Below are 57,671 nucleotides of genomic sequence, written 5' to 3'. Positions count from 1 at the left end.
TATTTGCTAAATAGTATTCATGGCCTGCGTCACCGCCAAGTAGATTTCTATGAATCATCGTATTCTGGAAAAGTAACGCAAGTGAAACACCATACAGACCAGTTTCTAATGCTCCTCCATCAAGTCGAAATAATATGGTAGGAGAAACAGAGATAATAACCAGAACTATCATCAATGGAATTGAATTGTTTGTCTTTGATAGGTATAAACCCGAAGCGGTAGCAAGTACAGGAAGTAACAGTAGGACGCAAGAAATCTTCCACTGTCTTTCTCGTGGGAGGCTACTCATCTGAGGCATATATCTTCCACTATTCATAATTTATTCTCGATCCACCACTCCTCCCAATCATCATGATTCTTTTTAATCGAATTTATTTGTCTCATTTTCGCATCGACAACTACATAAAAAACTCCAGACATCAAAGAAAAAAAAGCGCCCTGCCATCCGTCCAAGATCGCGCGTTCCCACAAGTATCGGTAAGCAACAGCCAAGACACCTTTCAAATAAAAATATATGACTGATGGTTTAGAGTTCTGTCGCACTTCAGTAAGAGCATCAGCTGAAGTATACCTCATCCATTTCTCAATATATTCGTCGATGCTGTCATAGGCGTAATGGTGAATTGGGTTTGATAGTGTTCCAGTATCATAACCCTCTTGAACTAACCACTCTTCACCAACAAGTGCATCGTCCCATTGAAGTGCATCTTTTCGAGCTAATATTGGGCGTGGCTTGTGTTGAGTGTGCATCCACTTCCCCCACATACGGTTACATTTTGTCGTCTGATATGCATCTTTTGTTGGCGACTTAAGAACATTCTTAATCTCCGACCTCAGGCCATTTCGAACTTCTTCGTCGGCATCCACAAATAAAACCCACTTGTTTGATGCTTTTGAGGCAGCCGTTCGAAACAAGTCTGCGAAGCCCTCAAATTCATAATCATAAATAACTGATTGATTGTATCTGGAAACAATTTCCCGTGTTCCGTCATCAGAAAAACTGTCAAGTACAACAATCTCATCAGCAATATTTTCGATGCTACTGAGCGCGCGATGTACAGTGTCTACATCATTGTAGGTTGGGGTACACACTGTGAGCGATTCCATAGTTACACCAGTATTCGCCGTCTAATCATTCTACCGAAGGTCGTCTTTTGTGTTTACTTAAGCATGAAGAGTGAGCGGGTTGGTTTCTTTCTACCTGCACAGAACTCACTTACTTCAATGGGTACATAGACTGAATTGTGTTGGAGTTTGTGGAGCAACAGTGGATATCCTAACCGGCGATGAAGCTCGGTATTCCGTTGTAGTTAACGGATATTGCTGGCGAATACTGTCTCAATCCTTGAAGAGTTGCGTGTAGAACGTTCTCAAAAAGTGTCCATGATTGAGTCACAGAAGGCCGATTTACAGTCGACAATTAAAAACCGAATCGCGTCACGGTCACAAATTACGATTCGAATCAACAACCAGCAACCCTGACTGTACGTCGCAACTGCTCCCGATACAAACGAGTACATTCTGACTCATTTAACGAGAATGAGGTATTAACCAAGATATTTCTCTGTGGAATCGCCAGAAACATCATAATTTCAACGCTTACTGGACGAAATTCTGAGCCTAGCCGACGTAATTGACTGACTTTGATCTAAAATTCGCGTAGTCAAACAGAATCAAAGTCAATAATTGGGTTCAATTGGCAAGTAATTGATTACAGGTTTTAACTCTTTAATATCGATAAGCCCAGTTGTAAGAGCAGCCGCACAGTATACAAAGAAACCAACTAAGGGAACAATTATCAAGCTAAGGAGTGGTGGAAGAACTGCTGCAAGACCAAATATGGGGATTGCAGAGATCACGCCAGTCATGAGCAACTGTTGAAGGCGAATGTCTGGGAAGGGGTTATACCCCAGCCAATGGGCGACCTTATATTGAGAGAAAACGAGAGTTGAGTACCCAGTGGAGGTTGCTACTGCCGCTCCAAGCATCCCATATTTTGGTATCAGAAGTAAATTCAAAACGATGTTTAACAGAGCACAAACACTCGTTCCGACAATCAACGGACGTAACGACCGTTGGCCCTGATTTATTGCGAGAATCGGACGAATAGTGGCAAAGCATAGTATCCCTGGCAGTAAAAGTAATAATGGAAATACTGCGGGTTGGAAATCTGATCCTAAGTACAAGGTTACAAGAGGATCGGCCAAAGCACCGACTCCAAGCACAATTAGCAATGTAATTGAAATGGAAAATCGGGTTGCTCTGCCGGCCAACCTTTCAATTTGTTTGAATTTGTTTTCATGCCAAAGGTTCGAAATACGTTGAAGCAGTGCCATTTCAATAGCTACTGGAACCATCCAAAGGTTTTCGGCTATCACAAGTGCGCCTTTGTAGTATCCAACTACCCGCTCTCCCTCAAAGTTTTGCAGGATCAGAACATCAATATGGTAAAAAGACATCAATGAAAGCATGAAAAATATAGTTCCCGCAATATATCTGTAGATCGCACCTCTCGTAGTTGATGAAAGATTAGTATCGGCGACACCGAGTAGATTCAGATGTTTCGATAAAATAACGACAGTAATTGGAAATATTATCGCGCTTGTGATTATGTCTGCAGTAAGGATTCCAACGACACCATAATCAAACCAGACTGCTGATAGCGCAAGTACGGCAAATACCAGTTTCTGAAGAACTTTGATTGGCTCCGAATATGTCTCTAGCTTGAGGCCCATTAGTGTCCGGAGAGTGAACTCTCTTACTTGTCTTCCAACCGAATAGATAGCTAGGAGATAGAATAAAATAACATAGTCTATTCCAAAAACTTCTTGAATAGTTCCTGAAGCCGCGGCCATAATGAATGAGAAAAATATCAAAAGCGCAAGCCCCGCGGCAACAAATGCGATCCGTCCAAAAACCGCCTGCTGCCATACTACATCATCTCGTTCTGAGATGAACTTTCGGATTGCGCCATTCGTGCCGGATGACATAAAGAAGTTTGCGAAAGCGAATACGGATAATAGAGTTGCATAGCGACCATAACTTTCGGGCCCAAGCAATCGAACTAGCAATGGCGTGAAAATCGCACCAATAAATAATATCGATCCTTGGGCCCCTGCAATTGACAAGACGCTCTTTAGAAATGAACGACCCATGAACTAGCAATACCGGTGTTATTGGATAATTCTTCGTAAATACTCTCTAACTCAGAGACAGATGGATAGTGGTCTTTTGGTAACTCTTACAAGCAGGTAGCATCAACAAATTTAGATAACATGGACATTTGCATAATATCAGATCTATACCCGCCAGAGGTAATCGGTGGGGCCGAGAAGCATGCTCACGCTGACGCCTCAACCCTTGTTGAGAAAGGGCACTCAGTGAATGTCATTACAACTGGTGCAGACATACCACTATCTCATATTCGCCGCTCTTTCCACGACGGGGTGGATGTTCACCGTTTTGAACCGTTTAATCTTTACCCACCATACCACTTTCAAGATGTCCCAAGTTGGAAGAAGGCACTCAGGCATGGCATCAACCTCTGGAACCCTCATGCAACGTTAAGTATAAAAGAGATTCTTGGACGGGTTGACCCAGACATCATCCATATCCACAACTACAGAGGGTTTTCTACAGGGGTGTTTAAAGCAGCCGCAAGTGTTGGTGTTCCTACCATTCATACTCTCCATGACTACGCCTCGATCCATCTTCGGTCAAATCTCTTCGCTGATGGAGAACCGATCAATCCAGGAAAGTTGGCCGTGCCTTACTACAGATACAACGACACAATTATTTCCCGATATGTCGATATGATAATTGCCCCGTCACAGTTCATCATCGACAAACACCGCGAGTTGGGGATGTTTAAGGACGTACCGTGCCGCCGAGTCCAGTTAGGATCAACATCAACAATAACTGAGGAACCAGACGACGGAACTAGTCAAAATACCCGTTTAAACCTCCTGTACGTCGGTCAGCATACATACGAGAAGGGCGTTGATTTGCTGATTGATGCCGTTGGACCGATGAAGGAGAAAGGTGTGAAACTGGATATTCTCGGCGAAGGGCCTGAGACAGAGTCACTGAAAGAACAGGCTAAGCAATATGAACATGTCACAGTTCATGGATTTGTCTCCGAGGAAAAACTAGAGCGGAAATACCACCAAGCCGATTACACTGTTGTCCCCTCTCGCTGGTACGATAACTCTCCCATGGTCATCTATGAAAGTTTTGCGCACAATACGCCGGTCATCGGGGCAGATATCGGCGGAATCCCCGAACTCGTAGATCACGGAAAGCGTGGATACCTGTTCACTCCCGACGATCGGAAAGATCTTCGAACAACGATTCAAGAAAACATGGCAGAATCTACTCGGCTTACAGATAACGTCAAAAACTGGGATCGGTCACTAGAGGACCACGTGGAAGAGCTTGAAGGGCTGTATCGGGAACTGACTGGCTAGTCAGTACTGGACTGACGCATTAGCAGGCATCAACTCGTCTATCTCTAATTTGATAAGGTCCATTCATGTCTCCACGGATATTATTGGAAACTCGCACCTCAGTAAATCGCCAGATATGAATCGGTTTCAATAGAGTCAACGTTTTGAGTGTGGCTAACCTGATATCAAATTAGAGTGAATCCTTACTAACTCCTTCGCTGACGACTCCCATGAATATTCTTTCTCGCATAGATCTCGTCCATTTTGACCTCTCCTATCTTTTTTAGTTAATTCAATAGATATCGACTCTGCCAGTGACTCCGCACAACCAACATCAGCAAGGGTACCCAAATGATTCGATTCAATCTCGTCTGAGACACCGACAACTTCCGTCGTAACAACAGGAGTCCCACACGCAAGCGCTTCGAGAACTACCAGACCAAACCCTTCCTGATCAGATGAGAGCGAGGGAAGCACGAATAAATCCGCGATATTATACGCGGTTACAAGGTCATCATCGGGGATGTATCCGGTGAAATGCACATGCTCAGAGACACCTAATTCAGATGCGAGAGATTCGTATTCCGGTTTTAGTTCACCTCCCCCGCCGACAACGAGCCTCGGAGTCGTACCATCTCTCTCTACAAGGAGAGACATAGCTTCCAGCAGAACGTCGAGTCCTTTGTACTCGTGAACGTCGTCAAGAACGCTCAAAAAGAATAGATTGGGAGATTCGTTCGAGAATCCAAGTCGCTCCACGTCTTCATCGACAACATCAATCGGCCGGAACGTGTCCACGTCAACACCATTGCTGTTCACCTCAACTTTCTCAGCATACCGATGCAGGTGATCTGAACTTTCTAAGTAGTCTGGTTGCGTGATCAGTATCTTGTCTGCCGTCGCCAACGTGAACCGTAGTGCGGTGTGGTTGTAAACCGAAGCAACGTAATCAAGCAGGTCGTTCCCAACGATATCGTTGTGATACGTGACGACTAGCGGAGTCCCGGTGAGTTTAGCCGCGAGTGCACTGAAATCAGCAGTCCAAGGGGTGGGAATGTGTGTATGGATAATGTCTGCCTCGCGTGCATGCTGCAGAACTGAAATCGGAAACTGTGGCATGATATTTGTCTGCGCAACTTTGCCGATATCGTCTAATCTCTCGACCTCAACACCGTCAATTACCTCTCGGTAAGCGGACTCCTCTTTGGCCTTCGCGCAGAGAACAGTCACGTCGTGCCCCAGTTCAACAAGTTCTTTTGACATATCGTGGGTATATGACTCAACACCGCCGATATATGGGGGAAATCGGACAGGTGTCTGAAGTATCTTCATCGGTGAGACCATCTCCCGGCACATACACAATAGTTTCTTTTTTATCTTATCTACACGACACATCTGCCAACACGAATGCTGGACTCAAATACGCGAGGTAGAACATGAATCTCGCGTTCATCTCGAACGTCGTTTATCCCTACATCACTGGTGGCGCAGAAAAGCGCATCCACGAAATCGCCACCCGACTCGCACAACGAGGCCACGACGTGACCATCTACGGCCGGCACTTCTGGGACGGCCCAAAGGAGACGACTCACGAGGGCGTCACCCTCCGTGCAGTCGCCCCCGAAACAGACCTCTACACCGATGACCGCCGCTCCATCACCGAAGCGCTCGACTTCGCCGCCCGACTCGCCTACCCGCTTTCCAAACGACTCCACGACGAGAATCACGACCTCGTCGTCGCCTCCGTCTTTCCGTACTTCCCTGTTCTCTCCTCGAAGCTCGCCGCCCTCGGGACCGACGTGCCCGTCGTCACGACCTGGCACGAAGTGTGGGGCGACTACTGGGACGACTACCTCGGCGTGCTCGCCCCCTTCGGCAAGTTCACCGAACACCTCACCGTCAGAGTTCCCCAACACCCAATCGCCGTCTCGGGTATCACCGCCGACCGCCTCGCCGATACCGGCCGGGACAGAGACACCATCGAGGTCGTCCCGAACGGCATCGACGTCGACCAGATTCGAAACGCCCCGCTCCCCGACGACGGCGACTCGTTCGACGTGCTGTTTGCTGGGCGACTCATCGCCGACAAGAACGTCTCCACCCTCCTCGACGCGTTCGACCGCGTGGCCGACGACTACGACGACGTGACCCTCGGCGTCGTCGGCGACGGCCCGGAGGCCGACCGTCTCGAACGACAGGCCAATGCGTTGGACCACGCCGACCGGGTGAGCATGCTTGGATTCCTCGACGAGTACGAAGACGTGTTGGGACAGATGCGCGCCGCGGACGTGTTCGCATCGCCCAGTACGAGAGAGGGATTCGGCATCACCTACGCCGAAGCGATGGCCGCCGACTGTACCGTTATCGGCGTTCAACACCCCGAATCCGCGGCGAGTGAGGTCATCGGTGACGCGGGCTATCTGGCTGAGCCAACCGTCGATTCAGTCGCCGAGTCGTTAGACCGAGCACTCGCGGGGAAGACACCGCCGACCGAGCCGACGAAACGCGCTGAGCGGTACGATTGGGACAGCGTCGCCGACCAAGCGGAGAAGGCGTACGAGCGCGCTATCGACGGTCGGTGGTGATGTTCGTTGGGGACCGAGCGACGCGCCAGACCACGGGGGGAGAGTGCGAGACGCGAATAGCGGTGCGAGCATCGATGTAGTTAGTTGATTGTGTCCGTCGTATCACCGTAACCGGCCGTCGAATGAGCCACACAGAACGGTCCGATCCGGTCCTCCCTCCCCCCGTGGCTTCATCTGTTCTATGCCGTGTGATCTGTCTACGACTGACAATGATGGTTAAGAGCCAGCGACCACCCGAACTATCGAGCCCCCAAACCACACAGAAACAGTGCAGATAGTCAGAACAGATGAAGTGGTGGGGTGGGAGAGTCTCCAACATTGTTGGTCATGGCTGTTCAGGTAGCCGAGAGGAGTTAGTAATCGTTCTACCCCCACCACTTCATCTGTTTAGCAGCCATACAGGGGTTCAAGATGCCAATATCTTCGAGTCGAAGCCAGTTCGAGACGGAGATCCCGGTGGTAGTGCAGCGCTGCTGTGGATAGAGACGAACCACAAGAACACATGAAGCGATGGGGGGTGACAACCAAACTGTAAACTGAACCAGTTCGTATACCGGAAACGAAGGAAATAGACTGCAAAGAAATCGTTCTGAGAATCCGGGACGAAAGTCTGACCCCCACGACTTCATCTGTTTAGATGCGTCTCAGGAAGTGGTACACACGAAATCGGCAACAGAGACTCCGAGGCCGATGCGAAGGACACGAGATCAGATACACTCGAAGTCGTGGAGATACACTCGAAACGGTACTCCCCGAGGAACCGTCATGTCGTCATCGCATCTGCGGTGACCTGTACAACGCGATACATTCAAAGCTCCGCACCCTCCCCCCTCGTAGAACGCTTCATATTGAGGAAAGCATACGAAGTGTACTCACTCACTCGGAACGCGATGGCCGAAGTGGGACGGGAGAGAGTACAGTTCGCCTGCGTTCGTTCGTCGTTGAAAGCGCGAGGCATCAGAGAGGAGAGCGTACGAACTGTACTCTCTGACTCGGCCGTCAGTTCGACGGTGGTATTGTTCGTCGAGAGGGTGCAACGCGGTCCGTCGCTGTGTCTACCGCAGATACTGACGCCAGCGAGTGTACAGATACATCCCGCCGAAGATGAGCCCGATGAGCACCACGAGCCCGGTCACATGCGTTTCACGCACACCGACGGGAAACGGAGGTGTTTGGAGGGACACGCCGGACCACAGTGGGGGGACTGAGAACACTACTAGCGGTGTCGAACGTCCATTTAGTTAGAGATTGTGTCTGTCGCATTGTTGTGATCGAGTCGTCGAACAGTACGCCGAGAAGTACGATTGGGACAGCGTCGCTGACTAGCCAGACGTGCTGAGCGGGCAACTCGACCGTCCACGTCACAGAGTATTGTGGACAACAGCGGGGCCAGAAGGTATAACAACCATATGTCCGGTACACCAGCTCCGAAGTTTTCGGTACTCGATAGTCCATCACGAGGGGTCTTCCCTGAGGATCAAAAAATGAATTATAGCCTGCTAAAATCAGTAATGATCAGTTTCAATACCATTTATTCTATTGGTGGGCTGTCCTATTCTGGATTTTGGGAAGGAGGGGTACAAGACAATGATTGGATGTGTTTTGTTCCACGCATTCAGCCGCTGATCAGGACGACAACTGTAGTATCGGAGGCTTGTGTCTCGCTGGTATTCCCTAGAAGAGCGTCACCGACCAAAACCCGTTGTACGTACTCGCTAGCGTCTGTTCAAACCTCTACCATTTACTTCGAGACGCTCGTTCGTGCGTCTATGAGCTTTGTCGATCTCAGCCATTCGTTCGAAGATGGGATGCCGGGCTTCCGTATGGAAGCCGAAGACGGAACAGTCACTGAGTATACCGCAGAGATAGAGCCGTTTTTTACCCACGACGAATCCGAATCATTCTACGATGGAGAGTCTGCATTCGAGATCACAGAGATCAGGTTTCAAACCTCGATTGGCACGTACTTGGACTCGCCGTATCATCGCTACCCAAGCGGTCGTGACATTGGTGATCTGGATATTGACGAACTCGTGTTACCGGGTGTCGTCGTCGACGCCAGGGGACTAGAACCGTATGAGGAACTCGGTGTTGAGGTGGTACCCAGCGATCGAGAGCTCACAAACCGAGCAGTCTTGTTCAATTTCGGGTGGGATGAGCACTGGGATACAGAGCAGTATCGGTCGTATCCGTATATTTCAGATGCACTGATCGACAGACTCATCGACGAAAACGTGGGTCTGGTCGGTGTTGATACGATCAATGCCGATGACCACCGCAATCCGTCACGGCCTGCTCATTCGCGCTTGCTCGACGAGGAGATCTTCATCGTAGAGAATCTGACCGGATTGGACGCACTCCACGGAGAGTCCTTCCGGTTGTTTGCGGTCCCAATTAAGGCATCACAGACGGCTGCAATGCCGATTCGTGCATTCGCAGAACTCGACTGATCGGCTGGGAAAGACACGTCCGTCTGAAGAACCAGATACCAACAGATCCAACCCAGATATACCATATATACATAATACCAAAGAAGTTGGTAGTTACGCGTTAAAATATAGGTTTGCTCTGATAGCGTTTGAGACTCGATTTATCCACGTCGACAGTCGTGTATCTCAATCCGTTCTGGCAGACCCACCACCCCACACACAGGACACGCCACGGCCGTCGTCGGTAACTCCTGACAGAATTCCAACGCGGCGTGCAGATGCGCTTGCACGTCGGGTTCGGAGGTTCGCGTCAGCGCTTGGGCAAGATGCATCTGTAGCTCTTCGTGGACACTCATGTGCGGGGAGTCTCCTTGCGCTCGGTATCTACTCGGAGCCCGAGGTGTGCAAGTTGGCCCATCGAATCCCACCCACGCTTCTGGGAGACGAACGCCTTCCACTCGCGAAGCGGCCGGCCATCGAGTGTCTCGTAGTGGTCGAGTGTACGGCCATCAAAGACGACGACGGCGTCGGCAGGACGGAAGTAGTGGTGTGTGAAGCCCTCGGCGTCGATCCCAAGCGTGAACGAGCGTGCGAGGGCGTTGTTGAGTTGCTCGGCTAGCGAGACGGTACGCTCTTGTGTCGCGGTGTGCGTAGTTGACATTGGCTTACTCTGGACTGAGAAGCCACCCGGTCACGTGTTACAGCACGTGGCCTTTCTGCGAAAGGCGAACCCGGTACTTCTCAGTTACAACTATGATCTTCACCGACTTAATACTATGCATAATGCCCAGTCAAATTGCATATTTGTAATGCCATGCTTTATAGCATATGCTGGTCGAGTAGAGACTATGAGTGGCTCAAATCTTACTGGCACGGACAAAGCAATTCTCGACGTACTCAAGCGAGGACGTGATGGCGAGAGTCCGTGGGGACTTGCGACGAAAGGCTATCTCGTCGATGAGACCGGCTACTCACGCAACAGTGTGTATAATCGCCTCGAAGTGCTTGAGGCTCGTGGACACGTACAGCTCATTCATGAACCGACTCGGCTCTTTGAATTCGTGAGTGATCCGCGAGACGAGTGAGGAGAGACCAGTTACTACAGCTCTGATGCGTCGACATCCCCGGATAGGTAGCCAAGTCCCTTGTCTGATATTTCGTATTTACCACGTTCAACACGCGTCACAAGCCCCTTTTCGACGAATTCAGATAAGCGTCGATTCACGTGGGACCGATCAAATCCAGCATTGAATGCAACAACAGTAGGCGTCAATACGAGACCGGAATCACCCAATATCTCTAGAATCTGGTCGTCAGTTGGCTTCATCCAGTCCCCCCGCTTGCGCATACACACTCAAGTCAGGACATCCTGTTAACAGAATCGATATATTAGATAATAATCACTACTTTGTAGATTTTAATCACTTGTTAGTGACCAAGTTGAAGTAGCTGGACTGAGTTGATTAGCGTAACGACTCATCGGATTTCCAAGTCCTCTCAGAAAGGACCCGTGTTAGAGCACGGATCCGGTGCGGTCTAACCCCAACCGCATGTCTCCGAACACACCACCCACGCAAAAAGGTCTCGTCGCACAGCCAGCCCGTACGGAGGGCCACGAATGACCTCCATCGAGGACCTCGCCGCCCGGATCGACGAACTCGAAGAGCGCGTCGACGCTCTCGAAAACGACAACGAACAACTCGAAGACACAGTCGAAGCCCAGGCACAGACAATCGCGTCCCAACGCGAAGCCCTCACCCAATGCGAAGCCCGTGCTGAAGACCTCGAAGCCAAACTCGACGCCGCATCTGACCACCGCAAGCATCTCCAACAGCGCCTCTACGCCGTGGAATCCGCTGACACCCCAACCGACGAGTCCAACACACGTCGCTCCCCCCTCCAACAACTCATCCGGCTCCCCTCTCAAGCGCTCTCGAAACTCACTGCCAACCAAGAACGCGCTCGCTTCATCGCCAAGGACATCAGAGAGTACGCCACGAACGTCCCCGCAGGCTTCGCACTTGACTCGAGTACGATTCGTACCGTCCTCCATGCAAAGGAAGGCCGAACACCACACACCCAAACCGTCAGTCGTGTGATGGACTTTCTGGATGACCTCGGCAAAGCAGGCGTGAAGATCGTGAAACGCCGCGGGACCAAACGCGTCATCTTCACCGAGCACGCTGTCTCGGAACTCGCGGAGACGTCATCTGCGTCCGCGGGTGGAAGTGGGATCACGGACGTTGTGATGAGGTGGCGCTAGCGACCGTGTGATCAACGATCGATAGTCGGACGCACGCCACAGGTCGTCGACACCCACCGCGGGTACAGACGCTCGTTCTAGCAGCGGCACTGAAGAAAGCTCCTCTGTGGACAACGGTAGTGTGAGTGAATAAAACGAGTTTGTGGTGGTGAGTCCATCGAGACAAATCACAACAGGTGTGATTAGTAGGATCTGTTGAATGCCGTAGAACCTGATAGAACCTGTGTGACACAGACAGAGGGTGAGTTCAGCAGACGGATGTCAGTCTTAATGTGACTGGTGGAACGAGTTCTCAGACAGAGAAAGCGATTTACACGCACGTCTGCAATTACCGATAATGGGTAGCTACGCAACACCACCGAATTGGACTGATGAGTCGTCGGACGACGACCAACCTCGGCCACGACTCGGAGATCTGCTTTCGGGCCGACTTGCGGACGTAGACGTTGACTCGGTCGAAGCAGTACGTGATGAACGAAAGAGAGAATGAAGGTCTTCGTCGATACAAACGTCTTCATCGCTAGTTTGACTGATGAACCTGGTCGCGGTGAGATTGCGACACAGTTACTCAACGAAGACCACGAGTTCTGTACCTCTATTCTAAATCTCATGGAGATTCGGTCAGTGATGACGAAGAAAAAGCGCGTTGAGCAAGACCGAGTCGAGGCGGTGTTATCGGATATCTACAGTAGCGTAGATATTTACGCGCCCGAAATCAGCGACCAAATTGCAGCATACGAATTACAGCGAGACAATCTCCTCTATACAATGGATTGTGTGCTGCTCGCATTAGCGAACGACGTTGATGCGACCATGGTTACCTTCGACGGAGAGCTGCTTGATCACGGTGGTGTTGCACCCGAAGAACTAATCGATTGAGCTGTACGGACGAATTCCTATTTCTACCTCTATCACTGTTGTCAGATATCGCGTGCTGAACTTAGAGGGTGAGTTCAGCAACCGGTATCGTTTATTTGACTCCCTCAGTGGTGGAACAACCCTTGGGTAGGAACCCTGAACGGGACAGTCTGATCAATGTCTGTACAATGATTGGTCAATTCAGAAGAATTATTACCACTACCTCGGCCGAAGGTTATCTCAGGGGGTACTCATCAAAATGCTCGACTACTTACCGCACGTTGTTGACGTTGCGCTCAGTTCTGAGCTAGGCGCTATGACCTTAGAACTAGCCAGCGTTGGTGTCGTCTTCACTATACATACCATCGAGACCAGCAAGGTCAAGTGACCGACTCGCGCGCTGTATTCAGCACGGCCGCTGCAAGCTGTTAGTAGCTGAGGATTTCAACAGAGCCGAGTAGTATTGATTGGCCATTCTCTGGCAACGACGACTGCCTGCCGTAATAGCCAACTACGAGCCGCGAGTGGACCCGCTCACGATGTCGGTCGAATCGTACGGTCCCACTCGTCCAGACCCGCTGACTCGATTCATGGCCGCCTGCCAGGGTGCTGGGATTGCCTCCATCGCATCTCCAACGGTCGGAAGTGCGTCAATCCTCGTCGTGAGTGCCGTCACCCACTGGACGCCGAGTGAACTCCTGCATTGGAGTGGACAAACGCTGTTGTTACTGTTCGTGTGTGCAATCGCCGTCGGCTTTGTCGCAGGGTCGTACTGGCCGGTGGTTGATGGCCTCCCACAGAAACGCGAACACGAACTGTACTGGGTTCGAAAGCGATTCACGATGTGTCTCTTTGGCGGGCTGGCGTGTTACGGCGTGTTCTCGCTCATGTTCGTCGTGACGGTCACAGACCTGCTGCAGAATATGGTCGGCCTTGGCGCGGCGATTCTCGTGTGTACCTATTTGTATGCATACTCCACGGACCGACGTGGGGTCAGAAAGTAGGCCGTGTGCATAGCCAAAGTCACGCGTCAAGACGCCATAGTGAAGTACCACAGGGACAAGCCCGAGGCACTCTGCGTTGATACATAGTGCGATCGCATACCCGCGTGTTTTCTGTAGACGTATTGCTTAGGGATGAACGAGGTCGACTGACCAAATCGGATATACTCATTCCCACTCTTTGTAGGAGTATAGCCATGGTTGACTCGGAAGACGACCCCAAAGAAATTCTCGCCCGCATGGAGCAACTTATTGAGGAAACGTCTTCAAAGCGAGAAGAGACGACGCCGCGTATCGAAAAGGCCGACCCAATTGCCCAGAAGCACAGAGATGCGGTTCGAAAGGGTGCGGAGAAACACTGCGTTGACATCCTCCCCGCCCTAAAGGGCGAGGATTCCTGAGCGTTGGGATATTAGGGTTCGCAACTCACCTGTTCGCTCGGTGCGAAACGCCCCGAGGTTTGGTTGAACAGGTGGACTGCTGGCCGTGCCAAACGACCGTTACTCATATCCTCCGTAGGAGGATTCTGAGTTATCTTTCTGCGAATGTTCACTGCACCATTCACATCTGCGTTCATCGCGACACCGCACGATTCACAGACGTACAAGCCACGCTCCACACGGTTCGCATCACGCTTTCGACCACAGCACGAACACGTCTTACTCGTGTCTCTCTCTGAAACACGGTCAACGAGGATGCCGTGTTCTTCGGCCTTGTATTCGAGCAACGTAGTGAAGCGGTCGAACTCCCATCCGTGGAGTTTCTTGTTTCCACGCTTCCCCCAGTTTCGAGCATCACCGTTCTCGTCTTCACGAATCTTGCTCAAGTCACCGACGGCGATACGACCAACCTCGTGGTCGATACACTGCTCAACGATGTGCTTGGCGAGGGCGTGCAGGAAGTGGTCTTTCCGACGCGAGAGTTTCTGCCGGGCACGGAGCGCACGGCGCGACGGGCCGTTCTCGCCCTCAGTGTCGTACTCGTCACGGGTGAAGTAGTGCTTGTCCTGCTTCAGCACATTCCCCGGATACAACTCAGCGTCACCGTCGTCGTAGGCGATAGCGAGGTAGTTCTTGATGCCGAGGTCGATTCCAGCCGTGTTGTCGCCGGGTGCGTCCTCGACAGGAACCTCGACCTTACAGACGAGGTGAAGTTCCCAACAGTCGCCGTTCCACACGGCTCGAACCTGCTGGATGTTCTCCACGGTCACGTCCGGGCGCGTCTCGTACTCTGCGAGGATGAAGTCCGAGCGGTGGTTCTTGAGATTGAACCCTTTGCTCAGACGGAGTTGGTTGTGCTTGGAATCGTGCTTGATGCCGTTCTGTTTCCACGTCACGGTGGAGCGTGGATGATTGTCGCCTCGCTTTCGGTAGCCGGGGGGATTCGCGTCTGTGTCGCCGTTCTTGCGCTTTTTGAACCAGCCGTTGAACGATTCAGCGAGTTCTTCGAGAACGCGCTGACTTGACTGAGAATGGAGGTCACTGTATCGTTCGTGGTCTTTTAATTCGCGCTTGAGGTCGGCTTCGGACGGAATCTCGCCAGTGTTATCCCATTCTTGTTGGGCGTGGTAGCGGGCGGCGTTCCACAGTTTGGATGCTGAGTGTCCGCAGTCATCGAGGTCGTCACTCACCTGTTGGTGATTGACGATTTTTGCTCGATAGGTGCGGGTTGTTTCCAGCATCGGACTGTGTTCATAAGCACTTATGAGGATTATTATATTAAAAATAACGACCGAGACGTAGAATATCCGGTCTGCAATCGAACGTGGTTAGTGGAGGAATTGTCGGCTGTATCCCCGCCCTGAAGGGCGGGGTTTTAGCCTTGAAACTTCCATAAGTGACGCTGGTGGACCGTATGCTCGGGTAGCGATCGACCAAGGTGTGAATACTGTGTTGACGATTCATGATCTGAGGTCAATCTCTCACCCAACGAATTTACCGAACTGAACCGGTTTCTTGGAAACTGACTCCCAGATGAACCGTCTTTGACCACCTCGAAAATCAAACGCAAAACCCCCCAGCCGAACCACCGAACCCCTTCGTCAGTCGAGATACGGCTCACAAACCCGCTCGACACCTTCTTCGAACGAAACCTCGGGCTCCCACCCTGTCGCCTCGTGTATCTTCGAGTAGTCGGCCTTCGTGTCGTGGACGGACACTTCGACGGAAGGAACCACCGACACGGAATTGACTCGGCGCTCCAACACGACCGAAAGGTTCACCCTACTGGGTAAGGAATTCTTACGTAGGTCCCAACATGAGCACAGATGATCCCGAGGTGACCACGGTAACGTCGAAAGGACAGATCACGATTCCAAGCCGTCTCCGCAAGCAGTTCGGTCTCGAAAAGGGGACGAAACTGATGGTCGTTCCGACCGACTTTGGACTCGTACTGAAGAAAATCGAGTTGCCGTCAGTCACGGAGTTCCAGCGGCGTGTTGAAAAGCGTGCCAGCGAAGACGAACTCTCGATGGACGAGATCAACCAACTCGTACATGATGCCCGAACTGACGAATGAAGGCCGTCCTCGATACGAACGTTCTGATTTCGAGCGTTATCGCGACCGGCGTTCCTCACGACATCGTTGTCAAAGGATTCGAAGGCGAATACGAACTCGTCGTTTCGGTTGACACACTCACCGAGTTCCGAGAGACGCTCCTCAAGTACCCAGACCGATTTCACCTAAATGAAGACGAGGTACAACAAGAAGTCGAAACCATCCGGTACTTTGCCGAGTTTGTTGACCCCCAAGAAGAGATTCGTGCAGTTGCAGACGATCCAGACGACGACAAATTTCTCGAGGCTGCTGTCGCTGGAAACGTCGACTACGTCGTCTCAGGTGATAACCACCTTCTGACACTCGATTCGTTCAGAGGGATTTCGATTGTTGACCCACGCACGTTCTACGAACACCTCGAAGCGTGAACCAAAACGCCCGGTTGAAACACAACCGCGAGTGTCGTCGTCAGTCGAGATACGGCTCACAAACCCGCTCGACACCTTCCTCGAACGAAACCTCGGGCTCCCAGCCAGTCGCCTCGTGGATCTTCGAGTAGTCGGCTTTCGTGTCGTGGACGTACACCTCGAAGGGGTTTTCCACATACACAGGCTCCACATCCGTCCCGAGCACGTCGTTTATCATGTCGACCATCTCGTTGAACGAGTAGCTCTCGGCAGTCCCGAGATTGTAGATGCCCTGCAGACGCTCCTCTGCGGCGAGTTCGATACCGCGGACGATATCATCCACGTGGGTGAAGTCACGCGTCTGCAACCCATCGCCGAACAACTCCGGGGACTCGCCGTTCGCAATCTGGTCGGTAAACTGCGCGACCGTGTTGGCGAACTCGCCTTTGTGTTCTTCCGCGCCGCCGGAGCCCTGGTACACCGAGAAAAAGCGCATCCCAGCCAGTTGCATGTCGTAGTGATGGTGGAAGTACTCCGCGTAGCGCTCACGGCCGAGTTTCGACGCTTCGTAGCCCGTCCGCGACTCCACGGGCATATCCTCGGGCGACGGTTCCGTCCGCGAGCCATAAATCGAGGACGTCGTCGCGTAGACGACGGTGTCACAGCCGTCCTTTCGCGCCTGCTCGACTGTATTGACGAAGCCTTCGATGTTCACGCGCGCGCCCTTCGTCGGGTTCTCCTCGTGCATCTTGTACGACGACAGCGCCGCGAGGTGGAACACCACGTCGACGCCCTCGGTCGGGAGGTCGTCGTCGAGGACCGTCATGTCGTGGAACTCCACAGAACTGTGTGAACCAGACAGCGGGTGGTAATCGTTCACCAGACGAGCGACGACCACGGTTTACCAGCTGGAACCAATTGGAACTAGTTATCTCATAGACACTTTTCCAGTCCCGCCGACTGACTCGGTTCCATGCAACACTACACCCGCCGGAACACCCTCCATGCGTGCGGCATTGTCGCTCTCAGTTCTCTCGCTTGGTGTTCGGCCCTCCCAACGGACGCTTCGGACGCAGAGCGGCCGGCCTACGAGCGGCTCGACGTGACGCCGGTGTACGTCGCCGATGGACTGGACCTCTCAATCCCTGCAGGCATCGAGACGGTGAGCGAATCCCACAGCCGACCTGCTCGTTCTCCCCGATGAGACGGACACTGACGCCGAGCAGGCGGTCGAGTGGCTGGTCGATGACCGAGTGCTTGCACTCTTTGGAGAAAATGCTGAAACAACGTGGCTGTCGTGGGTTCGGAGCGACGCGTTCAACGACGTGTTCGACACGCAGGGGTACAGCGAGAGCGAACCAGACCCAACACTCGTCGTCGGTGCGAAAATCGGCCTCGATACGACGACGTCTCGGTACTCGTGGGGCGATGAATTTGAATGACAGTACGAGCTGCCGTATCTCACAGACACGTGATCGAAGTGATCGAGAAGGCAGAGGCCCTCGGTACCGATGGCGTCATCCAGACCCAGTAAACTCGCTCCAAATTTGACTAAGTGGCCCAGGTCGCGCCACTATCCATATCAGCTTAAGAGCGGTTTGAGTAAGTCGGTACAACCGATGTCTCAGTCATCATCGAAAACGTCGTCGACAACTGATATGCGTTCAGAACGACTGCCTGTTCACTCGACGACGGTCGTCTGTGGTTTGAAGTCGGTCGGCCGCTGTGTCTTGGCCCACCGTCGATAGCCCCAGAAGACGACGAGTGCCACCGGCAAGACGAGGAGCGTCAGGTCCTCGACTGGCGCACCCGTCTCGCTGACGACGAACAGCGGGTTGAGGTCGAACGTCCCGTGGAACAGCCCGACGAGGACAATATTCCGAGTCAGTTCGTAGGTCACACCGAGCAGCAGCGCGTACACGGTCGTAAGCACAGGTGGGCGTTCCACCGCTTGTTCGAGTACGTCACGTACAAAGCTGAGTCTGCAGGACTTGTGGTGAAGCAGATTAATTCAACGTACACGAGCCAACGTTGCTCAAAGTGTGGGTTCACCCACGAGGATAACCGGCCACACACCAACGGTCAAGACGAAGTTGGTTGTCTGAAGTGTGGATACGATGTTCACGTAGATTACAACGCGGCGAAGAATATCGGCTTGAAGTATCTCCGCGACCAGCAAAAGTCTGGACGTGGAGGCGCACCCGTAGATGTGCGCTTGAATCGCGGGACGCTGAACGTGAACGGCGAATATTCGCCTACTGCTCTCAGCAGTTAGAACGGGGGTCCACGCTGAATGCCACGCTCTTCGGGGCGTGGGAGCTTACTTCGATCACGGTGTGGGTCCCCCTCCGTGACACCGTCGTAGTCGAATGCCTTCGACTTCCCACGACGTGACGAGAACACTTGCAAACCGGTATGAGAGAGGACATAAAGAGACAGAACACTCGGAACACATTGGAGAGGTTATTTATACATCGTCAGGAGCTACAGTCACAGGCGTTCTTGCATGGCCAGCGATACACTCTTCGTTGGTCCTGTTGTGTCTGCTGTTCTACGACTTCAGGCGTCACAACGCCGTCGCTCGCCTGCTTGTCACTCGGTGCGAGGGGTGTGAGTCACCCACGTTTGAATACGGTATCCTCGTGACCACAACCAAGGCACCGAGTCCACGACCGACTGTTCACTCGCGACCGGCGCTATTGAGCGCGCTGTTCAGTTCAAAGAGTTCTCGGACGACGGTGCTGTCTGTGACCCGGTACCGGCGCGGGGACGTGTCCGGTACTTCTTCGATGAGTTCAACCTCAATCAAGAGGTCCGTGTAATTGCCGACAGTCTGGCGTGTGACGCCGGCGTGGTCTGCGAACTCTGTCTTGTTGAACTCACGATTCGGCGGAAGGTCAAGCAACGCGTCTACGAGAATCGGGATGGCATCGTGTTGCGTGAGATAGAGCCATCCACTCGGGTGCTCCTTTCGGAGTTCCTTTTTGTCTCCTCGATCAGCCGCGTGCTCTATACTGCTCATACAGAGATTCACCTATTCTGCGTGTATAAACGTTTCCACTAGTGTTAACGGCCATTAACATCATTTATATGCGGCCGACTTGATTCTCCGATCATGGAGAAGCCGTCGGTGAAATGTGCCCTCTTAGCAACAATGATCGCGAAGCACAAGTGGGGGACACCGATTACCGAAGAAGACCTCCTCAGCCTCTCGGCTATCGGCAATGACTACCCAGTCGCACGTGAGGTCTACGCCGATCTTCGGAGCGAGCCCTATATCACTCACCGTGGAAATCGTGGTATCGAACTCGACAAAAGTAATTTCGACAAGCTTGCTGATGTCCTTTACCATGAATGTCGCTGGGAAACGTGGGAGATTGAGACTCGTCTGAAACACTACGAAGGGATCAAAGATCACGACTGGGGGTGAGCCGACTGTAGAATCTCGAAAGTTAGATATTCACGCCTGCCCCCTGGGAACGGGATTGAAGAAGGGTCTGCACGGGACTCTTCACCGTCCGAACGCTTATCGTCTGAGATTGATTCGAGTTCAGTATGGCAAGCGCGACCCGGGACGGTGACCCCAACGGAGTTGAGTTCGTCCGCGAAGATGATGGGAGCATCACCGCCTACGACACCGAGACCAATCTCGCACGTGGTGGCGACACCCGGGCGGAAGCACTCTCGCAACTTGCGGAGGTTCTTGTTCTCCACGAGGGAGGTGGTGAACCCCTCACCGACGATGACCTCGAAGAACTTGGCCTCAACCCCGATGAGTTCGAGAACCGCGACCTGCCCGACATCACGCAATAACGCGGCGTACTCAGGGTACTCGATGAGTCCCTTGTTGCCTTTGAGCGGATGACGCAGACAGGATGATGCAGCTGTCTTCCACCCCTCGAACCGAGTGATAGACTGACGAATACAGGCGTCTCCCGCCAGACAACTGCATCGCATCGAACGAGTATCCATGCACAAACTCTTGCTCGTCACCATTCGAAACCCCCTATTGCAGGCCTTAGCTGAAAGTAGGCGCTAAGCCCCCTTCCTCAGCGAGCGCCGACTGCTTGGAACGCGAGCAACGGAAGCTCTCGCGGAAGCAACACGGGTCAAACAACTACGAGAAGCAACGACGGCAGGTCGCAGAGTGTCATGCTGACCTCCGACGCAAGCGCCGTGACTTCTTGCACAAACTCTCGAACTACTACGCTCGGGAGTACGACTTCGTGGCGGTCGAAGACCTGAACGTGAAGAGGATGATGGAGTCTCCGTCGAACAGTCGAAACACGGCGTCGGCAGCATGGCGGACGTTCCTCTCGTTGCTCGAATACAAGTGTGAACGGGAGGGAACGCACTTCGTCGCAGTCAACCCGAAAGCGACGACCAAAGAGTGTGCGTCGTGCGGTGTCTCGACGGAGAAGCCGTTGTGGGTCCGTGAACATTCCTGTCCCGCCTGCGGGTTTGAGGCGGACAGGGACGCGAACGCAGCGTGGAACATTCTTTCTCGTGGCCTCGAAGACGTAGGAATGGGATACTCCGAATCAACGCCTGTGGAGACTGCGCTCCCTGTGGATACACCTGTATCTGCAAAGCGCGTCGTGGAAGCAGGAAGCCCTACCCTCAAGGAGCGAACGGCGTCAGCCGGGAGCGAGTAGGGTAGTTCACACGACTGAGAATACGAGAACGTTCGCCAATCCCTCTCAGACCTCGGTGAGGCCGAGACTGTATTCGAGTGCGGTATCGACCTCGTCCATCCGCTCTTGCGGAATCGAGCCGATGTTCTCTGTGATGCGGTGCTCTACGGAGACGGTTCGAACCTGGCTACAGAGCGCGACAGAATCCTCCCGAAACGCACACTCTTCGGCTGGGACGAGCACTTCGAACGGGTAGATCTGCTCTCCGAACGAGGTAGTGAACGGAACAACGATCGTTGTCGGTGCGTTTGCATTCCCGACGTTATTCTGCACGACGAGACACGGACGCGTTCCCCGTTGTTCGGATCCCTGCGTCGGGTTGAGTTCAACAACAACGATGTCTCCTCGATGGACAGACGTGGCCATTCGCTACCACTCTGGGGCATCGCCCAGGTGTTCATCAGCCTCCGTCGAGACACCCTCCAGTTCGTTAGCGAGTTCGCGGGTCCGTTGGGCACGCTGACGGTACCCCGCGGCCAACTCTTCACGAGTGATTGACCGCTCGATAACGAGCTTGCCCGCCTCTTCGTGGATCACGACGTCGTCTCCTCCCTTTATTCCGAAGCGTTCACGGAGCTCTTTGGGGATCGTTACCTGGCCCCGCTCCCCGACTTTCCGGCGTTCACCCTTACTCATACATATTCGTATCATATTCATACTGATAAGCGCTTCGGGCGGAAGGCAGTCAGTACGGACCGATGTGGGAATCTGTCGAAAGGGCTCTGTTGAAATCCTCAGAAAATGATATACTCTGACCCAGTCGTGGTCAATACAGGTGCGACACCGACCAGGAGAGTTGCAACTGAAAGACGTATTCAGAGCTGGCAGGGTCGCCCGAGTTCTCGTTCGTACTGCGATTTAATTTGCTCGAACAAGTCCTGGCCGAGCTCTGTCCGGAAGCGGGGCGCGGCGGTCGCAAAGAACTCGTCCAAGTTCTCGAACTCGGCAAAGTGGTCGTTCGTCTCGTCCTCGTCGTACCGACCTTGGCGCTCGTACTTGAGCGCCTGGAGACAGTTATCGATCAGATCCATGTCTTTGACGAACTGTGCCGTCGGGGTGTCACGTGCTTCGTACTCCTCCCAGAGTGTCAGCAGTTCGGTGTCGAAGGGTCCGACGAGATCGGTTACTGCGCTCCGTTCAGCTGCTTCCTTTTCGGACGTGGGGATGGTCTGACGTCCGTCTTCCGCGCGGGTTGCGATATCGCCCGTTCGAGCTTCGCCGAGGTCGTGAATGAGTGCCATCGTCACTGCTTTCTGAGGGTCAACCTCTTGCTGGTCGGCATAGAGCAGACAAAGCGACGCTGTCCCCCATGTGTGGGCTGCGACCGATTCAGGCGAGTCGATATTCCGAAGCACCCATCCCGTCCGAAGTTCGTCCTTCAACTCGAACCATTCAAGCAAGGAGTCGAGTTCATTGGTCATCATATCGTGGAGAAGGGAAGTGGCCAGTTCAACTCATCGAGACTAGTCCGCCGGGTCGCCGACATTCAATCTGAAGTTGCGGGTTTCGGTCTTGAAAACGAATCAATTAGTCAATTGCCGACGAGGTAGTCTGCGCCGTCCTCCTGCTCGAATTCGTATTCCGACGGAAAAACCAGATCTGTTGTCGCCCAGATATCGTGGATTCGCTTCTCGATACTCTCAAGAACCATCCGAAGCACGTCATTCGGAGCATCTGGATAGACTGCATCAATCACACGCTCTTCTCCTGGCTGGGGTGGTATGTGGTAGTGGTCGCGTGTGTTGTGTATTCGCCTTTCGCTCTCGAAAGAAGACACACCGCACACCGAGTGAGCAATGCAGCGACAGTACTGGCAGGGGCCCACCACATTGAGTGGCAGTGAACGCACGTTCGGCCACTCACGCACAAACAGCAGGCTCGTTCGTGGTGTGACCTTGGGTTGAAATCTGCAGTAAACTCCTCGTATACAAGACAGTCGTGAAATGATGAACTACCATTGAAATCTAGATAATTAACAGATAGTAGCACTCAAACCACACATCCAGCAATCAAAAGAACTTAATTATCGCCTGAAAGTTGAATGTATAGGAATTGTAGCCCGCTGGCACAATTCACAAGCAACCTACATGTCGAACGAAAAAGACAGCCAACCCAATACAGTAGTCAATCCAGATCACGATTCAGTTCGAGTTGTTTCGTCCGGTCGCCTTGCCGTGATGATTATCTTTGGACTCGCCGTCCTCACACAGCCTGTTGCAGCCCAAGATGGAGTCATCTGCAGTACAAGCAAACTGCCACAGATGCTCGAAGGCTTCTTCCAATTAACCACGGCGCTCGGACTGATCGGTCTCATCGTTGTCTGGCAAGGCGATTCGCTCTTCCAGATGTTCACGACGAATCACGAGCAGAAAGCCAAACTGAAAGAACACATGCGGGTGGCGCTGAAGTCTGCGGTCACCCTGCTCGTACTCGGCCCCCTCTACACCGTTGCGGGGTCGTTGATGGGACTGCCACTTGCGCAGTGTGTCGATCTCGCCCCCTGGTAAACTGGTCGAGAGACTCACATTGCCTTCCCGTATGCGCACTCCCACGTGGTCTGTCGTCTTCGTTTGCCTCCTTCTCACGAGTGGTCTCGCCAGTCTCGTCACAGCCACGCCACCACGCTCGGGGACAGAAGACAATGGCTTGACCGAAAACGAGACCGCAACCTTGTGGTCTCGTGACGCAGATGCGTACCTAAACGAGACGGCGTATCGCCAGCGCTACGGCGAAAGCCGAACCCCGATCCAACAACTCGCCAATGGGACAGACATCACGTTCACCCGCCCACCGGCGACCGCGGCAACGTGGACACGCAATGACTTCCGTGACCTGAGCGCAGGCAATTCACAGACATCGCTGTATCCCGACCACGCGTCTCTCACAAGTGGACGCTTCATCGACGATGCACACGCGACAGTCTTCGCCGTCCATCCATCGACGCGAGGCCATCTCGAAGCAGGTGACACGCCACTGTACGTCGCACCCAATGGGAGCGTTCGCGGATTTGTGGATTATCGTGTTCGGATACCAGATGGCCATCACTCCAATCGGTCATCTATCACGTGGGAACTCGTCGACGACGAGATCTCAGCGGTCCGCCTGAAGTCTGATGACGACGTTATCGTCCGCACAGGAGGGAGCCATACACCAGTCCTTGCGTACCAACTCGACGAGACGTGGCGTACGACGCTCACCCTCGAAGCCGACATTCACGTCCGACTCAAGCAGACGACGACAACCACAATCGGGAATCGCACCCAGACGGACGTCACGTATCGAACCGAGACGATCACCGTCGCGGATTCACTCGATGTCGAGGTGTACAACCTCCACGCGTCTGCCTACGACGCGGCGTATCCCAATGGCGACACCGGGGTTGCGATCTTCCAGTCTCGGCCGTGGCAAGGCTACACACTCACCGAGGATGGCGACTCACGCGTTCGGGGTGTCTGGCGGTTCTACACGGCTCGTGACCCTCGCTGGGACCGGCTCACCCAAGCAACGGCGACAGCCGAGACCGAGATTCACTCCGAGGCACTCCCGGTCTATGTCCACGCATATCCATCACGCATCGGCCCGCGAGCTGAACCAATTCGTGATGGACCGATCATACTCGACTCGTGGGGGAGAATACGGAGCTCACCACACTCGACGATCCCAGACACGGTCTCTGTCGAGGTCCTCACCCAGTCGTATACGCCAACCTACGGACTTGCCGTCCGAACAGATGACCTAGACCTCGACGCACTCCGGGTGAGTGGGATCGTCCGTGGCGTCGACGCAACACCCATCACGTCAACGGTGGGCACTCCTCGTGAACTTCGCGAGAGTCAACTTACCGCCGAAGTGGTCTCGCAGACGACCGACCAGGCGACCATCCACATTGAGCTCCGCGATACCGAGACTGGCTCTCCAATCGACCTCACTGCCGACGACCGACACGGTTCGCTGAATGGTGAGTCTGGAGGCGGCTATCTCACTGTTGCCGACCAGCGTGTTCGGACGAACGAGTCTGGGGTCGCGGTCGTAACTATCGACCAACCCGGAATTTACACGGCACGCTATCATCCCGGCACGTGGTTGGTCGCAAATCCAGCCTATGTGTCCGACACGGCGACGGTGCGATGGCATCCACTCGGCACCCTTGATGGGTGGGTTGGATTGCTCATCGAGGTCGGCTGGCAGTTCATCCCCTTCGTTGTCGTGTTCTATGCAGGGAGGCAGATTCTCCAATTCTCCGGGCCACGAGATGATTCTGAACGCTATCCATGAACCACAAGCAATCACATTTCAATCGACGAACCGTCCTCCGAACCGCAGCCGGGCTCTCCGTTGGTGGTCTCGCTGGCTGTCTCAACGGCAGTGGTGAGACCGGTGATGGGACTACCACCCCGAATGACGATTCTGACGAACAGGGTATCCTGCGTCAGGTCGCTGTTGAGGGAACCGAGCTTGTTGTCGAGCTTGGTTCTGCGGCTGACGTAGACCAGCTCAATCTCATCCAGCCAAACGGCGAGCTATTCGGGTCGCGTGAGGTTGCGGCCGGTGTTCGACAGGTTTCATTCGAGATCGGGACTGCGTACGACCCTGGTGAGTACCGGATTCTCGCAGTTCACGGCGAAGAGACGGTAGCCGAGACAAGTGTGGAGATTCGACCGCAACTCGAAATCGTTGCCGTTGGGTTGTTCAGGAACAACCCAGACAAGCCGTGGGATGCAGTGTATGGGGAGAGTGAGACTAACCGGATACAAAATGCCGAAGCATGTGTCTCTGTCCATAATTCTGGAACAGGACCTGATGCAGCCGTCTCACTCCAATTCTCTGGAGACATCCCAAACCCAATCGAAGACCCACGAAATAGTGGTCTCTACGACGCTGATAAGGTGACTATTCCGCCGAGTGAGACAAGAGATCTGTTCAGCAGTTCTCTACCATTTGGTGCACATGTCGGCAATGACGGCATGGGGTGTATTGTAGAGAAGAACACAGGTGAGTTCTCTGTGCTTGTTGGAAGCCGTGTTTTCGCCAAAAAGATTTCAGAGAGATTCACTGTCGAATACTCTGGTTCCGACGTCATGAGAGACTGCAGTATCACGATTAACAGGAGATAGTCATGGTTGATCTGATAGACGTCGTTTTGGAAGGTTTCAAAGACGTCATTAGCTGGGTTACCAGTTCCTTCATGAAGGGGATTCGGACAGGATATAACACACTTTCTGCTGAGTTATTCGGCACGCCAACTCCAGAAACAAGTGGTGCATTTATCTTCGGTACACCGTCTAACAGTCCTTGGATTCAGATTCGGGAGGCGCTCGTCGGTGGAGAAGTCATGCTCATCGCACTATTGCTCCTCGTGGTGAGTGTCCAAGGTAGACATGCGATCCGAATTTTCAACATAGGAAGTGCGTACGAGAACACTAAGACGAAGAGAAACGCATGGACAGGGGCCATTTTCATTATCCTCTGGTATTGGGTTGCAACTGTATCGTTATTCCTCGTAGACGGATTCACAATCGCTCTTGTTCCCTCACTCGAACGCCTAACTGATGTTTTAGTCAACTTCCTGGGAGTGACCATCACAAACCCCATTCTCGGCCTGCTACTCACAGCACTCGGCGGGATCTCGATGTGGGCAATTCAAGCCCTCTTTTTCATCCGCGAAATCTTGCTGTACGTCTACGTCTATGGGATGCCGATTGCCATCGCACTCGGCTATGGAAACATCCCAGTGCTCTCAGACATCGCAACTGGATTCGCAAAGCGATTCGTTCCCTTAGTCGTCCTCCCACTCCCCGCAGCAGTCGTGTTCAAAGGCTACGACTTGCTCTTCGCCAGCGGGACGTTCTCCCCACCAACTGCCTTCCTGCAGTATCTCGTCGCCGTCTCACTACCCGTCATCGCACTCTATCTGACGTGGAAGACCTTCGCCTACGCAACCCCACTCACTGCGAGGGCCATCGGGTCGGCCAGCAAAGGCGCAGTCATCGTTGGAAGCGTCGCAGCAGGCGCGTCTATGGGTGGTGCAGGCGTTGCTACGACCGCTGCCCGCTGGGGGCCCAAAGCCGCTGCTGGCCAAGTAATCGCCCAGAAAGCCGCCGCCCGAGCTGAAAACCCCAGTACGCACGACACTGCCTCGTACCGCCGGACCGAGAACGACCCACACAACGCCAATCGCTAGTTCATCATGTCGACAGATTCAGACGCTGCAGAACGCCGTATCATGGACGAATTCGGAGAAGCAAGTCGTATCCCAGGGCTCAATATCGAAGAAGGGGACGTTGGTGTCCTGATTGCGTTCCCACTTCTTGGATTGTTCATCGCCGGACTCACTGGACTCGACTCACTCGCAGTCCCACTCATCACAGGTGGTGTTGGACTGGGTGTCGCCGTGATCTATGTCGCACCGGACCACCTCACTGCGTGGGCATGGGCCAAAGACGTGTCTCGATTCGCAATACGACCGCGTCGAACGTTCAGCGCTCCCACCGCAACAGTCACCCAAGAGGCCGTCCGAAACGAGGGTGGCCTTGCGAACTACACACCGTTCAAACCAGATGAACGAACACAGGATCTCACCAACATCGAGCGCGCCTGGCCCGGTGTGGGTGCGATCCAGCGTTCGGATGGCGTGATGGAGGCATTTATCGAAGTCAACCCAGGGAATATGGACTTCGCCATGTCAGATGACTGGGCGAGCCTCCACGCAGCCGGCGCTGAGTTCGCGAACAAAGAACTCGATTCAAAGCTGAAGTTTCACGCGACGACACGGTCGTTTCCGGTCGAACAGCTCACAGCAAATATCGAACAGCGCCTGTCGGATGACGACGTTACCCAAAACCCAGTCTTCCGTGAACTCCTCGAAGAGTATCGCGAGACGCGTCCACAAGCGATGCGAAACCGTGGAACCCAACAGATTCGGTTCTTCATTGGCGTCGAAGTCTCGCCACTCGAAGTCTATGACCGCTTCCGCGACGAACAAACACCCGCAGAGAAGCTAACTGAAATCCCTGGTCTTGGCTTCCTGTTCAACCCGTTCGTCACGCGCCGCGAAGACCTCTCGAAAGCCGAAGAGCGTGGGCGGCTATTCGAGCGATTAGAGACCCGAATCACGACCATCGAGTCTGGATTCATCCAACAGGCGTCGGGGTGGTCTGCTCGTCGATTGAGCACAGTCGAACTGTTCGTGTTGACGATGGACTTCTGGAACGGCCACGAACACGACTACGACAATCCACGACGGGTGATCCGTGACCAGCCCATCATCGGACGGTCTCGGCGAGAGGATGATCTCGATGCGTAGTCTTGGCCTCCAAATAGAGACCGAGGTCACTCGCCAACTCGTCGAGTGGCTCCAACAGCCAACGTCACTGGAAGGTGCGTCACTCTACGCTACAGGAGCACTCGTGATTGCGCTCGGAGCGATCGGTGTGTGGAAACGCCGCGCTGTCGACGAAGACCACGAGCCTGAAGTCGATTTTTCGGACGTCCTCGACGAAGACACAATCCGAACAGGACACACTGAGGGACAACTTCTCGATGACATCGCAGAATCACACAAGACGACGATTGCACCCGCAGCCATCGAATGGGAGACGCGTGCAGCCCGTGTGGGCGAGCAGTGGACTTCAACACTCACGATCACCGATTACCCTGATTATCCGAATGACGGCTATCTCAGTGATCTGTTCCAGCTAACCGATGTCGAGTTCGACCTCACGGCCCACATTCGGCCAAGAAATCAGCTGCGTGCTCGAAACGAACTCCAAGAGATTGCTGATGACCTCCAGGTTGACGCTGACCTCGAAAAGAGCGTTCGAAGCGGGTATCTCCAACAACGAGCACAGCAAGCGGCAGCGACGTACAACGCTGTCGAGAGTGGGACTCGTGTCTTCGACCAGTCGCTGTTCGTTACTGTCCGAGGCGACACACGTGATGAGCTGTCTAATGCCGTCCAACGCGTCAAAAGCGCACTTCGCGATGAGCCGGCCAGCCTCACACCGAAAACAGCGATTTGTAAGCAAGACCTCGCACTTCAATCTGCAGCGCCGATTGGAGAGAACATCGTCGGCCGCAGCTCAATCGCACTTGGTGGGGCCGTTGGCGCACTCCTTGCGTCACCACACAACGCGACAATCCTCGAAGAAGGAGGCGTCGAATTCGGCATCCACAAAGACACTCACAGCCCGGTCGTCATCGACCCGTTTGCTCGCGAGAACGGCTATGCGATGTTCACCGTTGGCGATACCGGCTCTGGGAAATCATTTGGCTCGAAGCAGAACTTCATCCGGTCGATCGAACAAAGCACAGACCGGATTGGGATCATCCTCGAACCCCTCAACAATTGGGCTGGCGTCGCCGAAGCCTTGGACGCCAAACGCATCACCGTTGGTGGGACACTCGGGTTGAACCCCTTAGAGATTCGCCAGACACCCGAACACGTCCAGCGAGCACTGGGTGAGGATGCAAGCCCGTTTAACGAAAAACTCGACGACGCAATGAGCTTCTTGACGAACTACTTCGCGCTCCGTGGGATCTCACTTGGCGACCGTCGCATCACGCTTGAACTTGGGCTTCAACAGGCGTACGAACGACAGGGGATCACAGACGAAATCGACACGCATGGCAATCCGAGCCCGACGATTCGCGATATGATGGATGTCTTCGAGGAGATGAGTGAGTCACCCAGTGAGTTCGTCGTTCGGACGAACGCCGAGGCGAACAAGCTACGAGAGGATGCAACGTGGCTCCTTGGACAACTTCGGCTGTTCGAGGAGGGAGGACGGTATGCAAACCTCGGGCAGGCATCCGAATTCAACATCCGCGACGAGAAAGTCATCTACCTTGATCTCGCGCAGCAAGAAGGCAGCATCAGTAGTAGTACCGCGCTGACGATGCAACTTCTCATCTCCTTGGTGTACGAACGAGCCAAGGAAACAGACAAAGAAGTCGTGTTCGTCATCGACGAAGCACGGTATATCATGCAGGATGCGGCGAGTTTAGCGTTCTTGGAGACGGTGTTCCGTCATCATCGCCATCACGACCTCTCGATTCGACTCGTCACACAGACCGTTGACGAGTTCTTCGAACACACGGAGTCCGAGGCAATCTTAGACCAGTGTGCGGTCAAGCAGTTCCACCACCTTGACGGAATGGACGAAATGTGGGCGACAGAGTTCGGGCTGAACTACGCCCAGATGCGATTCGTCCAAGATGCGATTCCGGGGAATGAAGACGCTGGCTACTCCGAAGCGCTCGTTGGCGTCGACGGTGAGTGGCGTGGGATTCGCGTTGAGGCGATGCCCAAAGAAAAGCGGGTCATTGACTTCGACCCAACGGAATCGGCTGCCGGATCGCTACCCGGTGGTGAGCGCACTCGTCGAGCACACAGGCGTTCGTAGGTATAATCATGAAAACCGTGCAGGCGCTGTATCCCCTCCCTGATCGCGTCTTCCCTTCGGTCGGCGCTCGCTGAGGATGGGGGCTTAGTGCCTATTTTCAGCTAAAATTAAAAAACGAGGGTTCGTTTGTTCGTTAGTCTCGACGGTGAATCCCAACGAGCGCAGCCGCGATGAGGGCGATAACTGCGAGAGCCACAGAGAACCCGGGCCCATCGGTTGACGTCGTTTCGGTTTCGGTCTCAGTCTCTACACTCTCATCCGTTGTCGTGACCTCCTCTTGAGGTGTCGACGTCTCGGTAGGTGCCGCAGTAGTAGTCTCAGTCGTGTTCGATTCGGTCGTCATTGCGTTCTTTTTCGAGATCGCGAATACCGAGAGACCAGGAGACTCGGCCGTAAAGCGGTAGGAGTCACCAACCTTCTCAGTAAAGCTCGTGTCTAGTTCACCCCACTCACCGTCATGGTACCGGTAGAGTGCAATATCTTCTGGCGACCGGTCGCCAAGTTGTTGTTCACTCACACGGAATCCGAAGTCGACTGTCGCAAGGTTGTCATCAGGCGCGCTGTGGCGGACGTTAATGTATCCGAGCACGTCGTCGTCTGTTGGCGAAGTGGATATCTCTTCATCACCCGTCTCGGGTTCGTCAGGAGATGAATAGGTCACCTCCATGTCGAAGTCAGAGTCTTTCTCGAAGGTGACATCAACATTCTCGACAGCACCGCCAGAAGTTTTGACCTGCTCGTCAACTGTATCTTTGTTAACATTTAGCTTGACCGATTCACCAGCCGACCCGGACTTGATACCCACTGAGATACTCCGTCCGTCAGGAGCATCTTCGACGGTAACCTCTGCGGCTCCAGTCGTTTCAACTGTTGCCCGCTCAGAGGTTGCGATTTCGGAACCCGTGTTGCTTTGGGACGCACCACCGGCACTGCTGCCGGTACTGCTGTCGTCATCATCGTCGTCGTCGTTGCTGTTGTTATTGTTAGTCGACTGCTCTGTGACGTCAAACGTATACGTTGTCTGACTGTCATCGAACGGGATGTACTCACCATCGGTGGCTTCCGTGTCAAAGCGCACGGTCCACTGACCGTTATCAAAGTTGCTGGTGTCGATGACAAGTTCGTAGGTAAGTTCACTTCCAGCGCTACCGTAGCCGTAGCCGTAGCCGTATCCGAAGTCCTTGCTGTATCCGGAGCCGTAGCCAACTGTGTTTGGACCGTACTCGTAGCCTGCGTTGTTTGACACAAGCGTCACGGAATTCAACCAAGGCGGTTGCGTAGATGCAACGCCGCCGCTCGAATCAATGCGGACGGATTGTTGTGTGCCATCGGGGCCCTCAAGCTCAATCAAGTGGTTTTTGATTGGCGTACTATCACCCGATTCAAGATCGATATCGACAGTAAGAGTCACTTGGTTACCTTTCTGGACCGAGGACTTGTCCCCGTCAAGGGTCCCTGTAATAGCTGATGCTGGTGATGCTACACTCAACACAGAGACCACAACAACCGCTGCGAGCAGGACACTCAGCAGCCGCGTGTGGTTCTGGAGTTGATCCAACTTGTCGGTGAGAGACATGTCTGCGTGCTAGGTCCCACCAGTCGTATATAGTAGCTTTGGATTACCAAATATGAATTCGAATATTCAGAAGATCCACCAGCAGAACCCAACATGTACTGCTATCGTTTATCGGCTTAATTCGAGGTTTTCAGCTCTGTTATAGGGCATCATAGATATTATATTGACAGGAGGGGGAGCTCCCAGAGCCAATTTCTGAGAATCATTATTCTGAATGATAGCCAGTTTTATAACCAGTATTGTCAAAAGAATTCGTAACACAACCGAGTCCGCGACGGACGGGCCCCTCACTCACAGAATCAAAGACATGCTCCAACTCATACAGACTCTCGCAGTAGGTTGCTTCTTCATCATTTTACTTCCCGTAAAGCTGCTTGTACGCGTTCTCCCGACTGGTGTTCTCAGTCGTTGGACGACAGGGCAGGTTAGTCAGCAACGCCAGCCTTGTGCGACCGAAAACTCATCCAGCACGACGCGGAGTATCGTTCTTCCAATTTACAATGAAGACCCGTCTACCTGGGAATCTCTTGCTTACTCACTTCGTAGCTCGGGCTGGGACGAAGTCATACTCACAATTGACCAACCGGATTCGGAAACACAGACTGCTATTGATCGCATCTCCGACCCAAATATTAAATTCTCAATCTCGCAGTCGCGCCGCGGAAAGGGGGGAGCACTCCATGAAGGTCTCACAAGCACAACAGGGGATATTATCGGATTCATTGATGCAGACGGGGCAATCAGTACCGATAGCATTGACAAACTCTACGCAACTGTTGAATCGACCGATGCACATGTTGCGATCGGCTCTCGAGATATTGGGTCAAATAGCAGAGCGTCTCAGTCTGCCTTACGGCAACTGCTTGGACAGATCTATAGCAGGCTTGCACAAGCGGCAACGAAGGTCCAAGTAACCGATTTTCAATGTGGTGCGAAGGCGTTTGATGCGCAAGTCTGGGAACAGACTCATCCCACTCTCCGTGAACGCCGGTTTGGCTTCGATACTGAGTTCTTGGCACATGCGAAGGCAAACGGATACACGATTGAGGAAGTCGGAATTGAGTGGAATGATCCTGGAGATAGCGAAGTAACGCTGTACGCCGATATCCCAGATATGTTTCGGGCATTACTCCGTGTCCGGCGTTCACTACGGACCGTTTCTGAACACGGTACGACGAACAAGCAATCGGTCGCACTTGTCTCTGCACACCCTCCAACGCGAGGTGGGCTTGCAGAGTACGGAGAGAAACTGGCACATGCATACCATCGTCGTGATGATGTCATCCCAACAGTCGTCTCTCGAACAACTGAGAACACTCACACAGAGTATCCATATCGAGTTGTGCCTCGCTGGCGGCGGGACTCATTGGCAGCTGCAGTATCACTTATTCGCGAGATTGCAGATCCTACCTACGATGCAGTACAGTTCAACATCCATATGACGTACTTTGGTTCACAGAACCTCCACCGGTTTGTTGGCCTTCTCATTCCACCGTTTCTCAGCACGGTTCTCGAAACAAAAGTCGTCGTCACAATGCACGATTTCTTCGAAGTAGTAGAAGACGAGGAACTCCCAGACGATGTGGGGCGGCCACATGTGTGGGGAGCAAAAATCGCGACCCGACTGTTACTCCTTAGCGATGTTGTGACTGTCACATCGGAGAAATATTTGGAACTTGTCGAGACCGAATACGGGATCACAGACGCCGAGTACATTCCGCATGGTACCTTCCAGCAACCAATGAAAGCAGATGGAGGACAAAGCCAGGAGACAGAAAACCAGTCAGAGAAGACAGACTCACCGTTTACGGTCTTGTTGTTCGGCCATCTCGGACCCACGAAAGACGTTGAAACCGCTGTCAATGCGTTTGAGCGTTTCCACCGCCGAGTTCCGGATTCTGAATTGGTAATTGCTGGTGGATCCCACCCCGAGTATCCCGAGTATCAAAAGGACCTCAAACAACAATACGGTGGTCTCGACGGAGTTCGGTTTACTGGATATATTCCAGATAACGACCTTCGGCGTGTCTGGGAGAATGCAACCATCGCAACGATGCCGTATCATACGATGACTGGCGTCTCCGGGGTGTTCCAACTCGCGAAGTCCTACGGCGTCCCTGTTGTTGCAGCGGACGTTGAGGGGATGCGGACATCGACTGTCGATACTGGTGGAGACGCAGTATTTGTCACCCCGGGTGACGCATCCGAATTATGCCATGCGTTTGAGAAATTGCACGGAGACATCGAGTATCGACAAGAACTCGCCTCGAAAAACCGGAAAGCGGGCCAAGAATGTACAATTGAGGATACCGCAGCAATGATGTCTGCAGTTCTCGCCGATTAACCTTACACCGATATGGATTTTCCCCGTTCAACCTTGCTGACTCGGTTGGGATCTCAGGTCGACTCACTACTAAGAGACGCGGGTATTGTTACCATTGGTGTTATCCTCAGTGGTGGAATCAACTACGGATTTCAACTGTTCATGGGTCGAGCACTTGGTCCTGAAGAATACGGCGTATTCGGTGCTCTGTTTGCACTTACGTATCTCCTGCAAGTATTCAGCCGCGGGATTCGGTTTGCCTCAAGTCGTTATGGGGCAAAACTCAATCAAGCTCAACAGAGTGTCTTAGCTTTCCATTCATCGTTCGCAATACGTACTGTCGGGGTTGGTGTCGTTCTTGCTAGTATTGTGCTTCTGGCGACTGAAGAGCTATCTGCGCTGCTTGATATCGGGCAGTTCATTACAATAATAATTGTAGCCCTCTCGATTCCGTTTTCTTTGCTTCTTCCGGTCAATATTGGGTTAATGGAGGGAACGAGTCAATTCAAAGACCTTGCTGGGTTTCAGGTAATTCCTGCGGTTCTCAAACTTGGGGTCGGTGCTGGCTTAGTGCTACTGGGCTACGGAATCGCAGGTGCATTTCTCGGGATCTTTGCTGGCGTTGCCGTCACCGCAGTATGGTCTACGAAGCGTATCCGTGACCGAAACGTCGGGGGGGAAAATTCGTCAGCTTTCTCCCCTCGCCGTGCATACCGGTATCTAGTCCCAGCAACGCTTGCTGGGCTCTGTTTCAACATTCCAGGTAATGTTGATGTGATACTCGTCCAAGGGCTTACGAGTGATACCGCTGCTGGCTACTATACAGCAGCGTCTGTTCTCGGTAAGTCCCTCATCTTCCTTGTGATTGGCTTGACTGCTGCGTTATTCCCTGCGATTGCTCGGATCGATTCAGATGAGACTGCAAATCAAAAACAGATGCAGTCGCTGTTCAAACGAGGGATGGGTTATTCTGTACTTCTCCTCGGAAGTGTAACCGCAGTATACGCCCTAATACCAAAGCACATTGTTGTGATTTTGTATGGTGGTGCATACGCCAATGCTGCACCCTTTGTTCGATGGTACGCCGTTGCAATATTCGTATTCTGTCTGGCATTGGTCATTCTGAATTTTGAGCTGGCACGGTCCAACTATCGATTCGTAGTCCTGTTCTCAATCGTCTCGATTGGTGAGGTCATTGCGATGATAGTGCTCGGAGGGGACCCAATTGCGCTCATCCGAACGTTACTGGCCGCAAACACAGGGCTAGTCAGTGTAGGAAGTATCAAGGTGGGCTACGAGTTGTGGGGCTAAGTAGTCCACACGAACTAATGCAGGTTCCCATTTGCCTCGCCTCCAATACAACAATTGAGAATTCCCTCGATTGTTTTATAACTGCGCAGCAGGGACCGAATTAGTATGGGTGCGATTCGTAACGTAGTAGAGGGGGTGAAACTCTGGGCACGGAGTTCTGTGAAAGCAATTCGGAAGGAGGGGTTATCCGGGCTTTCAGAGTCAGCTCGCCTGCTTTACACACATCTTCTGCGATTTTACGGACTTATCCACAACTACGGTGAGCCGATTTACGATGCTGAGTGGGACGTATTAATCGTGCTTGATGCGTGTCGAGCCGACCTCATCGAAGAGGTTGTAGCCGAGTACAATTTTATCAATTTCGATGCCACCAACTCTCTCGGGAGTTGCTCTCCAGAGTGGATGGAGAAGAATTTCACATCGTCCTACCTCGATGAAATGCAACAAACGGCATACATTACTGGGAACCCATATTCCGAGACTCACCTCGACCCAACTGAGTTCGAACTGGTTGATGAAGTCTGGAGATACGCGTGGGATGAAGAACTCGAAACGATTCCACCAGATCCCCTTACTGATCGAGCGATTGCAGTCGCACGGGACGCCCAACCTGATCGGCTAATTGTCCACTACATGCAGCCACATCACCCATTTGTTCCATCACCTCTCGGTGAGGGCATGCATCCTGATACTGGAGAACGACTCGAATTTAGTGACCTCGAAGATGTGTGGACACGGCTCCAACGCGGAGAGCTCAGTCGCGAAGAAGTCTGGGAGGGATACCGAGATAATCTCGAATATGTGCTTGAGAGTGTCGAAACGCTCATCAACAATATCGATGGGAAAGTCGTCATCACCGCTGATCATGGCAACGCACTCGGAGAATACCACATGTACGGTCATCCAATCTATGCACCTGTGTGGCCTCTCAAGCGGGTTCCGTGGTGTGAATATGAGGCAACTGACTCAGGATCGTACACTCCGGATCCGACTGCATGGAAACACCACGCCACAACAGATGACGAAGCTCTCTCAACAGAAGACAAACTTGCCGCACTCGGATACATATAGGAAAAATCAACAAACCGACACAAATCCCCATTTCAATCATACTCAATGCAATCCATCCTAACCCGTCTTTCTCAGTATCAGATCACCGATAAGCAGTCTAAACGAGTTCTCGCGGGAATTGCATTTCTCGTTGCCTATGGTGTTCTCCTCCAAGGAATAATTCTCGGCCGATACTATGCTATTGGTGATCTTCCACCACATGCAAAGGGGATTGCGCTAGAGAAGTTCTTCGGGACGTGGCATGAGACGATGTTGGGGTTCGCACACCAGTACCCGATTCACAAGATGTACTTCGGTGTATTCACCCAAGTCCTTGGACCACTCGGGCAGAACCTGCTGTTTCTGTCACTCCCAGTTGGTGCGTTCATCGCTTTCATCTTCTTTGGGCGCCGGTTTGTCCCAGAAGGGACAGCACTCTTTGTTGCGGCGGGAGTGTACGCCCTCAACCCGCTAACCCTAGCGGAGATGGTAAACGGAGGAACTGGGGAATTTCTCGCGTACGTTGGAGGCCCAATTGTCATTGAATATCTCTACCGGATTACAGAACGTGACTCACTCACACCAGTCCTCAAAGCGGGAGCAGCATTCGGACTATTTGGCGTCATTCCATGGACCCTATTCTGGATCCTCGCCCCTTTCGCGCTGAATCTCTTGTTTTCAGTTCGTGAAGATCTGAAATCCGTTTCCCGACTGGTTGCGTCTGGTGGTGTTGGAATCCTCCTTTCAATCCCGGGGGTATTCTATCTCTTCGTTCGCGGAGCAAGTATCTCGACAGCCGATGGATTTGCGAGCCATCTCGATTGGAACTACGCTGATGCAACTGTCCTATCGATACTCCGCCTCGCCGGCAATCATGGCTCATACGCGTTAACCACGTATGGATACAATACTGACCCATGGGCGGCTGTTGGTCTCATTATCCCCTGTATTGCACTCTTCGCAGTTACGAAGACAGAACTTCGGTTTCTCTATCCAACCATTGGTGTGTTTGTCTCGTTCGCGGTGCTTACGAATGCAACCATCACCTACCCGCTTTTCGAGCTATTTCCGCCACTATGGACGCTCCGGAACATGACCAAGATTCTCTTTCCGGTTTCACTCTGTATCTTGTTGTTGTTTGCTGCTGGTTTCAACTACCTCCTAACACTCGCACGACGCACGTCGCCTTTGGAACTGTTCGATTTCCAGGTAACTGGTCCAATGCGGAGAGTCTACAGTCGGGTCCCACAATGTCTACTCGTTGTCCTCATCGTTGTCAGCTCGTTTGCGTATGTCGCCCCCATGGCAGGCGCAGCAGGGCTGAATGGGACCTATGAGGATAGCTATGCGATTCCTGAAGAATATGATACCGTCGCAAACTCACTTGATGGAAAGGTCCTTTGGGCACCATACAGCTATACGACACAGCTTCGGCTGCGAGCGACATACCCAAATCATATCGGAATAAAAAGTGGTGGTCTTAATACTGGAAAAGCGAACGGGGAGTACGTTCGCCAGTTTTTCAGATCGATTGGAGCTGGCGACCGCCTCTACCCGCACCTTTCGGCGCTTGGAGTCCAATATGTTGTTGTTGACGAACTTCCTCAACAACGATACCCAGCAACAGAGGGACGTATTCGAATGGAAGAACGCCACGGTGCCCCCTGGTTGTTCGGAAATCCAACCGAATTTATCAGTCGATTCGACGACTCAGCGGCCTACACGCGAGTGATGGAGACTGAGAACCTGATAGTGTATCGTGTGAACGGTATTGATGAAAAGGACGACAACGTCACCGAACAAGGAGTACACAGGTTATACACACCCCAAACGCCGAGTACTCACGCCGGTGACACCTCAAACCTAATCTCGAACCCTCATTTCGAGCAGGGACTCACTAGTTGGTGGACGAACCCACGGTCAACAGGTACCCAAGCAACAGCGGTTTCTAACAACGGCACGCCAACGCTCAAACTTGAGACGTCGACCGGAAACGTCGTCCCTGTTGCTCAAGGATTCGAGACAAATCCGAAGCAAGCATATCAGGTGGCTGTAAATTCAACTGGTAATGTATCGGCTGTTCTCTACTGGTATAACGGAGAACAACAGGCAGATAATTCAAACCTCATCGATCGCAGGGAGTACCCCATCTCAGAACTTCCTGCACAAGTGATTGCAAAGGGTGACTATCTATCGGTGCGTATTCGACCAAGGAACGAAACAGTCTACCTTCACTCAGTCTCCGTCAAACCAACGACTGTGCCGGCTGCAGTTGGCTTCGAGCAGAACACCGAGGGCATTCCAGGTGTTCTTATTGACGGACAACAATCAGATACAGACGTCGGAAAAACGGTGGCTGTGAACCTCCCAGCAGATGAACGTGCCTCGCTAAACCCAGACATTATTGTGACCGATGCAGAGTCTGTCCTGCCTGGAACGGTAGTACTGAACGACACATATCGACAGGGAGCGGGGATACTCGTCGCTAACGAGACGGTTGAGACACAGATCCCGGATGATGCGACAGTCACCACGTATGAAGCAGAAAACGGGACTGTCGTCGATTATTGGGTCGTTGGAGAGTGGGATCACACGGAAACTGCAGTCAAATATACTTCCTACCACGATGCCTGGGCGGCAGGAGCCAATGCAACGCATCTCCGTGCGTTTGGATGGGCGAACGCATTTACGAATGCAACGACAGCAGAGATCACTTGGTCCGGAAAAGGCGTTAGATCACCCGTGATCGGAATCTGGGGCGTCAGTTGGCTTGCCATCGTGGCTGGACTGGTCTACCTCCGACAGGAGCAAAACCAATGAACAGACATCGTAGAGGAGTTGGTGCCCAAACGACTCACAGGAGCAATTTCCCGAACGACTCACAGGAGCAATATCGCGAACAGCAAATATGAACCAAACACAGAGCCTCTATATTCGTGGTGTACTTGTCTTCTCAGGGATTACACTTCTCGTATTTGCACCGTTGTTTGGTTCGGGATATATTCTGTCGCTTGACCTTGTTTGGGCACCTGGGATGTCACACATCCAGCACCTCATTGAGATCAAAGGACCACTATACTATGGCCGGTTCCCCTTTGTCTTCCTTCTCGATACACTCGGGCTAGTTGTTCCGTTAGACGTCCTTGAGAAACTCGTCTTGATGAGTGTGATTGTGATTAGTGGTCTTGCAGGAATCCACAGTACTCCTGCACAAACCCACACCGGCAAGCTTGCTACGGGGTTAATCTATGCTGTCAACCCCTTCGTATACACTCGGTTTCTTGCCGGTCACTGGTATCTACTATTGAGTTACGCCGTATTACCGCTCGCCGTCCGTGCGTACTATCAGTATCTATCAGGAGACATTGAGCGGCCCTATCGTGCCTTACTGTGGGGAACGCTCGTCTCGGTATTCGACCCCCATGGAACTGTGCTGCTTGCGTTTGTTGGAGGGATATTCACTGTTGTACACGGCTTCCACTCCGAACGTGAACAAAACCGCTCAGCTGTGAAACGAGTCGGTCTCTACTGTGTAGGATTCGTGCTTCTGAACAGCTACTGGATCCTCCCAGTCGTTACAAATTTGACCGGAAGCAACGGGACGCTGTCAGCGTACAGTATTGCCGATCTCACCGCATTTTCAGCATATCCAACGATCAATGGGAACATCTTACTGTCCGTAATGATGCTCTATGGATTTTGGAGACCTGGCTATATTACCGCAACTAATGTTCTCCCCACACCGCTCGTGTTTGGATTATTCACACTTCTGTTAGCATTGTTGTTGTATGGCGTATTCATCTCAGATGATAAGACATGGCGAGACGGGTTGTTTGTCAGTGCTATCTTCTGTTTCATCCTAGCGATGGGCGCTACTGGACCATTGACCGGTCCAGTAGTCACCAAACTGTTTGAGACTGTGCCCGGCCTTCTCGCGATGCGTGACACCCAAAAGTTCAGTATTGGGCTCTGTCTCGCATACGCGTGGTTTAGTGGGGTTGCTCTCGATGAGCTGATTCGAGATCCCCCGATCAACGTACCATCATTCTCAAGAGACTCATCACTCCGAGTTGGGCTTAGTCTGGTGATCCTAGTTGCGACACTTACGTACTCTCTTCCAATGCTCAATGGTTTCCACGGCCAGTTATCTCCCACTGAGTATCCAGATAGTTGGAACGTACTCAATGAACAGCTCACCGATGACCAAACACCGTCTCGCGTTCTAGTGTTGCCATGGCATCAATATATGATGTTTTCATTTACAGACAGAACGATTGCAAACCCCACCGACATCTATTTCGATAAACCAGTCTTGCGGGGCCGAAACATCGAAATCGGGACTATCGAAAGCAACGCTCCAGAACCCGCCCATCAAGAAGTTCGTACTCTCGTGGCAATGGACTGGCGTGATCGGTCAGGATTCGGAGAAGCAACCGCTCCACTTGGAGTGAAATACATTGTACTGTTCAAATCTGCAGACTACGAGAACTATAGCTATCTCAACGATCAAACGGATCTCAGAGTCCAGCGTGAGACGATGGAATATGTTCTCTACGAGAATACTGCCTTTGACGGTCAACAACAGGACGCATGGCCCGCAAAACAGTCACGGATCCCGATGACCGCGGTTCTCGTTGGTTTCGGACTGTCGCTGCTGACGTTAATCTCAATGAGTATTCCACTAGGTCGACGAATACTAAACGGTACCTCTCGTTAACTTCCTAGGCTGGCGGTCGTCCGTCGTGCGATTGATGTACCCTTCGAGAGGCGTGACGTCCTCTTCGTCGGAAATGGCGAGGCTTCCCACGCATGGAAAATGCTAGTCAATGTGACCATCCACCAGACGGAGGCTGACGAGTATCCTAGTGGGTGGGTCTACACGCCATCTCGGCACCCTCGGTGGGACACCATCTTCCGGTACGACAACGCCCAGCAGACGAAAGATCATGAAGACACGCCGGGTCCGAAGTCGAGAAAATCGACTTCCCCGGGATGCTGACGCTCTCCGACCGATTCAAACAAGAGGCCGAGGAGATGTCGTCCGTCTCCTGAGACTGGGAAACGTGAGAAATCACGAAAAGGTGACCACGACATGACGAAGCTCAAAGTAACGGTTGGTGAGGGGAACGACCTCGACGAAACCACGAAAAAGCGGCTCAAGGCGGCACAGGCAGGCGAAGCATTCGAAGACGCGCAGCCAGTGCTGAACTTCGACTCGTTCGCAGAGCTCAGTCGACTGCTCAGCCCGAAGAACCTCGAACTGTTAGAGGCGATCGCTGCGGCCGAACCGGACAGCATCCGCGAAGCCGCAGAGTTGGTTGACCGTGATTACAAGCAGGTCCACCGAAACCTGACTGAACTGACCGATCTCGGTGTCATTGACTTCGAAGGCGGTGACCCTGGACTCCCGAAGAAACCTGTACTCGCCTACGACGGTCTCGAAATCAACCTTTCGTTCAACAATTCGAACAACCTCGGTGCCACCCCGCGCTGAGACACGAGGGTTCCTCCCGCTGGAGTGGGATAGTTACTAGATTGTCAGAAACCGTATCGCTTGTGGGCATCGTCGATTGGTAATATCTCGAGGACGCGAACCTCTCTGTCCTCTTCTAAGACGGTGTAAATCGCAGTGTAGGTCCGCGAGACGTGCATTCGGAATCTATCGCGGCGTCCGTCGATGGGTAAGTTCTCTTTATCGCCGCGTCCGCGTCCCGGATATGGACTTTCGCGCAAGTACCCCAGTTTCCCCTTGCAAATTCGTGTCGTCTTCTCATCGGCGACACTCAAGAACTCGCGTGGTTGATCAGCAAGAAGAACGTCGTAGTCGTCCTCAGACATCCTCAAGCGAGGTTAGATCATCACTATCTGCGTCCTCCAACTCTTGGAAGCGCTTTTCGAGGTCTTCGCGACGACGGCTTTGGGCAAGTTCCTTGAGGAGATCGTCGTAGGTCTGCCCCGGCTTTTTCAGTTCGTGAAGTTCCTCCCGAGTCTCTTCAGTCACTGGAATTCGTTTGTCAGCGGACATGCGTTGTAAGGACGTATCGTCCTGATAGTATTAACAGTTTTGTCACCCCGCGGCTCGATGAGCCGATACTGGATCCCCCGCGTCGCACCTTCTTGCTTGATGAGTCAGTCCCCAAGCGCACCGAGATATTGTATTCCTCAACGGGACACACCAGTCGATTCACGAACGCTCGGAACACCCAGAAATTGTTCGTTTTCGCGTTCGTCTCGACCGACCAGTGTGTTTCCAACACGTCCGTCAACGCCCCGACAGACACCGTCAAAACATCTTCGTCGTAGAGGCGTTCGATGAAGTCACAGGCGAGCGCGTCCTGGGCGTGGTCACGTCGCTTGGTTCGTCGGTCGCGACGTTCGGCAGGTTCATCACAACCTCTCGGAACTCGAAACACTCGGACTAGTCGAGTTCGAGCAGGTTGGTTGCTCAAAGAAGTCGACGGTGTGGTACGAGGATCTCAATATCGAACTCCCGGTTGCAATTACTGAGACGGAGCCAGTTGATGACAGCACAAAGGCCTAAGAGACCCACTTCTCTCTCATCGAGAGACGGGGTCCCCTAATAGGGTTTAGTCATTCGACCACAGAGTCTCACGTCGCTGGTCAACTGCTGTGAGAACAGTCAAGTACACTGCGAGAGGAGGGAGTGCAGACAAAGAAAGGTCAGTGACCTCTGCTACATCTGGGGGCTGGTGAAAATGCAACCGTGCGTTGTGATTGTTTGGATGTCGGTCCCAGCGGCACTCCCATTGGGATCCGTCGTCATGCGCTTCGACATAGTGAATCGAAAAGTCACCAGTCATGAACCACCGAACATCTAGTCGTGCCGTTTCTATCGATTCGGGGTATCGGCCAGCACCAAGCAATACGTGGAGGAGTCGTGGTTCGTAGGAGTCCGGGTCGAACTCTGTCTCAATCACGAGCGAATCCGACGCGAGGTGTCGCGCAAGCAATCGTAGAGTCTGACGCTCTGGAGGCCTAGTTGAATTCGGTTCTGGGTCTTCAGGTGGTGTGCTCATTTAGGCTGGAATGAGGTGCCCGTCATTCTGGGAGAGTTGGCGTGCAAGCTCGTAGAACCGAAGATCCCGAATCACTCCCTGCCACTCACTGACCGCGGTCATGCGGTCGTGAATCGTGTCGTGGTCACCGTAGTCGAACACTGAGATGTGCTCTCGAATTGTGTCTCGTACTCCCGTCGTCGTTCTTCGAGCTCCTTCACACGCTCAATGATCTCTTCGACAGAGAGTTCATTTGCAATTCGACTGGCGTCTTGCCACTCCAGATATCCCTCATTCCGCTCATACTGAGCCGGTCGGCTGTCCCTGTCTGCTCGGACAATCCCCATCTCAGCGAGTCGTTCAAGGTGTTTTTTCGCAGCGTTAGGTGAGCAGTCCGCTATCTGCGATATCAGTGTACGCGGTGGGCGACGTAACACCCAACGCAACATCATAGACGGTCAAACGTGTCTGTTCCCTCTTGGCACCTTCTCCGAGCGGAATCAGAGTCAGGTGAAGGGTCGAATCCAGTCATACGTTTGTGTAAGCACTTTTCTTCAATATGTCGTTGTGTTTAGGATAATTTGAGATATGATGCGTGAACGACTGGGAAGTGTCTATAGAAGATACAGTTGGTGTCATCGCACTCGCCACGGATGAAGACGGAGATTGCCATGGCGTGCAAGGAAACAAAACGCTGTCCTGACTGTTACAATCACCAATAGGGACTACGGGAACGGAACGTACGAACCCGATGAAACAGTAGGCAGAATTGACACAGCGCAATCTCGGTTCGAGAGACTCTCACGCCGGCCACCTAACGACGAAGAGTAGTCAAGAATTTCTTCTCAGACGTACTCTCGCAGTTCGTAGTACCGTGCCCGAAGCGTCGATACCGTTACGTCGGCAGCTGTTGCGAACTCCGCCTGTGTCTTCCCACGTTCCAGTTCGTTCCCAGCGAGGTACAGGCACGCTGCGGCCACGCCCGCGGGATTTCGTCCGTTCGTTATCCGTTCACGGTCTGCGAGCTCGGCGAGTTCGTACGCACGTGCGTTGACTTCTGAGGTCACACGGCAGTCCGACGCAAGCCGCGGGACGTACGTTCGTGCCGTCACAATCTGTGGTTCGATTTCCATGTCGACCTTGAGTGCACGATAGCCAGTTCGCAACTGGTCAGCAGTACACCGAGCAACCGAGCCAATCTCGCCTGGTCGCCGCTGAAGCCCACGGCAACGACACGACGCATACAGACTCCCTGCAGCCATCATTTCGATCGACCGCCCACGAATGAGATCACGATGTTGTGCCTGTCGGTAGACCTGACTTGCTTCTTCGACCACACCTCGTGGGAGGTCAAGAGCACTCGACATCCGTGCGATTTCCTGCAGGGCGTGTGCAAGGTTTCGCTCTGCTTTCGACCCGTAGCGTGCCCGACGGTGTTCACGACGAAGTCGATGAAGTTGCCACTGCTTTTTCGATGAGACACGATTCCCGTTCGCATCACGCTTGTAACCGATTTCTGCAGACACACCGTAGTCGTGTCGGGTAGGTGTGAGCCGACTTCCTGTCCGCCGCGTCGGTTCTGGGTCGTCATCGAACACACGCGGGCCGTGGGTGTGGTCGATGTAGTACTGGTTGACGATGAGGCCACACTCGTCACACCCCGTTTCGCCACCCTCCGTTGTGAGCGTGCCGTCGCACTCGGGACAGTCAGTCGCATCAATAGTTTTCCCGCACGATTCGTCGAATGTTCGCTCGTAGATGTCTCTCAGTGCCATGAGTTCTCTGTGAGGCGCTTCTTCGGCACCCCGCACCCCTGTGGGGGTGATAAAACAGCGGTCGGTCTGGTTCGAGATTAGTCGAGAGTCGCGTCAGCCGACCTGTCTGCGCACTCCGGATCGAACGCAGCTCTGGACGCGTGTTCCAGACCGCACTCCGTACACCGCCAGAATCGACGCCGATCTTGGTCGAACGACGCGAGGGCAGTCAGTGGCGTCTCAGCCGCTGCCCGCCACTCGGTGACGACGACGAGTTCGTGGCCCTGTTCAGTCCGCTCGACGATACTCCCGACTCGTTGGGTTGTGTCTGTTCGCATTCGAATCAGCGAGGCATACCGCCCCGCACCCCTGAGGGGGTGACAAAATTTCTCGCTGAACGTAGAACCATGGGGGGACTCCCGGTTTCAATTGTGATTTTCACCAATTAGTTTGAATTGCGAAGCCGCCTCGTCTCCTGCTCACACGTTGCGAAGCGGCCAGTCGGCTTGGGCAGCACCCGCGTTCGGATTTCGAACAGGACGCGTCGGAGATGCTTGCACTCGACACCACGTTTCCGGTGGTCTGGACACGAACACGTCCCCGCTTCAACGTCAACCTCGTACGACTTCCCACTCGGCGAGTCGACCTGATAAATGGGACCAACATCACCGAATCGGATGTCCATCTCTTCGGTGAGTGCTTTCCACGTCCGGGAGTCATTGAGAGAGTAGCCACCGTCACTGAGGAGTGTCTGTCCATCGACGACTGTGCAGGGTTCGTGGAACTCCCGTTGACGGGTCCGTTCTTGGCCACACTTCCGGCAGCGCCAAAATCTCGTCCGGTAGCCATCGAGGTCAGAGAGTTCGATTTCGTAATCGGTTGGCTCGCTTCCAGGCACCCATTCGGTGACGCGGACGAGGTCGTGACCGTGGGCTGGACTGCTGGTTGTTGTGCGTCGCTTGTGGTCGTTTGAGACAGTCATCTGTGGTCATCGAGCGCACCTGAGTGCCCCCGCACCCGTCAGGGGGTGAAAAAATCTCAGCAGCTCACAGCCCCTGACCGAATTGTACTAATCCACTCGTATCGCACCGAGAATCGACTTCGCGATCGATCGAATCCGATTCAGGCGCTCGAAAATCGAGTCGGCGTCCTCGCCAGCCCACGCTGCGAGGTAGAACGCAGAGCCACTCACATCGAGGCCAACGTATCGACCAATAAGGTACGCAACTGCTTCTGCTTCGACCTCTCGGCGTGCTCGTTCTGGCAGGTTCGACCGATCTGCGTGCAGCAATCCGTGAGCGAACTCGTGGATGAGTGTCGTCGCCATGTCAGCATCGTTTGGCCGTTCTCGTACCTTGACATGAGGCCGACTACGTGGAGGGAACTCACAGATGCCACGTGCAGTACCGTGCGACCAGTCTGACGGGTGGACGAGGCTAACGTCAAGTGCAAGCGAGTCTGCGGCCGAACAGAGTGACACAACCAAGTCAGCAGCCACACCGGACGATGCTGTTTCCAACGCTGGAAGTGACTCGCCTTCAGTCTGGGAGACGTCGAACACTGGAACTGGCTTAAACCGAAGCAGTTGGGTTGTCCACTCCTCGTATTGGACCCCGCCGCTCCCACAGTCCTCGTCGTGTCTGGCTTTCGTCTCTCCACACACTGGACACATCTTCGCCGTGATTGGAGCCCAGATCCAGAGTGCCGACTCACCTTTCGATACCTGTCTGTCGAAGTCGTCTTGCCACGTTCTGTATCCAGCCACGCGAGTCGCCTCCGGGCATTGGAGTGCGATGAGGAGGCTATTGCGAGCCGAGTAGTCGTGGAACCGACTCTGGACGTCTAACCAATCTTTGAACACCTCGCTTTCTCGAGCCTGTTCGACGTCGGCAAGGAGGTCTGCTAACCACTCGTCGACGGCGAGATGCATTTCGTCGTCGCGAGTCGATCGGTCAGTGAACGATGCTTCTCTGGGGGTTGGTTCTGTGGTTGCCATCTGAATTCCGCGGGATACTGAGTACGCCCCGCACCCGTCAGGGGGTGACAAAATAGCCAAAATCTCACCACCGACACATATCTCACAGAGGAGACTGAAGGCCTCTACTACGTCAGTCGCAGGCTACTGGCTCTCCACGATATCGTTGGGCGTGAACAGAGACACATCCGAGCGCTCGTCAGTAACCGCTCGCAAGCCGTCAGAGAATCCTGAACGAGCGAAGCAACAGTAGTGGTACGTCGGATCACCACCCTCCGGTGGCGTCCAGTCGACCTGCGCAGCGCTCCGTTCTAGGTCCGCAAGGTCGCCTTCGTTCATTTCTCGCTGCGTATACTTGCATTCCCCAGCGACGAGCGTGCCGTCACTCGCCAGGCCGACAACGTCCAGTTCATGATGCTTGTGCCACCAATAGCCAATCCCGTGGTAGGTATTGGGAACTAACGACGGGAGCGCATTCTGACAGACGAGTTCGAACATCGAGCCCATGTACTCCGAGAACGAAGGTGTGACCAACTCCTCGAAAGCATTGTCACCGAGCTGGGCGAGCTTCCCTTCTTGACCGTACACATAACGGAACCAGAACCGAAACAGCGGTTCATTCAGTCGGTATCGGCTCTTTCGCGTCGCATTGGGATTCGCCGTGACCGGGATATCCCGTGTGACCAGTCGCAGTCGACGGAGCTTCGCGAGATACGATCCGAGTGCGTTCGAATCGATACCGGCGAAGTTAGCAATCTCACTCGCCTCGCGCTTTCCTGTCGCAATCGCGCGGAGGACTGTGTAGTAGGTCTGTGGCTCTCGAATCCCAAACTCTGTCCGGAGGAGGAACTCTGGCTCGTTGTGGAGCACACCGTGTTCGGAGAGGACGTGTGTCTGGATGTTCTCCGCGAGCGATGCCGTTGGGGTGAGCGCCTGAAGGTAGTACGGCGTCCCACCGAAGACGCTCCACGTCTCAATCGTTGTCTCTGGGTCGTCTGTGGGGTACAGCTGTCGTGCGTCGGCCAACGCAAGTGGTGGGAGGTCGATAGTTCCGGTCCGACGTCCGTACAGCGGGCTCCCGCCTCCGAGCACTTTCTCTTCCATAACGCTGATCGACGACCCGACGAGTACCAACGACGCCGCCGTCTGTTCGAGATGGAGGTCCCAGACCCGCTGTATCTTCGAGGGAACTGCATCGTCGGATTCGATCAAGTACGGAAACTCGTCGATAACAACGACTGCGTCCTGCCGTCCAAGCGTCTTGAGAATCGTCTCCCAGTCACGCTTGATATCGTCAACGACTGGGTACGTGTCGCGAGCGGTCTCAACGAAGCTTGCGAGCTGTACGTCCGGAGTCTCTTCGGTCGCCTGCCAGTACACCGCATCGTCTCGGTCACGAATTGCTTCACGGACGAGCGCACTCTTTCCAAGCCGCCGCCGGCCATAGATGACGAGCAACTCCGCCGTATCACGGTCGAACCGGGATCGAAGAAACGAGAGTTCGTCGTCGCGGTTGACGAAGGAAGGCCGAGACATAGTCTGTGTTTGGCTTGGTAGATGATAGTCGTTCTGATTATCTTAATTGTGATTTTACTAATCGTGATTTACTAACCAGATTCGGGCGCAAGCAGCTAAAATTACTAATTTCCAGCAAATCTATTTTACTTACTGCGCTCGTACGACGACCAGTGACCGGAGCAGGCTCCCCCACAACACCGTGGCAAGGTGACGTCAACGAGACAGTCATTGATGACTGGAAAGCAGATACCACGACGTTCGAACGTATTCGGCAGGTAATCGACGTTACAACGAATCCACAAACTGCCAGCGAAATTGCTGAACGTGCCCATATGAGTGAACCAACTGCACGGAAGCACCTCTCAGCGCTCGCTGAGACCGGTCGTGTCAAAAGAATTGTAGCCGGTGATGCCACTCGCTACATGCGCGCACCACAGATGCTGGCGATGCGGCGGATCGCCGACATTCACCGCGAGCACACGAAAGACGAGATTCGACAGGGAATCCGAGAACTGAAAGATGAACGTCAAGCGATCCAAGAACAGTACGACGCGACGACCGTCGACGAGCTGACCTTGGAATTGGAGTCCGGTGCTGACGGGTGGGCAGACCTCACTCGGTGGCAGCAAATTGAGCAGAATCTTGAGATCGCCCAAGCTGCGCTGACGCTCTACGATTTCGACCCAGATGATAGCCGATCTGCAGCAGCTCGGCTATCCGATCGTGAAAACACGATCCGCAGCCGGGGTGCACTACAGGACGACGAATCTCAATCGACTGCATAGATGGCAGACGAGGCGGACATTGAGGGCCCTGTTGGCTCAATCGATGATGTCACACTTGAAGAGATTCGCACAGTCTGCACACGTGCTGATGGTCTCGTCGAAGATGCCGGATTCGATAGTCGCCTTGACCCAACGAAGCTACAGATTCACTTCCGAGATGAGATTGCCGAGGCGACGTGGTGTCGGTTCGATATTCGCTGGTTCCAGCGTCAGTACTACAGTTTCCATTGTCTCGATGAATGTGGTGTACAGTTCCGCTACGATTACCGTCCCAAACCGGATGCACCAGAGAAGCACTTTCATACGCCACCCGAAGCAAATTCGGGCGACGTAGAGCAGTCCTATATCGTGACAACAGAGCCAATGCTCGTTGCACGAGCGGTGCATCAACTCTGGCGTCGAGCGTACGAAACGGCCTCGTTCGACGCACTAAACACAGCCGAAAATCCGTCGTGAGGTTGTGGCTGCGCGCGCAGCACCGCAGGTGCGAGCACGGAGCGGTGGGTGGGGAGGTGGGGTCTGGGTCGGCCGGGCACATAGCAAAAAAGAAGGGTGCGATGACTGGCTATTCCCACCACGCCTCGCGCTCTGGGAAGCTGATGTCGGACCACCCCGTCACAGCCACCGACACGCGCCCACCGTACCAGCTCTTTGCGACGTTCCGCAGCGTCACCCGCTCGCCTTCTCTCACAGCCGGTTGCCTCGATTTCTCCCAGACAGTCACCTTCGTTCGTCCCGTATCGTCCTCGATGAGGCCCACCTGCTGAATCGCCGCGTTCGACGACTCCCACAACTGCGTAATCGTTCCCTCGATTGACACCTCTCGATGACTGACCTCACTGACCGCTGCAATCGGAATCACCCGCCCTGGTGCCTGTTGCAACGCTTCGAACACACCCACGACCGCGCTCATCATCGAGTTCCCGTCTGCGACTACTTCGGCCAGACGCCGGCTGATTGCCGCCCGCGACCACGCATCGAGTTTCGACTGCATCCGTGCCGCCTCCCTGTTCACAACGCCCAACTGTTCAGCCGTCAGTTGCTCACGCGGATCCACCTCCTCGGGGTCGGCCCACCGATTCACACACCCCGCACGCTTCTTGAACGCACGCGTTGCTTCAATACTTGACTGCTCCACCGCCGTCGCCGTCCGTGCTTCTCGACTCGACGTCTGTCTCCGGTCCCACCGTGCACGCGTCTGTTCGATCTCCCACTCACGCGCAGCCAGCCGCTCTTCTTCCGCGAGGGTCAGTCCCCGACTAACCGCTTCAGGATTGTTCAGGTCAACTTTGGCTTGAATCTCGAGTTCAACCGTGGGATGGAGCGCTGGCGTCTCACCAACCACGTCGTCGTCGACCGCTCGGGGGAGTTCGGAGTGCGAAACTTTAGTACTGAACTGCTTCTTACTACTCATTGCTGTTACCTGAAAGGCGCTCACTCGGCGTCTTCTTCCGACACCACGACTCTCCAGCCGCGGCTCTCTCGTTCGCCCAACTGGCTCTGCGCACGCCTTTCGCGCCTTCATCGCGCCCGCAGGGCGCGGAAGGCGTGCGCGCGACGACGGACACACAGCCAGCACCGCGCGCCAGCTTACCGAACGCAGTGAGGTGAGACTCGGGGCGCGAACATCGTGAGCGACCCGATGGCCTGGCCGCCGCGAGCGGCCAGCACACAAGCCGGTTTCGTGTCTGACGACCGAGCCAGCGAGGGCGTCGTGACCGACAGCGCGCTTGGTGCTGGCGCACCGGAAGGGTGCGAGCGATGCGAGTGCGACTGCAAGGAGCAACTCGTCACGAACGACGTGAGGAGTGAGTACGGCGGGCACAGGGCGGCGAGCGGGGCGTGCCGTTCGTACCACACCGGGCTACCGACAGCCATCGTCAGCCACACAACAGCCTAGGGGTGGGATTGAAAGGGGCCGGACGCTCGGCGTGCCCCGACGACGCAAGCACCGCAGGAACGAGGCGCGCAGCGAGTCGCGGCCGTCGAGCGTTCGGGGGCTTTCGTGGATTCCTCACTGACGGTGTCATCGATATCCTGGGTCCAGAGATAGCACTCACGATGTGGCACGACACACTCATTTCGATCGAAAAGCAACGAAAGCTAACAACGACGGGTGACTACGTTGGGGACCTCGCCAAGCCGCCAGTGCTGGGGTGAGAAGCGATCAAGCGTGAAAAAGACGCCAACTGAGTCACAAACCCAGTGACGGTGTCAATGAGAAGTCGAGTAGCAGCACAATTATCAAACATTAATGCAATTCTATCTAGTTTTATTTCTGAAAACACAGATATAGAAGAGATTATGCCTACTGAGTGAGAGTGAAATGTATTATTTCGTCCACCACCGACCGAGCCTTCATCCACCTCTCGCCAACTGCGGATACGTTTACCCCGTCGACTGTCACCGCACAGTTTACTCGATTGTACTACCTCTTAGCGTCGACCAAAACTCCGTCCACCCTCGAATGGGTACTCGTCACTGATGGGTCAGACACAGGACCCATCGAGTACGTCCTGAGCGTCGACACTGCCCTCGCATCGACGATCGAAGCGTGGTGTCGAGAGCTCGTTCCGAATTCGTTCGATATTTCGACGACAATGACAGACCCACTGCGTTGTCTCTCGCCTGCTGACGCTGACGCCGACCCAGACGATAGGGCCCTCGAATCGTATGCACCACCACGATACCGAGCGGTCGAGTTCGTGGGCGTCACAGACCGGCGTGAAGACTGGCAAACCACGCTCACTCGATACGATGAGTTCACCGACAAACAGAGCCGTCTGCCACTCGCAACGGTGGTGAGCGCGCTTGCGGACGCGTCCGTGCCGATGGCCGTCCAGATACTCGTGCGGCCGTATCCAGACTGGCGACACCACGCCCTTGACAGAAAACAACGGCTCAAACAGGGTCGAGAGACAGCCTTCCAGCGGTTCTTCGAGGACTGGGTTTTGTCTACAGACTCCGAAAACAACGTCTCTGATCCAAGGGTCCGCTCGCGAGTGGATGCACTCGACGAAAAAGACGCACAACACAGTTTTGTAGTCACCGCTCGGGCAGTTGCGGCAACGATCGACCAGCGTGCACAACTGCCCGACTGCACCCCAGTATCGACTGCGTTTTCGCATCTCAATGGCGACCACTACCGAATCGAAGGTCGCATACACGACGGCGATCGCGCAAAATCAATCTACGAATCACTACGCAATCGCGTCGTGGTTGACCCAGAACACGCGAAGCTCACTGCGAGACTTCCGTGGACCGACCATGCCAGTCGTGGACTCGTCATGGATGGGTGTGAACTCCCGTTGCTGTGTCTCGTCGATGCGGCCACCCTCCCGACAGAAGCCCACCGTGGGCTCGCGCCCACACCGACAGACGAACACGGTCTGCCACGCCCACCGCGTGATCGGATTGAGCGGTATCGAACAGCAGGGCTCACACTTGGCCATGCACAGACGGCCGACGGCGATGCCGAAGCCGTCCCTATCTCACTGCCGCCCGCACTCCAGCCACTCCATCTCGGTATGTTCGGCCGGACCGGCTCTGGCAAATCATCGACTCTCGTTGCGGCGCTTCTCGCAAATCACGCAGCAACCGATGGCGCTGATATCTTCATCGACCCCAAAGGCGACGGGATGGCCGACGACTATCTCAAGGCACATTATGCGAAATACGGCTCTCTCGACGATGTCTATTATTTCGATTGCACAGAGACACTCCCCGCACTGTCGTTTTTCGACATTCGTGATCAACTCGATGCAGGTATCGACCGCACGACCGCCGTCGAGGACGTCGTCGACCACTATATCGATATCCTGATCGGTATCATGGGTCGTGACAGATTCGAACAGGCGGTTCGGTCACCCGACATCATTCGCTACGTGCTCAAAGCGATGTTTGATCCGATCCACGGCTCGAACGCGTTTAGCCATCGTGAGTTCCAGACGGCCGTCGCCAGATTACACGAAACACGCGACCCACCACCAGTCGTTGATGAAGACCTCCAGGCGATGCTCGCTGGTGTCGCTGCTAACTCCAAGCGCTCGTTCGACGAGCTCATGCAAGGGGTTGCAAACCGCATCGAGAAGATTCCAATCGATGCCCGACTTGCACAGGTATTCAATCATACTCCAGACGATGATAGCGACGATCCGGAATTCGACCTTCGGAGGCTCATCGATGAAGACGCAGTCATTATTATCGAGACAGGGGGCCTCAGGCCGGCTTCACAGCGCGTCATCACGCTCGTCCTTCTGTCGGCGTTGTGGACCGCCCTTCGACGCCGGACCCAGCAGGGCGACGACGAGACAGACCACCCACTCGTGAATCTGTATCTCGAAGAAGCTGCGCAGTTATCGACATCATCGCTCTTGTCAGATCTCCTTGCCCAGTCTCGTTCGTTCGGCCTCTCGATTACCTTGGCGATGCAGTTTCCTGCACAACTCAAAGAGGCCAATCCAGAGGCCTATCGTGAAGTCCTCAATAACGTCTCGACGATTATCACGGGGAACGTCGCAGTCGACCCCGAGTTCAGCCGGCGATTTACAACAGCCGACCGTCCCGCAACGGAAGTACAAAATCGACTCCGCGCGCTTCGCCGTGGCCAGTGGCTCGCGACGCTCCCGGCAGAGTTTGGACAACCAGAGCCACAGCCGTTCGTCCTCCAGAGCCCACCGCTTCCAGTTGGCCACCCAGAAAGTGATGACCCGTTTTCGCCCGCTCGTGAGACAGCATACGCGGCTGCACTCGAGTTGCGTACTGCTCGGACCGCCCAAGCGTCTGGTCTCAACGTCTCGGGGATTGGCAGCCGGACCACCACAGAAGAGACACACACGCCGCTGGGCCACCGCGAAGCAGCACCGCTCGATGATTCTGCAGCGTCGACACACCGCGCGACTCCCACGTCCGCACACACGCCAGCCGAAGACGCACCACCAGACCCATACCCAGATCGGAATGCGCCGACTCCCGATGCGCGTATCAACTCTGCGCTGCCCTACACGTCGCGTCTTCCCCCAATGGTGGGGTATGACCCCGAAGTTCACGTCGTCGTCTGTGAGGAGTGTTCGACTCGATACGACCCAACACTCACGGGCATCAAAAACGCCGTCCAATGCTGTCACAGCCTCGAAGCAGTCGACCGCGACGAAATCCCACTCTCACAACTCCCACTCAAACTCTCAGCCGTCGAACGCGGCAGTAGCGCGTTTACCGACGCCCAACTGCGCTTTCTCCAAGCGGTCTACTCTGCACATCAACGTCGATTCGATCCCGAGTTCGAGTACGACCTTTTGTATGACAGCATGGTTCGCCTCCAAGAATACACCGGCATCAGATATCAGGAAGTTCAAGAACTCATCGATGGTGGGTCGCTGTCGGTCGATTGTACGTATCCACACAAACTCTATACAGTCACCCCAAAAGGCCGCCGTGCGATTGCAGTTCGCCACCGCGAAGGTATTGCCCACGGCCACGGCCGAGGCGATCTCAGTGAGTCGAGTCTCCACGTCGTCATGGTGGAACTTGGCCGACGATATCTCGAAACAGAGTTCGTCGAAGACGATGACTCCGCGGCTGTCGAGGCCGTTTCATACTTCGAACACGAAGGCTCGCGTCTCGATGCGGTCTGTCTCGATGAGGATGGAAACATCGTCGTCACACTTGAAGCTGAACGAGCGAATCACGATATCTTGACTGCGGTCCCCGAAGACTATGACAAGATGGCTGCGTGCGATCCCGAAGCCGCAGTGTGGGTCGTGAAGAATCGAAGCGATGCACATGAGATTCTTCGTGCCCTCAACGAGCCAAACGAGGGGTACCCACGCGTCGAAAAGACCTATAGTTCGAATTCACCGCCATCGTCGTTCCAGATTCACCAACCCGGATTCACCGAGATGCACACCCTCCAAGAGTTACAGTCAGATGCTTCGCACTCGTGAGGATCGGTGACGTGACTACCGTCTGAACCACCCAAATAGCGACCACCCACGATCACTTTCGTCTGTCTCGTCTCCTGCAGCGACCGCTGCTTCCAGTTCACGTCGCCGTTCGCGTTCGGTTTCTAACTCCGCGTGTAGTCGTTCGTTCTCTTCGAGTACCGATTCGAGATGGCTCTGCAGGTCTTTGAGCCGTTCGAGAGTGTCGGTATCGCGGGGAGTGGCTGTCTTTGTACTGTCGGTTGGTGTGACCGACGTCGGATCGTGTGGTGTCTGGTGGTCCGCACGTCCAGTCCGGGTGGTGTCTGTGCGCGACGATGACCGACGGACTTCGGTCGACCACTGTGAGGGGTCATAAAAATCGGACGTCCCCGAAACCGATCGCTCGATGGTCTTTTCGCCGTACGTCGACCCATCGGCGAAATGCGTTTCGTCCCATTTCTTGCGATACAGTCCAGAGTCTCGGAGCAGTCGATCAATCTGTGCTGTGTCTCCGCCAGTCCAAAATGCGAGGATCGAACACAGCGCCATATCGGCTTCTGAGTGGCTGTCATACGCACTCGTATCACCTTTCCACAGTCGGCTGAACTTCGGCCCGTTGGCTGCGTTCGATGCCCGTTCAACGACATCCTCGTCGGTGAGGTCGTTTCCTGGCGTGTCGACAGTGCTCGATGTCGTAGTGATATTCGGGGTGTTCGATGTTTGTGTGCCACTCTGGGTGTGTTGTGTCTCGAAGTACGCACCGTGGATTGCGGTGAGTTCGTCTGTTCGGTCGGCAACCGTCGTGGGCGTCTCGTCGACGTGGTCGCCAGTCATCGTAAAGAACCGCGCGTGTTCGTAGAGTTCGAGGTTCCCTGTTCGGTTGCCTCCTGGCGGCAATGATCCACGGACGATGATGTGATAGCCCGTCCCTGACGGACTGATTTCTGTATACGACGCAAGCTGGTCGATGATCTCTGTGGCCCATGCTTCTGTCTCGCCCGTTTCGCGAGTGCGGCATTTGTCGAGGTCAATACCGACATATGGGTCGTCAGTACTGAACACGAAGCCAACACCATCTGCCGCGCCACCCCTTGCATACGCGAGCGCTTCGTCGAAGGTCGTCCACGTCACCGCATCGGTTGCAGAGGCATAGCCGCCGTTCACCGAGACAGGCACCTTCGTTTCGTCTCCACCACGTGTCTGTTTACGCCAGCCCACCCAGTGGTCTCGTTCGAGGAGAGTATCGGGGAGTGTATCACGTGTGGGTAGGGGTGGGGTCATTGGGTACTCGATGGTCTCGTGGACACATAGATAGCTATTTCGTGCTGCTACACCGGTGGGTCGATTCCCTCGATTTCTACACTGGGGCGGAAGTGAGTGATTCGTCAATACACCCTCTACAGCCCCATTTTTCAGGGGTGTACATCCACGCCGATTTCCCGTATGGGTGTATGTGAGTTGTGGCTTACTTGGGTGTAGATACAGGCGAGGACCACAGCCTCAAGAGGGAATGAACCTCGAACGAATCTTTTGGTGTTGGCGTCTAGGGCCGCTCAGATGTGCGATTCGTATTGAAGGAGAACCACCGTTGTATCGAAAGTCACCACCCATCCGCCTGTGTTCAGGTATACTCGAATCCGCTATTCTCCAGTACACCACGTCAGAGAGGTGGTGTATGGGCGGTTTTCAAATTCTCGGTTGGCGTCGTTGGTCGGGGTTGATGCCTGCTCAGTACTGGTCATCGTCGCGTTCCAAGCAGAGAGTCGAACACGCCGAACTCTCGCTTTTGGGACCCGTTGACGTGGTACTGGTGTGTTCGCCTCGACTTGAAGAGGGGGTTCTGACGGTGGTCTCAAACGTGGA

50 protein-coding genes and 5 pseudogenes (1 of these 55 only partly in view) are annotated in these 57,671 nt (G+C 53.9%); 29 read left to right on the top strand and 26 right to left on the bottom strand.

The annotated features are described in order from the left end of the window. From E4P24_RS10680 to E4P24_RS10670, 3 genes are all read right to left on the bottom strand, one after another. On the bottom strand, positions 1 to 289 hold the beginning of the coding sequence (locus E4P24_RS10680; RefSeq protein WP_188148481.1) for a DUF2206 domain-containing protein. It extends 1,427 nt beyond the left edge of the window; 289 of the gene's 1,716 nt are visible here — the first part of the coding sequence; it begins with the start codon at positions 287 to 289; its stop codon lies off the left edge, out of view. A gap of 23 nt (positions 290 to 312) precedes the next feature. Continuing rightward, positions 313 to 1,107, bottom strand: coding sequence for a glycosyltransferase family 2 protein (locus E4P24_RS10675; RefSeq protein WP_188148480.1), 795 nt, complete (start codon positions 1,105 to 1,107; stop codon positions 313 to 315). A 572-nt stretch (positions 1,108 to 1,679) separates the two neighbouring features. Beyond that, positions 1,680 to 3,155: a polysaccharide biosynthesis C-terminal domain-containing protein gene (locus E4P24_RS10670; protein ID WP_188148479.1), complete on the bottom strand. Its 1,476-nt coding sequence runs from the start codon at positions 3,153 to 3,155 to the stop codon at positions 1,680 to 1,682. 120 nt (positions 3,156 to 3,275) lie between these two features. Here E4P24_RS10670 and E4P24_RS10665 point away from each other — a divergent pair, with 120 nt between their 5' ends. After that, a complete protein-coding gene (locus E4P24_RS10665; protein WP_188148478.1) occupies positions 3,276 to 4,466 on the top strand; it encodes a glycosyltransferase family 4 protein in 1,191 nt (396 codons plus the stop codon). Positions 4,467 to 4,619: 153 nt separating this feature from the next. Here E4P24_RS10665 and E4P24_RS10660 read toward each other — a convergent pair whose 3' ends face one another. Further along, positions 4,620 to 5,777 carry a glycosyltransferase family 4 protein gene (locus E4P24_RS10660; protein ID WP_188148477.1) on the bottom strand — a complete coding sequence of 386 codons (1,158 nt, stop codon included), beginning with the start codon at positions 5,775 to 5,777 and terminating at the stop codon, positions 4,620 to 4,622. Between the two features lie 104 nt (positions 5,778 to 5,881). Between E4P24_RS10660 and E4P24_RS10655 the strand changes: the two genes are divergently transcribed. Both E4P24_RS10655 and E4P24_RS10650 read left to right on the top strand, forming a co-directional pair. Then, positions 5,882 to 7,030: a glycosyltransferase family 4 protein gene (locus tag E4P24_RS10655; RefSeq protein ID WP_188148476.1), complete on the top strand. Its 1,149-nt coding sequence runs from the start codon at positions 5,882 to 5,884 to the stop codon at positions 7,028 to 7,030. Positions 7,031 to 8,799: 1,769 nt separating this feature from the next. Continuing rightward, entirely contained in the window at positions 8,800 to 9,480 is a 681-nt protein-coding gene (locus E4P24_RS10650) for a cyclase family protein (protein WP_188148475.1), read from the top strand. Positions 9,481 to 9,811: 331 nt separating this feature from the next. Here the strand turns inward: E4P24_RS10650 and E4P24_RS10645 are convergent, their stop codons facing one another. Both E4P24_RS10645 and E4P24_RS19035 read right to left on the bottom strand, forming a co-directional pair. Further along, positions 9,812 to 10,120 carry a hypothetical protein gene (locus E4P24_RS10645; RefSeq protein WP_188148474.1) on the bottom strand — a complete coding sequence of 103 codons (309 nt, stop codon included), beginning with the start codon at positions 10,118 to 10,120 and terminating at the stop codon, positions 9,812 to 9,814. 438 nt (positions 10,121 to 10,558) lie between these two features. Continuing rightward, positions 10,559 to 10,786 carry a MarR family transcriptional regulator gene (locus E4P24_RS19035; protein ID WP_115821704.1) on the bottom strand — a complete coding sequence of 76 codons (228 nt, stop codon included), beginning with the start codon at positions 10,784 to 10,786 and terminating at the stop codon, positions 10,559 to 10,561. Positions 10,787 to 11,077: 291 nt separating this feature from the next. Here E4P24_RS19035 and E4P24_RS10640 point away from each other — a divergent pair, with 291 nt between their 5' ends. The 4 genes from E4P24_RS10640 to E4P24_RS10625 all read left to right on the top strand — a co-directional run bounded on the left by E4P24_RS10640 (position 11,078) and on the right by E4P24_RS10625 (position 13,982). Continuing rightward, entirely contained in the window at positions 11,078 to 11,722 is a 645-nt protein-coding gene (locus E4P24_RS10640) for a hypothetical protein (RefSeq protein WP_188148473.1), read from the top strand. Positions 11,723 to 12,208: 486 nt separating this feature from the next. Beyond that, on the top strand, positions 12,209 to 12,601 hold the full coding sequence (locus tag E4P24_RS10635; RefSeq protein WP_004062835.1) for a putative toxin-antitoxin system toxin component, PIN family: 393 nt from the start codon (positions 12,209 to 12,211) through the stop codon (positions 12,599 to 12,601). Positions 12,602 to 13,170: 569 nt separating this feature from the next. Beyond that, positions 13,171 to 13,584 carry a hypothetical protein gene (locus E4P24_RS10630; RefSeq protein ID WP_004062836.1) on the top strand — a complete coding sequence of 138 codons (414 nt, stop codon included), beginning with the start codon at positions 13,171 to 13,173 and terminating at the stop codon, positions 13,582 to 13,584. A 194-nt stretch (positions 13,585 to 13,778) separates the two neighbouring features. Continuing rightward, a complete protein-coding gene (locus tag E4P24_RS10625; protein ID WP_188148472.1) occupies positions 13,779 to 13,982 on the top strand; it encodes a hypothetical protein in 204 nt (67 codons plus the stop codon). 11 nt (positions 13,983 to 13,993) lie between these two features. Here the strand turns inward: E4P24_RS10625 and E4P24_RS10620 are convergent, their stop codons facing one another. Together E4P24_RS10620 and E4P24_RS10615 are read right to left on the bottom strand one after the other, a co-directional pair. Continuing rightward, positions 13,994 to 15,262, bottom strand: a complete 1,269-nt coding sequence (locus tag E4P24_RS10620) for an RNA-guided endonuclease TnpB family protein (protein ID WP_188148471.1) — start codon at positions 15,260 to 15,262, stop codon at positions 13,994 to 13,996. Between the two features lie 360 nt (positions 15,263 to 15,622). Beyond that, positions 15,623 to 15,742: pseudogene (locus tag E4P24_RS10615) on the bottom strand (UDP-glucose 4-epimerase); the annotation flags it as partial. A 95-nt stretch (positions 15,743 to 15,837) separates the two neighbouring features. On the opposite strand from E4P24_RS10615, the gene E4P24_RS10610 reads away from it, so the two are divergent. Both E4P24_RS10610 and E4P24_RS10605 read left to right on the top strand, forming a co-directional pair. Next, positions 15,838 to 16,098: an AbrB/MazE/SpoVT family DNA-binding domain-containing protein gene (locus E4P24_RS10610; RefSeq protein WP_004062838.1), complete on the top strand. Its 261-nt coding sequence runs from the start codon at positions 15,838 to 15,840 to the stop codon at positions 16,096 to 16,098. Then, the gene (locus E4P24_RS10605) at positions 16,095 to 16,505 is read left to right on the top strand and encodes a putative toxin-antitoxin system toxin component, PIN family (RefSeq protein ID WP_004967257.1); all 411 of its coding nucleotides are present in this window, start codon (positions 16,095 to 16,097) and stop codon (positions 16,503 to 16,505) included. Before E4P24_RS10610 ends, E4P24_RS10605 begins: the two co-directional genes overlap by 4 nt. Before the next feature lie 40 nt (positions 16,506 to 16,545). Here the strand turns inward: E4P24_RS10605 and E4P24_RS10600 are convergent, their stop codons facing one another. Both E4P24_RS10600 and E4P24_RS10595 read right to left on the bottom strand, forming a co-directional pair. After that, positions 16,546 to 17,382, bottom strand: coding sequence for an NAD-dependent epimerase/dehydratase family protein (locus tag E4P24_RS10600; protein WP_345776366.1), 837 nt, complete (start codon positions 17,380 to 17,382; stop codon positions 16,546 to 16,548). Between the two features lie 783 nt (positions 17,383 to 18,165). Beyond that, complete coding sequence (locus E4P24_RS10595; RefSeq protein ID WP_345776365.1) at positions 18,166 to 18,432, bottom strand: hypothetical protein; 267 nt, start codon at positions 18,430 to 18,432, stop codon at positions 18,166 to 18,168. Between E4P24_RS10595 and E4P24_RS10590 the strand changes: the two are divergent. Continuing rightward, a pseudogene (locus tag E4P24_RS10590) lies at positions 18,415 to 18,759 on the top strand (zinc ribbon domain-containing protein); the annotation flags it as partial. The gene E4P24_RS10595 and the pseudogene E4P24_RS10590 overlap by 18 nt on opposite strands. A 405-nt stretch (positions 18,760 to 19,164) precedes the next feature. Here the strand turns inward: E4P24_RS10590 and E4P24_RS10585 are convergent. After that, entirely contained in the window at positions 19,165 to 19,506 is a 342-nt protein-coding gene (locus E4P24_RS10585) for a hypothetical protein (protein ID WP_188148468.1), read from the bottom strand. A 93-nt stretch (positions 19,507 to 19,599) separates the two neighbouring features. On the opposite strand from E4P24_RS10585, the gene E4P24_RS10580 reads away from it, so the two are divergent. The 3 genes and pseudogenes from E4P24_RS10580 to E4P24_RS10570 form a co-directional block, all read left to right on the top strand. Then, positions 19,600 to 19,914, top strand: a complete 315-nt coding sequence (locus E4P24_RS10580) for a hypothetical protein (RefSeq protein WP_049916507.1) — start codon at positions 19,600 to 19,602, stop codon at positions 19,912 to 19,914. 125 nt (positions 19,915 to 20,039) lie between these two features. Next, positions 20,040 to 20,297, top strand: coding sequence for a hypothetical protein (locus E4P24_RS10575; protein ID WP_188148467.1), 258 nt, complete (start codon positions 20,040 to 20,042; stop codon positions 20,295 to 20,297). Positions 20,298 to 20,551: 254 nt separating this feature from the next. Further along, positions 20,552 to 21,139: pseudogene (locus E4P24_RS10570) on the top strand (RNA-guided endonuclease InsQ/TnpB family protein); the annotation flags it as partial. Positions 21,140 to 21,184: 45 nt separating this feature from the next. On the opposite strand, the gene E4P24_RS10565 reads toward E4P24_RS10570, so the two are convergent. The 4 genes from E4P24_RS10565 to E4P24_RS10550 all read right to left on the bottom strand — a co-directional run bounded on the left by E4P24_RS10565 (position 21,185) and on the right by E4P24_RS10550 (position 22,874). Then, on the bottom strand, positions 21,185 to 21,544 hold the full coding sequence (locus E4P24_RS10565) for a type II toxin-antitoxin system PemK/MazF family toxin (protein ID WP_188148466.1): 360 nt from the start codon (positions 21,542 to 21,544) through the stop codon (positions 21,185 to 21,187). A gap of 3 nt (positions 21,545 to 21,547) precedes the next feature. Beyond that, the gene (locus tag E4P24_RS10560) at positions 21,548 to 21,814 is read right to left on the bottom strand and encodes an AbrB/MazE/SpoVT family DNA-binding domain-containing protein (protein WP_006601197.1); all 267 of its coding nucleotides are present in this window, start codon (positions 21,812 to 21,814) and stop codon (positions 21,548 to 21,550) included. Between the two features lie 179 nt (positions 21,815 to 21,993). Then, a complete protein-coding gene (locus E4P24_RS10555; protein WP_188148465.1) occupies positions 21,994 to 22,602 on the bottom strand; it encodes an HD family hydrolase in 609 nt (202 codons plus the stop codon). A 107-nt stretch (positions 22,603 to 22,709) separates the two neighbouring features. Next, the gene (locus E4P24_RS10550; RefSeq protein ID WP_223173915.1) at positions 22,710 to 22,874 is read right to left on the bottom strand and encodes a hypothetical protein; all 165 of its coding nucleotides are present in this window, start codon (positions 22,872 to 22,874) and stop codon (positions 22,710 to 22,712) included. Positions 22,875 to 23,355: 481 nt separating this feature from the next. Between E4P24_RS10550 and E4P24_RS19030 the strand changes: the two genes are divergently transcribed. From E4P24_RS19030 to E4P24_RS10520, 6 genes are read left to right on the top strand one after another with little or no spacing between them, the layout of a single operon-like run. Continuing rightward, positions 23,356 to 23,685 (top strand): hypothetical protein, encoded by a 330-nt coding sequence (locus E4P24_RS19030; RefSeq protein WP_345776373.1) that lies wholly within the window; start codon positions 23,356 to 23,358, stop codon positions 23,683 to 23,685. A gap of 31 nt (positions 23,686 to 23,716) precedes the next feature. Further along, positions 23,717 to 25,453, top strand: a complete 1,737-nt coding sequence (locus tag E4P24_RS10540) for a hypothetical protein (protein WP_188148464.1) — start codon at positions 23,717 to 23,719, stop codon at positions 25,451 to 25,453. Next, on the top strand, positions 25,450 to 26,292 hold the full coding sequence (locus E4P24_RS10535) for a hypothetical protein (RefSeq protein ID WP_188148463.1): 843 nt from the start codon (positions 25,450 to 25,452) through the stop codon (positions 26,290 to 26,292). Before E4P24_RS10540 ends, E4P24_RS10535 begins: the two co-directional genes overlap by 4 nt. 2 nt (positions 26,293 to 26,294) lie before the next feature. Next, positions 26,295 to 27,359, top strand: a complete 1,065-nt coding sequence (locus E4P24_RS10530) for a hypothetical protein (RefSeq protein WP_188148462.1) — start codon at positions 26,295 to 26,297, stop codon at positions 27,357 to 27,359. A gap of 6 nt (positions 27,360 to 27,365) precedes the next feature. Further along, entirely contained in the window at positions 27,366 to 28,481 is a 1,116-nt protein-coding gene (locus E4P24_RS10525; RefSeq protein WP_188148461.1) for a hypothetical protein, read from the top strand. Beyond that, the gene (locus E4P24_RS10520; RefSeq protein WP_188148670.1) at positions 28,474 to 30,579 is read left to right on the top strand and encodes a VirB4 family type IV secretion system protein; all 2,106 of its coding nucleotides are present in this window, start codon (positions 28,474 to 28,476) and stop codon (positions 30,577 to 30,579) included. Before E4P24_RS10525 ends, E4P24_RS10520 begins: the two co-directional genes overlap by 8 nt. A 133-nt stretch (positions 30,580 to 30,712) precedes the next feature. On the opposite strand, the gene E4P24_RS10515 is transcribed toward E4P24_RS10520, so the two are convergent. Continuing rightward, positions 30,713 to 32,155 carry a PGF-pre-PGF domain-containing protein gene (locus tag E4P24_RS10515; protein ID WP_188148669.1) on the bottom strand — a complete coding sequence of 481 codons (1,443 nt, stop codon included), beginning with the start codon at positions 32,153 to 32,155 and terminating at the stop codon, positions 30,713 to 30,715. A 307-nt stretch (positions 32,156 to 32,462) separates the two neighbouring features. On the opposite strand from E4P24_RS10515, the gene E4P24_RS10510 reads away from it, so the two are divergent. The 6 genes from E4P24_RS10510 to E4P24_RS10485 all read left to right on the top strand — a co-directional run bounded on the left by E4P24_RS10510 (position 32,463) and on the right by E4P24_RS10485 (position 42,333). After that, on the top strand, positions 32,463 to 34,499 hold the full coding sequence (locus tag E4P24_RS10510) for a glycosyltransferase (RefSeq protein WP_188148460.1): 2,037 nt from the start codon (positions 32,463 to 32,465) through the stop codon (positions 34,497 to 34,499). 45 nt (positions 34,500 to 34,544) lie between these two features. Then, positions 34,545 to 35,789 carry an oligosaccharide flippase family protein gene (locus tag E4P24_RS10505; RefSeq protein WP_188148459.1) on the top strand — a complete coding sequence of 415 codons (1,245 nt, stop codon included), beginning with the start codon at positions 34,545 to 34,547 and terminating at the stop codon, positions 35,787 to 35,789. A gap of 105 nt (positions 35,790 to 35,894) precedes the next feature. After that, positions 35,895 to 36,860: a sulfatase-like hydrolase/transferase gene (locus E4P24_RS10500; protein ID WP_188148458.1), complete on the top strand. Its 966-nt coding sequence runs from the start codon at positions 35,895 to 35,897 to the stop codon at positions 36,858 to 36,860. A 45-nt stretch (positions 36,861 to 36,905) separates the two neighbouring features. After that, positions 36,906 to 39,659, top strand: coding sequence for a hypothetical protein (locus tag E4P24_RS10495; RefSeq protein WP_188148457.1), 2,754 nt, complete (start codon positions 36,906 to 36,908; stop codon positions 39,657 to 39,659). An 88-nt stretch (positions 39,660 to 39,747) separates the two neighbouring features. Next, positions 39,748 to 41,556 (top strand): hypothetical protein, encoded by a 1,809-nt coding sequence (locus tag E4P24_RS10490; RefSeq protein ID WP_188148456.1) that lies wholly within the window; start codon positions 39,748 to 39,750, stop codon positions 41,554 to 41,556. 375 nt (positions 41,557 to 41,931) lie between these two features. Next, positions 41,932 to 42,333, top strand: coding sequence for a transcriptional regulator (locus tag E4P24_RS10485; protein WP_188148455.1), 402 nt, complete (start codon positions 41,932 to 41,934; stop codon positions 42,331 to 42,333). Between the two features lie 44 nt (positions 42,334 to 42,377). Here the strand turns inward: E4P24_RS10485 and E4P24_RS10480 are convergent, their stop codons facing one another. From E4P24_RS10480 to E4P24_RS10470, 6 genes and pseudogenes are all read right to left on the bottom strand, one after another. After that, the gene (locus tag E4P24_RS10480) at positions 42,378 to 42,677 is read right to left on the bottom strand and encodes a type II toxin-antitoxin system RelE/ParE family toxin (protein WP_188148454.1); all 300 of its coding nucleotides are present in this window, start codon (positions 42,675 to 42,677) and stop codon (positions 42,378 to 42,380) included. Beyond that, complete coding sequence (locus E4P24_RS10475) at positions 42,670 to 42,864, bottom strand: hypothetical protein (RefSeq protein ID WP_042663455.1); 195 nt, start codon at positions 42,862 to 42,864, stop codon at positions 42,670 to 42,672. Before E4P24_RS10475 ends, E4P24_RS10480 begins: the two co-directional genes overlap by 8 nt. Positions 42,865 to 42,964: 100 nt before the next feature. Then, positions 42,965 to 43,207, bottom strand: a pseudogene (locus tag E4P24_RS19025) (IS200/IS605 family transposon protein TnpB); the annotation flags it as partial. Positions 43,208 to 43,426: 219 nt separating this feature from the next. Further along, positions 43,427 to 43,876, bottom strand: coding sequence for a hypothetical protein (locus E4P24_RS19020; RefSeq protein ID WP_223173913.1), 450 nt, complete (start codon positions 43,874 to 43,876; stop codon positions 43,427 to 43,429). Next, positions 43,877 to 44,387 (bottom strand): annotated as a pseudogene (locus E4P24_RS19015) (winged helix-turn-helix domain-containing protein). It abuts the gene before it with no gap. Positions 44,388 to 44,700: 313 nt separating this feature from the next. After that, positions 44,701 to 45,630: a transcription initiation factor IIB family protein gene (locus tag E4P24_RS10470; RefSeq protein ID WP_188148453.1), complete on the bottom strand. Its 930-nt coding sequence runs from the start codon at positions 45,628 to 45,630 to the stop codon at positions 44,701 to 44,703. Positions 45,631 to 46,159: 529 nt separating this feature from the next. Here E4P24_RS10470 and E4P24_RS19315 point away from each other — a divergent pair. Continuing rightward, positions 46,160 to 46,582: a hypothetical protein gene (locus E4P24_RS19315; RefSeq protein ID WP_345776364.1), complete on the top strand. Its 423-nt coding sequence runs from the start codon at positions 46,160 to 46,162 to the stop codon at positions 46,580 to 46,582. Between the two features lie 96 nt (positions 46,583 to 46,678). On the opposite strand, the gene E4P24_RS10460 is transcribed toward E4P24_RS19315, so the two are convergent. Both E4P24_RS10460 and E4P24_RS10455 read right to left on the bottom strand, forming a co-directional pair. Continuing rightward, positions 46,679 to 47,605, bottom strand: coding sequence for an ArdC-like ssDNA-binding domain-containing protein (locus E4P24_RS10460; RefSeq protein ID WP_188148451.1), 927 nt, complete (start codon positions 47,603 to 47,605; stop codon positions 46,679 to 46,681). Positions 47,606 to 47,728: 123 nt separating this feature from the next. Beyond that, entirely contained in the window at positions 47,729 to 49,120 is a 1,392-nt protein-coding gene (locus E4P24_RS10455) for an ATP-binding protein (RefSeq protein ID WP_188148450.1), read from the bottom strand. A gap of 152 nt (positions 49,121 to 49,272) precedes the next feature. On the opposite strand from E4P24_RS10455, the gene E4P24_RS10450 reads away from it, so the two are divergent. Beyond that, positions 49,273 to 49,887: a winged helix-turn-helix domain-containing protein gene (locus tag E4P24_RS10450; RefSeq protein WP_188148449.1), complete on the top strand. Its 615-nt coding sequence runs from the start codon at positions 49,273 to 49,275 to the stop codon at positions 49,885 to 49,887. After that, positions 49,888 to 50,343, top strand: coding sequence for a hypothetical protein (locus E4P24_RS10445; RefSeq protein WP_188148448.1), 456 nt, complete (start codon positions 49,888 to 49,890; stop codon positions 50,341 to 50,343). It begins immediately after the preceding gene. Between the two features lie 109 nt (positions 50,344 to 50,452). On the opposite strand, the gene E4P24_RS10440 is transcribed toward E4P24_RS10445, so the two are convergent. Next, entirely contained in the window at positions 50,453 to 51,301 is an 849-nt protein-coding gene (locus tag E4P24_RS10440) for a DNA-binding protein (RefSeq protein ID WP_115861114.1), read from the bottom strand. Between the two features lie 2,113 nt (positions 51,302 to 53,414). Between E4P24_RS10440 and E4P24_RS10435 the strand changes: the two genes are divergently transcribed. Continuing rightward, on the top strand, positions 53,415 to 55,829 hold the full coding sequence (locus E4P24_RS10435) for a TraM recognition domain-containing protein (protein WP_394354812.1): 2,415 nt from the start codon (positions 53,415 to 53,417) through the stop codon (positions 55,827 to 55,829). Between the two features lie 15 nt (positions 55,830 to 55,844). On the opposite strand, the gene E4P24_RS10430 is transcribed toward E4P24_RS10435, so the two are convergent. Then, the gene (locus tag E4P24_RS10430) at positions 55,845 to 57,089 is read right to left on the bottom strand and encodes a hypothetical protein (protein ID WP_006601188.1); all 1,245 of its coding nucleotides are present in this window, start codon (positions 57,087 to 57,089) and stop codon (positions 55,845 to 55,847) included. Positions 57,090 to 57,671: the final 582 nt, after the last annotated feature.

This window comes from Haloferax sp. AS1 (assembly GCF_014530665.1).
GTDB lineage: Archaea > Halobacteriota > Halobacteria > Halobacteriales > Haloferacaceae > Haloferax > Haloferax volcanii.
The sequence above is the reverse complement of the archived record's forward strand: the minus strand, read 5'-3'. Positions and strand labels throughout refer to the sequence as shown.

Bases quoted from the DNA above. Each gene is read 5' to 3' on its own strand.
- E4P24_RS10645 (WP_188148474.1), bottom strand. From the start codon at position 10,120: ATGTCAACTACGCACACCGCGACACAAGAGCGTACCGTCTCGCTAGCC.
- E4P24_RS10640 (WP_188148473.1), top strand. From the start codon at position 11,078: ATGACCTCCATCGAGGACCTCGCCGCCCGGATCGACGAACTCGAAGAG.
- E4P24_RS10455 (WP_188148450.1), bottom strand. From the start codon at position 49,120: ATGTCTCGGCCTTCCTTCGTCAACCGCGACGACGAACTCTCGTTTCTT.
- E4P24_RS10580 (WP_049916507.1), top strand. From the start codon at position 19,600: ATGGAGAAGCCGTCGGTGAAATGTGCCCTCTTAGCAACAATGATCGCG.
- E4P24_RS10440 (WP_115861114.1), bottom strand. From the start codon at position 51,301: ATGAGTAGTAAGAAGCAGTTCAGTACTAAAGTTTCGCACTCCGAACTC.
- E4P24_RS10435 (WP_394354812.1), top strand. From the start codon at position 53,415: ATGTTCGGCCGGACCGGCTCTGGCAAATCATCGACTCTCGTTGCGGCG.
- E4P24_RS10665 (WP_188148478.1), top strand. From the start codon at position 3,276: ATGGACATTTGCATAATATCAGATCTATACCCGCCAGAGGTAATCGGT.
- E4P24_RS10515 (WP_188148669.1), bottom strand. From the start codon at position 32,155: ATGTCTCTCACCGACAAGTTGGATCAACTCCAGAACCACACGCGGCTG.
- E4P24_RS10540 (WP_188148464.1), top strand. From the start codon at position 23,717: ATGCGCACTCCCACGTGGTCTGTCGTCTTCGTTTGCCTCCTTCTCACG.
- E4P24_RS10670 (WP_188148479.1), bottom strand. From the start codon at position 3,155: ATGGGTCGTTCATTTCTAAAGAGCGTCTTGTCAATTGCAGGGGCCCAA.
- E4P24_RS10500 (WP_188148458.1), top strand. From the start codon at position 35,895: ATGGGTGCGATTCGTAACGTAGTAGAGGGGGTGAAACTCTGGGCACGG.
- E4P24_RS10575 (WP_188148467.1), top strand. From the start codon at position 20,040: ATGGCAAGCGCGACCCGGGACGGTGACCCCAACGGAGTTGAGTTCGTC.
- E4P24_RS10585 (WP_188148468.1), bottom strand. From the start codon at position 19,506: ATGAGCAGTATAGAGCACGCGGCTGATCGAGGAGACAAAAAGGAACTC.
- E4P24_RS10480 (WP_188148454.1), bottom strand. From the start codon at position 42,677: ATGTCTGAGGACGACTACGACGTTCTTCTTGCTGATCAACCACGCGAG.
- E4P24_RS10630 (WP_004062836.1), top strand. From the start codon at position 13,171: ATGGCCGCCTGCCAGGGTGCTGGGATTGCCTCCATCGCATCTCCAACG.
- E4P24_RS10635 (WP_004062835.1), top strand. From the start codon at position 12,209: ATGAAGGTCTTCGTCGATACAAACGTCTTCATCGCTAGTTTGACTGAT.
- E4P24_RS10675 (WP_188148480.1), bottom strand. From the start codon at position 1,107: ATGGAATCGCTCACAGTGTGTACCCCAACCTACAATGATGTAGACACT.
- E4P24_RS10525 (WP_188148461.1), top strand. From the start codon at position 27,366: ATGTCGACAGATTCAGACGCTGCAGAACGCCGTATCATGGACGAATTC.
- E4P24_RS10445 (WP_188148448.1), top strand. From the start codon at position 49,888: ATGGCAGACGAGGCGGACATTGAGGGCCCTGTTGGCTCAATCGATGAT.
- E4P24_RS10490 (WP_188148456.1), top strand. From the start codon at position 39,748: ATGAACCAAACACAGAGCCTCTATATTCGTGGTGTACTTGTCTTCTCA.
- E4P24_RS10620 (WP_188148471.1), bottom strand. From the start codon at position 15,262: ATGCTGGAAACAACCCGCACCTATCGAGCAAAAATCGTCAATCACCAA.
- E4P24_RS10535 (WP_188148463.1), top strand. From the start codon at position 25,450: ATGAACCACAAGCAATCACATTTCAATCGACGAACCGTCCTCCGAACC.
- E4P24_RS10610 (WP_004062838.1), top strand. From the start codon at position 15,838: ATGAGCACAGATGATCCCGAGGTGACCACGGTAACGTCGAAAGGACAG.
- E4P24_RS19315 (WP_345776364.1), top strand. From the start codon at position 46,160: ATGCTTGCACTCGACACCACGTTTCCGGTGGTCTGGACACGAACACGT.
- E4P24_RS19035 (WP_115821704.1), bottom strand. From the start codon at position 10,786: ATGAAGCCAACTGACGACCAGATTCTAGAGATATTGGGTGATTCCGGT.
- E4P24_RS10625 (WP_188148472.1), top strand. From the start codon at position 13,779: ATGGTTGACTCGGAAGACGACCCCAAAGAAATTCTCGCCCGCATGGAG.
- E4P24_RS10495 (WP_188148457.1), top strand. From the start codon at position 36,906: ATGCAATCCATCCTAACCCGTCTTTCTCAGTATCAGATCACCGATAAG.
- E4P24_RS19030 (WP_345776373.1), top strand. From the start codon at position 23,356: ATGATTATCTTTGGACTCGCCGTCCTCACACAGCCTGTTGCAGCCCAA.
- E4P24_RS10565 (WP_188148466.1), bottom strand. From the start codon at position 21,544: ATGGCCACGTCTGTCCATCGAGGAGACATCGTTGTTGTTGAACTCAAC.
- E4P24_RS10475 (WP_042663455.1), bottom strand. From the start codon at position 42,864: ATGTCCGCTGACAAACGAATTCCAGTGACTGAAGAGACTCGGGAGGAA.
- E4P24_RS10470 (WP_188148453.1), bottom strand. From the start codon at position 45,630: ATGGCACTGAGAGACATCTACGAGCGAACATTCGACGAATCGTGCGGG.
- E4P24_RS10660 (WP_188148477.1), bottom strand. From the start codon at position 5,777: ATGAAGATACTTCAGACACCTGTCCGATTTCCCCCATATATCGGCGGT.
- E4P24_RS10560 (WP_006601197.1), bottom strand. From the start codon at position 21,814: ATGAGTAAGGGTGAACGCCGGAAAGTCGGGGAGCGGGGCCAGGTAACG.
- E4P24_RS10520 (WP_188148670.1), top strand. From the start codon at position 28,474: ATGCGTAGTCTTGGCCTCCAAATAGAGACCGAGGTCACTCGCCAACTC.
- E4P24_RS10485 (WP_188148455.1), top strand. From the start codon at position 41,932: ATGACGAAGCTCAAAGTAACGGTTGGTGAGGGGAACGACCTCGACGAA.
- E4P24_RS10430 (WP_006601188.1), bottom strand. From the start codon at position 57,089: ATGACCCCACCCCTACCCACACGTGATACACTCCCCGATACTCTCCTC.
- E4P24_RS10460 (WP_188148451.1), bottom strand. From the start codon at position 47,605: ATGGCAACCACAGAACCAACCCCCAGAGAAGCATCGTTCACTGACCGA.
- E4P24_RS10510 (WP_188148460.1), top strand. From the start codon at position 32,463: ATGCTCCAACTCATACAGACTCTCGCAGTAGGTTGCTTCTTCATCATT.
- E4P24_RS10530 (WP_188148462.1), top strand. From the start codon at position 26,295: ATGGTTGATCTGATAGACGTCGTTTTGGAAGGTTTCAAAGACGTCATT.
- E4P24_RS10655 (WP_188148476.1), top strand. From the start codon at position 5,882: ATGAATCTCGCGTTCATCTCGAACGTCGTTTATCCCTACATCACTGGT.
- E4P24_RS10555 (WP_188148465.1), bottom strand. From the start codon at position 22,602: ATGATGACCAATGAACTCGACTCCTTGCTTGAATGGTTCGAGTTGAAG.
- E4P24_RS10605 (WP_004967257.1), top strand. From the start codon at position 16,095: ATGAAGGCCGTCCTCGATACGAACGTTCTGATTTCGAGCGTTATCGCG.
- E4P24_RS10650 (WP_188148475.1), top strand. From the start codon at position 8,800: ATGAGCTTTGTCGATCTCAGCCATTCGTTCGAAGATGGGATGCCGGGC.
- E4P24_RS19020 (WP_223173913.1), bottom strand. From the start codon at position 43,876: ATGAGCACACCACCTGAAGACCCAGAACCGAATTCAACTAGGCCTCCA.